The 49,157-nt window shown below is 72.0% G+C and carries 50 protein-coding genes and 2 pseudogenes; 26 read left to right on the forward strand and 26 right to left on the reverse strand.

The window, feature by feature from the left end; all coding sequences use genetic code 11:
• Window positions 1-502 precede the first annotated feature (502 nt).
• From ABT360_RS23965 to mshD, 7 genes are all read right to left on the reverse strand, one after another.
• Window positions 503-904 (reverse strand): NUDIX hydrolase, encoded by a 402-nt coding sequence (locus tag ABT360_RS23965; RefSeq protein ID WP_351820068.1) that lies wholly within the window; start codon window positions 902-904, stop codon window positions 503-505.
• Window positions 901-1,842, reverse strand: coding sequence for a CHAD domain-containing protein (locus ABT360_RS23970; protein WP_351820070.1), 942 nt, complete (start codon window positions 1,840-1,842; stop codon window positions 901-903). The genes ABT360_RS23965 and ABT360_RS23970 overlap by 4 nt, the downstream gene beginning before the upstream one ends.
• Window positions 1,829-4,054: an RNA degradosome polyphosphate kinase gene (locus tag ABT360_RS23975; RefSeq protein ID WP_351820073.1), complete on the reverse strand. Its 2,226-nt coding sequence runs from the start codon at window positions 4,052-4,054 to the stop codon at window positions 1,829-1,831. Before ABT360_RS23975 ends, ABT360_RS23970 begins: the two co-directional genes overlap by 14 nt.
• A 173-nt stretch (window positions 4,055-4,227) precedes the next feature.
• Complete coding sequence (locus ABT360_RS23980) at window positions 4,228-5,187, reverse strand: hypothetical protein (protein WP_351820076.1); 960 nt, start codon at window positions 5,185-5,187, stop codon at window positions 4,228-4,230.
• On the reverse strand, window positions 5,184-6,074 hold the full coding sequence (locus ABT360_RS23985; protein WP_351820079.1) for an ABC transporter ATP-binding protein: 891 nt from the start codon (window positions 6,072-6,074) through the stop codon (window positions 5,184-5,186). The genes ABT360_RS23980 and ABT360_RS23985 overlap by 4 nt, the downstream gene beginning before the upstream one ends.
• The gene (locus tag ABT360_RS23990; protein ID WP_351820082.1) at window positions 6,071-6,457 is read right to left on the reverse strand and encodes a GntR family transcriptional regulator; all 387 of its coding nucleotides are present in this window, start codon (window positions 6,455-6,457) and stop codon (window positions 6,071-6,073) included. The genes ABT360_RS23985 and ABT360_RS23990 overlap by 4 nt, the downstream gene beginning before the upstream one ends.
• A gap of 115 nt (window positions 6,458-6,572) precedes the next feature.
• A complete protein-coding gene (gene mshD, locus ABT360_RS23995; RefSeq protein WP_351820085.1) occupies window positions 6,573-7,511 on the reverse strand; it encodes a mycothiol synthase in 939 nt (312 codons plus the stop codon).
• A gap of 122 nt (window positions 7,512-7,633) precedes the next feature.
• Here mshD and ABT360_RS24000 point away from each other — a divergent pair, with 122 nt between their 5' ends.
• Both ABT360_RS24000 and ABT360_RS24005 read left to right on the forward strand, forming a co-directional pair.
• Window positions 7,634-9,442 carry a bifunctional metallophosphatase/5'-nucleotidase gene (locus tag ABT360_RS24000; protein ID WP_351820088.1) on the forward strand — a complete coding sequence of 603 codons (1,809 nt, stop codon included), beginning with the start codon at window positions 7,634-7,636 and terminating at the stop codon, window positions 9,440-9,442.
• A 97-nt stretch (window positions 9,443-9,539) separates the two neighbouring features.
• Window positions 9,540-10,276, forward strand: a pseudogene (locus tag ABT360_RS24005) (phospholipase).
• 165 nt (window positions 10,277-10,441) lie between these two features.
• On the opposite strand, the gene ABT360_RS24010 reads toward ABT360_RS24005, so the two are convergent.
• From ABT360_RS24010 to ABT360_RS24030, 5 genes are all read right to left on the reverse strand, one after another.
• Window positions 10,442-11,866 carry a HAMP domain-containing sensor histidine kinase gene (locus ABT360_RS24010; protein WP_351820091.1) on the reverse strand — a complete coding sequence of 475 codons (1,425 nt, stop codon included), beginning with the start codon at window positions 11,864-11,866 and terminating at the stop codon, window positions 10,442-10,444.
• A complete protein-coding gene (locus ABT360_RS24015; RefSeq protein ID WP_351820094.1) occupies window positions 11,863-12,582 on the reverse strand; it encodes a response regulator transcription factor in 720 nt (239 codons plus the stop codon). The genes ABT360_RS24010 and ABT360_RS24015 overlap by 4 nt, the downstream gene beginning before the upstream one ends.
• A 19-nt stretch (window positions 12,583-12,601) precedes the next feature.
• The gene (locus tag ABT360_RS24020) at window positions 12,602-13,576 is read right to left on the reverse strand and encodes a S1C family serine protease (protein WP_351820096.1); all 975 of its coding nucleotides are present in this window, start codon (window positions 13,574-13,576) and stop codon (window positions 12,602-12,604) included.
• A 102-nt stretch (window positions 13,577-13,678) separates the two neighbouring features.
• Window positions 13,679-14,707 (reverse strand): LacI family DNA-binding transcriptional regulator, encoded by a 1,029-nt coding sequence (locus tag ABT360_RS24025; RefSeq protein WP_351820098.1) that lies wholly within the window; start codon window positions 14,705-14,707, stop codon window positions 13,679-13,681.
• Window positions 14,708-14,731: 24 nt separating this feature from the next.
• Entirely contained in the window at window positions 14,732-15,526 is a 795-nt protein-coding gene (locus ABT360_RS24030; RefSeq protein ID WP_351820101.1) for a response regulator transcription factor, read from the reverse strand.
• A gap of 486 nt (window positions 15,527-16,012) precedes the next feature.
• Between ABT360_RS24030 and ABT360_RS24035 the strand changes: the two genes are divergently transcribed.
• The 7 genes from ABT360_RS24035 (at window position 16,013) to ABT360_RS24065 (ending at window position 20,166) form a co-directional block, all read left to right on the forward strand.
• Complete coding sequence (locus tag ABT360_RS24035) at window positions 16,013-16,267, forward strand: MoaD/ThiS family protein (protein ID WP_351820104.1); 255 nt, start codon at window positions 16,013-16,015, stop codon at window positions 16,265-16,267.
• Window positions 16,203-17,375 (forward strand): hypothetical protein, encoded by a 1,173-nt coding sequence (locus ABT360_RS24040; protein WP_444852317.1) that lies wholly within the window; start codon window positions 16,203-16,205, stop codon window positions 17,373-17,375. The genes ABT360_RS24035 and ABT360_RS24040 overlap by 65 nt, the downstream gene beginning before the upstream one ends.
• A 97-nt stretch (window positions 17,376-17,472) precedes the next feature.
• Entirely contained in the window at window positions 17,473-18,165 is a 693-nt protein-coding gene (locus ABT360_RS24045) for an LmeA family phospholipid-binding protein (RefSeq protein ID WP_351820110.1), read from the forward strand.
• Between the two features lie 195 nt (window positions 18,166-18,360).
• Window positions 18,361-18,441, forward strand: coding sequence for a putative leader peptide (locus ABT360_RS24050; RefSeq protein WP_350497993.1), 81 nt, complete (start codon window positions 18,361-18,363; stop codon window positions 18,439-18,441).
• Window positions 18,442-18,611: 170 nt separating this feature from the next.
• Window positions 18,612-19,457 (forward strand): sulfurtransferase, encoded by an 846-nt coding sequence (locus tag ABT360_RS24055; RefSeq protein WP_351820113.1) that lies wholly within the window; start codon window positions 18,612-18,614, stop codon window positions 19,455-19,457.
• 50 nt (window positions 19,458-19,507) lie between these two features.
• Window positions 19,508-19,795, forward strand: a complete 288-nt coding sequence (locus ABT360_RS24060) for a DUF1416 domain-containing protein (protein ID WP_064067594.1) — start codon at window positions 19,508-19,510, stop codon at window positions 19,793-19,795.
• Between the two features lie 107 nt (window positions 19,796-19,902).
• Window positions 19,903-20,166, forward strand: a complete 264-nt coding sequence (locus tag ABT360_RS24065) for a DUF3099 domain-containing protein (RefSeq protein ID WP_351820116.1) — start codon at window positions 19,903-19,905, stop codon at window positions 20,164-20,166.
• Here the strand turns inward: ABT360_RS24065 and ABT360_RS24070 are convergent.
• Window positions 20,160-20,522 carry a DsrE family protein gene (locus ABT360_RS24070; RefSeq protein WP_351820119.1) on the reverse strand — a complete coding sequence of 121 codons (363 nt, stop codon included), beginning with the start codon at window positions 20,520-20,522 and terminating at the stop codon, window positions 20,160-20,162. The genes ABT360_RS24065 and ABT360_RS24070 overlap by 7 nt on opposite strands.
• 241 nt (window positions 20,523-20,763) lie before the next feature.
• Between ABT360_RS24070 and ABT360_RS24075 the strand changes: the two genes are divergently transcribed.
• Genes ABT360_RS24075 through ygfZ form a run of 3 tightly spaced genes read left to right on the forward strand, consistent with a single transcriptional unit; the run spans window position 20,764 to window position 22,830 of the window.
• Window positions 20,764-21,336 carry an FABP family protein gene (locus tag ABT360_RS24075; protein WP_351820122.1) on the forward strand — a complete coding sequence of 191 codons (573 nt, stop codon included), beginning with the start codon at window positions 20,764-20,766 and terminating at the stop codon, window positions 21,334-21,336.
• Between the two features lie 39 nt (window positions 21,337-21,375).
• Window positions 21,376-21,840, forward strand: a complete 465-nt coding sequence (locus ABT360_RS24080) for a Fur family transcriptional regulator (RefSeq protein ID WP_351820125.1) — start codon at window positions 21,376-21,378, stop codon at window positions 21,838-21,840.
• 9 nt (window positions 21,841-21,849) lie between these two features.
• Window positions 21,850-22,830 (forward strand): CAF17-like 4Fe-4S cluster assembly/insertion protein YgfZ, encoded by a 981-nt coding sequence (ygfZ, locus tag ABT360_RS24085; protein WP_351820128.1) that lies wholly within the window; start codon window positions 21,850-21,852, stop codon window positions 22,828-22,830.
• A gap of 51 nt (window positions 22,831-22,881) precedes the next feature.
• Here ygfZ and dtd read toward each other — a convergent pair whose 3' ends face one another.
• Window positions 22,882-23,307 carry a D-aminoacyl-tRNA deacylase gene (gene dtd, locus ABT360_RS24090; protein WP_351820131.1) on the reverse strand — a complete coding sequence of 142 codons (426 nt, stop codon included), beginning with the start codon at window positions 23,305-23,307 and terminating at the stop codon, window positions 22,882-22,884.
• A 145-nt stretch (window positions 23,308-23,452) separates the two neighbouring features.
• Here dtd and ABT360_RS24095 point away from each other — a divergent pair, with 145 nt between their 5' ends.
• The 4 genes from ABT360_RS24095 (at window position 23,453) to ABT360_RS24110 (ending at window position 26,959) form a co-directional block, all read left to right on the forward strand.
• Entirely contained in the window at window positions 23,453-24,049 is a 597-nt protein-coding gene (locus ABT360_RS24095) for an RsiG family protein (protein WP_351820134.1), read from the forward strand.
• A gap of 46 nt (window positions 24,050-24,095) precedes the next feature.
• Window positions 24,096-25,058, forward strand: coding sequence for an asparaginase (locus ABT360_RS24100; protein WP_351820137.1), 963 nt, complete (start codon window positions 24,096-24,098; stop codon window positions 25,056-25,058).
• Window positions 25,059-25,134: 76 nt separating this feature from the next.
• Window positions 25,135-26,376, forward strand: coding sequence for a GNAT family N-acetyltransferase (locus ABT360_RS24105; protein WP_351820140.1), 1,242 nt, complete (start codon window positions 25,135-25,137; stop codon window positions 26,374-26,376).
• A gap of 82 nt (window positions 26,377-26,458) precedes the next feature.
• A complete protein-coding gene (locus tag ABT360_RS24110) occupies window positions 26,459-26,959 on the forward strand; it encodes an HAD family hydrolase (RefSeq protein ID WP_351820143.1) in 501 nt (166 codons plus the stop codon).
• A 262-nt stretch (window positions 26,960-27,221) separates the two neighbouring features.
• On the opposite strand, the gene ABT360_RS24115 is transcribed toward ABT360_RS24110, so the two are convergent.
• Window positions 27,222-28,196, reverse strand: coding sequence for a zinc-binding dehydrogenase (locus ABT360_RS24115; protein WP_351820200.1), 975 nt, complete (start codon window positions 28,194-28,196; stop codon window positions 27,222-27,224).
• A gap of 112 nt (window positions 28,197-28,308) precedes the next feature.
• Between ABT360_RS24115 and ABT360_RS24120 the strand changes: the two genes are divergently transcribed.
• The gene (locus tag ABT360_RS24120) at window positions 28,309-28,923 is read left to right on the forward strand and encodes a TetR/AcrR family transcriptional regulator (RefSeq protein ID WP_351820146.1); all 615 of its coding nucleotides are present in this window, start codon (window positions 28,309-28,311) and stop codon (window positions 28,921-28,923) included.
• 112 nt (window positions 28,924-29,035) lie between these two features.
• On the opposite strand, the gene ABT360_RS24125 is transcribed toward ABT360_RS24120, so the two are convergent.
• Both ABT360_RS24125 and ABT360_RS24130 read right to left on the reverse strand, forming a co-directional pair.
• Window positions 29,036-30,235 (reverse strand): cytochrome P450, encoded by a 1,200-nt coding sequence (locus ABT360_RS24125; protein ID WP_351820149.1) that lies wholly within the window; start codon window positions 30,233-30,235, stop codon window positions 29,036-29,038.
• A complete protein-coding gene (locus tag ABT360_RS24130; RefSeq protein WP_351820152.1) occupies window positions 30,225-30,995 on the reverse strand; it encodes a tRNA-dependent cyclodipeptide synthase in 771 nt (256 codons plus the stop codon). Before ABT360_RS24130 ends, ABT360_RS24125 begins: the two co-directional genes overlap by 11 nt.
• Before the next feature lie 208 nt (window positions 30,996-31,203).
• Here ABT360_RS24130 and ABT360_RS24135 point away from each other — a divergent pair, with 208 nt between their 5' ends.
• The gene (locus ABT360_RS24135; protein ID WP_351820155.1) at window positions 31,204-33,183 is read left to right on the forward strand and encodes a HelD family protein; all 1,980 of its coding nucleotides are present in this window, start codon (window positions 31,204-31,206) and stop codon (window positions 33,181-33,183) included.
• 479 nt (window positions 33,184-33,662) lie between these two features.
• Here ABT360_RS24135 and ABT360_RS24140 read toward each other — a convergent pair whose 3' ends face one another.
• Window positions 33,663-34,322, reverse strand: a complete 660-nt coding sequence (locus ABT360_RS24140; protein WP_444852318.1) for a VOC family protein — start codon at window positions 34,320-34,322, stop codon at window positions 33,663-33,665.
• Window positions 34,323-34,464: 142 nt separating this feature from the next.
• Here ABT360_RS24140 and ABT360_RS24145 point away from each other — a divergent pair, with 142 nt between their 5' ends.
• From ABT360_RS24145 to ABT360_RS24155, 3 genes are all read left to right on the forward strand, one after another.
• Window positions 34,465-34,869, forward strand: coding sequence for a helix-turn-helix domain-containing protein (locus tag ABT360_RS24145; protein WP_351820158.1), 405 nt, complete (start codon window positions 34,465-34,467; stop codon window positions 34,867-34,869).
• Window positions 34,870-34,895: 26 nt separating this feature from the next.
• On the forward strand, window positions 34,896-35,459 hold the full coding sequence (locus ABT360_RS24150; RefSeq protein WP_351820161.1) for a hypothetical protein: 564 nt from the start codon (window positions 34,896-34,898) through the stop codon (window positions 35,457-35,459).
• Window positions 35,460-35,626: 167 nt separating this feature from the next.
• Complete coding sequence (locus tag ABT360_RS24155; RefSeq protein ID WP_351820164.1) at window positions 35,627-35,971, forward strand: DUF2516 family protein; 345 nt, start codon at window positions 35,627-35,629, stop codon at window positions 35,969-35,971.
• A 70-nt stretch (window positions 35,972-36,041) separates the two neighbouring features.
• On the opposite strand, the gene ABT360_RS24160 is transcribed toward ABT360_RS24155, so the two are convergent.
• The 3 genes from ABT360_RS24160 to ABT360_RS24170 form a co-directional block, all read right to left on the reverse strand.
• Window positions 36,042-37,346 (reverse strand): PP2C family protein-serine/threonine phosphatase, encoded by a 1,305-nt coding sequence (locus ABT360_RS24160; RefSeq protein ID WP_351820167.1) that lies wholly within the window; start codon window positions 37,344-37,346, stop codon window positions 36,042-36,044.
• A 240-nt stretch (window positions 37,347-37,586) separates the two neighbouring features.
• Window positions 37,587-38,654, reverse strand: coding sequence for a C40 family peptidase (locus ABT360_RS24165; RefSeq protein WP_351820170.1), 1,068 nt, complete (start codon window positions 38,652-38,654; stop codon window positions 37,587-37,589).
• A 150-nt stretch (window positions 38,655-38,804) separates the two neighbouring features.
• On the reverse strand, window positions 38,805-39,620 hold the full coding sequence (locus ABT360_RS24170) for a class I SAM-dependent methyltransferase (protein ID WP_351820173.1): 816 nt from the start codon (window positions 39,618-39,620) through the stop codon (window positions 38,805-38,807).
• A 166-nt stretch (window positions 39,621-39,786) separates the two neighbouring features.
• Here ABT360_RS24170 and mshA point away from each other — a divergent pair, with 166 nt between their 5' ends.
• Window positions 39,787-41,148: a D-inositol-3-phosphate glycosyltransferase gene (gene mshA, locus ABT360_RS24175; RefSeq protein WP_351820177.1), complete on the forward strand. Its 1,362-nt coding sequence runs from the start codon at window positions 39,787-39,789 to the stop codon at window positions 41,146-41,148.
• Window positions 41,141-41,629, forward strand: coding sequence for a YbjN domain-containing protein (locus ABT360_RS24180; protein ID WP_351820180.1), 489 nt, complete (start codon window positions 41,141-41,143; stop codon window positions 41,627-41,629). Before mshA ends, ABT360_RS24180 begins: the two co-directional genes overlap by 8 nt.
• 65 nt (window positions 41,630-41,694) lie before the next feature.
• Here ABT360_RS24180 and ABT360_RS24185 read toward each other — a convergent pair whose 3' ends face one another.
• Window positions 41,695-42,960, reverse strand: coding sequence for an MDR family MFS transporter (locus tag ABT360_RS24185; RefSeq protein ID WP_351820183.1), 1,266 nt, complete (start codon window positions 42,958-42,960; stop codon window positions 41,695-41,697).
• A 117-nt stretch (window positions 42,961-43,077) separates the two neighbouring features.
• On the opposite strand from ABT360_RS24185, the gene ABT360_RS24190 reads away from it, so the two are divergent.
• A complete protein-coding gene (locus ABT360_RS24190; protein WP_351820186.1) occupies window positions 43,078-43,839 on the forward strand; it encodes a phosphoglyceromutase in 762 nt (253 codons plus the stop codon).
• Between the two features lie 52 nt (window positions 43,840-43,891).
• On the opposite strand, the pseudogene ABT360_RS24195 reads toward ABT360_RS24190, so the two are convergent.
• From ABT360_RS24195 to phoU, 4 genes and pseudogenes are all read right to left on the reverse strand, one after another.
• Window positions 43,892-44,345: pseudogene (locus tag ABT360_RS24195) on the reverse strand (site-specific integrase); the annotation flags it as partial.
• 108 nt (window positions 44,346-44,453) lie between these two features.
• Entirely contained in the window at window positions 44,454-45,263 is an 810-nt protein-coding gene (locus ABT360_RS24200; protein WP_351820189.1) for a hypothetical protein, read from the reverse strand.
• Window positions 45,264-45,913: 650 nt separating this feature from the next.
• The gene (locus ABT360_RS24205; protein ID WP_351820191.1) at window positions 45,914-46,063 is read right to left on the reverse strand and encodes a hypothetical protein; all 150 of its coding nucleotides are present in this window, start codon (window positions 46,061-46,063) and stop codon (window positions 45,914-45,916) included.
• Between the two features lie 172 nt (window positions 46,064-46,235).
• Window positions 46,236-46,916, reverse strand: coding sequence for a phosphate signaling complex protein PhoU (gene phoU / locus ABT360_RS24210; protein ID WP_351820194.1), 681 nt, complete (start codon window positions 46,914-46,916; stop codon window positions 46,236-46,238).
• 200 nt (window positions 46,917-47,116) lie between these two features.
• Here phoU and ABT360_RS24215 point away from each other — a divergent pair, with 200 nt between their 5' ends.
• Together ABT360_RS24215 and ABT360_RS24220 are read left to right on the forward strand one after the other, a co-directional pair.
• Window positions 47,117-48,343: a sensor histidine kinase gene (locus ABT360_RS24215; RefSeq protein WP_351820197.1), complete on the forward strand. Its 1,227-nt coding sequence runs from the start codon at window positions 47,117-47,119 to the stop codon at window positions 48,341-48,343.
• Window positions 48,340-49,020, forward strand: a complete 681-nt coding sequence (locus ABT360_RS24220) for a response regulator transcription factor (protein ID WP_064067557.1) — start codon at window positions 48,340-48,342, stop codon at window positions 49,018-49,020. The genes ABT360_RS24215 and ABT360_RS24220 overlap by 4 nt, the downstream gene beginning before the upstream one ends.
• Window positions 49,021-49,157: the final 137 nt, after the last annotated feature.

Below are 49,157 nucleotides of genomic sequence, written 5' to 3' on the forward strand. Positions count from 1 at the left end.
CTCCTCGCCGTCGGCGGGGTGCCCGAGCACTCTCGTCGCCGTTTCCGGCCGCCGATCGGCTGCGGGGGCGACCCTGCACGGCCCCTCCTCGCCGTACACGGCACAGCGGCCCCCACACCCGCAGACTCCGCACCGCGAGTCACAGCCCGGGGAAATCCGGCCCGCAGTCGGCGTACGACCGGGGTGTGGCCGTGCAGGGTCGCCCCCGCAGAGGTTGGCGGCAACGGGCGGGCTCCCCTGCCGGAGCCCAAGGCCGCCGGCCTCGAGGAGGTGAGCCCGGAGGGGCCGCACCCCCCACCCACCGGCAGGGACCGCGGGGCCGGGCGCGCACTCGCCCGGAGGGGCCACACCCCCCACCCACCGGCAGGGACCGCGGGGCCGGGGCGCAGCACTCGCCCGGAGGGGCCACACCCCCACCCACCGGCAGGGACCGCGGGGCCGGGGCGCAGCACTCGCCCGGAGGGGCCGCACCCCCCACCCACCGGCAGGGACCGCGGGGCGGTCAGAATGCCGAGCGCGTGGCCAGGAACGCGGACACGAGGTCCTTGTCCTTGTCGTACGTGAGGCGCGCGCGGGCGGCTTCGGGGGCCAGCCAGACCAGGTCGTCCACCTCGTGGTTGCGTACGAACGTCCCGCCGGTGGCCTCGGCGGCCCAGTAGCGGACCTCCTTGGGGCGGCCGGAGACCTCGTACCGTGCGGTGGGCAGTTCGGGGCCGGGGGCGCACGTCATGCCGGTCTCCTCCAGCACTTCCCGGACCGCCGCCTGCCGCGCCTCCTCGCCGGGCTCCAGCTTCCCCTTGGGCAGCGACCAGTCCGCGTGCTTGCGGCGATGGATCACCGCCAGCTCGATCCCGTCGCCGGAGGGGGAGCGGCGCCACAGCACGCAGCCCGCCGCGCGGATCACGTCGTCACCGCCGTCCGCTGCCAGGCGCGCTGGAAGGCGTGCCGCGCCGCCTCCACCTCGTGCCGCTGGTCCGCGTGCAGCACCCCGAGCGCGTAGGCCGTCGCGGGCGCGATGCGCGGCGTACGCGCGGCCGTCGCGGCGGCGGCCGCGGCCTCCGCGGCGTCCCGGTGGCGGTCCAGCGCCCGGCCCGCCTCGTACAGCAGTGGTTCCGCGCCCCGCACTTCGCCCGCGTACCGGTGCAGCCGCAGCAGGAGCCGCACCTGGTGCCAGGGCCCGTCCAGTTGCTCACCGCCCACCGCCGGGGCCATCGGCAGGGCGGCCACCGCGTCCAGCAGGCGCCGCTCGACGACCTCCGCGGGCGGGCCGAGCACCTCGGCGGCCGGCGCGGCCGCGGCCGGCCCCAGGGGCACCTCCGAGGCCAGGAGTGCCACCGCGTCGGCGACCGCGTGGAACCGGGACGAGCCCAGCGCCTGGAGCGCGGCGGAGTGGGCGCGCGTCCTGGCCAGGGTGAGCTGCCGCTCCAGCAGCGCCCCCGCCCGCGCGGCGCCCACGGCCAGGGCCTGGGCTCCGGACCCGCCGCTCCTGGGAGCCGGGACCGTCGCCGTTCCGCCCGACAGCCGGGCCAGCGCGTCGACGAGCCGGACGAGCCGCGACGTACAGGCGTGCTCGGCCGCCAGCGTGCCGGAGAGCCAGGCGAGTTCGGTGCGCAGCTGGTCCGCCCAGGTGGCGTCCAGCAGCGGCCGGAAGGTGTGCAGCGTTCCGCTGATGCGGCGGGCGGCGGCCCGCAGCCCCCGGGCGGCCTCCTCGGCGCCCGCCGTGTCCGCGCCGGACTCGGTGTGGAGCCGGAGGCTGCGGAGGAAGTCCGCCGCCCGGGCGTGGAGGTAGGGCGCCAGGGTCTCCCCCGCGGAACCGGCCGGGATGTGGTCAGGTTTGTGCACGTCGGCGCCTCCGCGCGTCGATCAGCATCTCCTGGACGTGCCGCAGCGGCCGGCCGTCGTGGTCCGTCGCGTGCCGCGTCCAGTCCCCGTCCGGTCCGAGGTGCCAGGAGGAGGTGGTGTCGGCCATGCCGGTGTCCAGCAGCTGGGTGAGGGCCGCGCGGTGGGACGGGTCGGAGACCCGTACCAGAGCCTCTATGCGGCGGTCGAGGTTACGGTGCATCATATCGGCGCTGCCGACCCAGACTTCGGGCTCGCCGCCGTTCCCGAACGCGAAGATCCGGGAGTGTTCCAGGAACCGTCCGAGGACCGAGCGGACCCGGATGTTCTCCGACAGGCCGGCCACTCCCGGCCGTACGGCGCAGATGCCGCGCACCCAGATGTCCACCGGCACGCCCGCCTGCGAGGCGCGGTAGCAGGCGTCGATGACGGCCTCGTCGACCAGCGAGTTGACCTTGATGCGGACGTAGGCGGGCCGTCCCGCGCGGTGGTGGACGATTTCCTTGTTGATCCGTGAGATCAGGCCGTCCCGCAGCGACTTGGGCGCGACGAGGAGGCGGCGGTAGGTCTCGCGGCGGGAGTAGCCCGACAGCCGGTTGAACAGGTCGGACAGGTCCGCGCCGACCTGCGGGTCGGCGGTCAGCAGGCCCAGGTCCTCGTACAGGCGGGCCGTCTTGGGGTGGTAGTTGCCGGTGCCGACGTGGCTGTAGCGGCGCAGCGTGTCGCCCTCCTGGCGGACGACGAGCGACAGCTTGCAGTGGGTCTTCAGGCCGACCAGCCCGTACACGACGTGGCAGCCCGACTCCTCCAGCTTGCGGGCCCACTTGATGTTGGCCTGCTCGTCGAAGCGGGCCTTGATCTCGACGAGGACGAGGACCTGCTTGCCGGACTCGGCGGCGTCGATGAGGGCGTCGACTATCGGGGAGTCGCCGGAGGTGCGGTACAGGGTCTGCTTGATGGCCAGGACGTCGGGGTCGCCGGCCGCCTGCTCCAGGAAGGCCTGGACGGAGGTGGAGAACGAGTCGTAAGGGTGGTGGAGGAGGACGTCCCGCTCGCGCAGGGCGGCGAAGATGTCGGGCGCGGACGCCGACTCGACCTCGGCGAGGTCGCGGTGGGTCCCGGCGACGAACTTGGGGTACTTCAGCTCGGGCCGGTCGAGGGCGGAGATGCCGAAGAGGCCGGTCAGGTCCAGTGGCCCGGGCAGGGGGTAGACCTCGGCGTCGGAGACCTTCAGCTCGCGGACGAGGAGGTCGAGGACGTACGGGTCGATCGACTCCTCGACCTCCAGGCGCACCGGCGGCCCGAAGCGGCGCCGCATGAGCTCCTTCTCCAGCGCCTGGAGCAGGTTCTCGGTGTCGTCCTCCTCGACCTCCAGGTCCTCGTTGCGGGTCACCCGGAACATGTGGTGCGCCAGCACCTCCATGCCCGGGAACAGTTCCTCCAGGTGCGCGGCGATGACGTCCTCCAGGGGGACGTAGCGCTGAGGGGAGGCCTCGAGGAACCGGGAGAGCAGCGGCGGGACCTTCACGCGCGCGAAGTGCCGGTGGCCGCTGACGGGGTTGCGGACGACGACGGCCAGGTTGAGGGAGAGGCCGGAGATGTACGGGAAGGGGTGCGCGGGGTCGACGGCGAGCGGCGTGAGGACCGGGAAGATCTGCTGGCGGAACAGCGTGAACAGCCGCGCCTGCTCCTTCTCGGTCAGCTCGGGCCAGCGGATGAGGTGGATGCCCTCGTCGGCCAGCGCGGGGCAGATGTCCTGCTGGAAGCAGGCGGCGTGCCGGGCCATGAGCTCCCGCGACCGGGTCCAGATCAGGTCGAGGACCTCGCGGGGCTGGAGCCCGGACGCGGACCGGGTGGCCACGCCGGTGGCGATCCGGCGCTTGAGGCCCGCCACCCGGACCATGAAGAACTCGTCCAGGTTGGAGGCGAAGATGGCGAGGAAGTTGGCTCGTTCGAGGAGCGGGGTCGCCGGGTCCTCGGCGAGCTCCAGCACCCGCTCGTTGAACGCCAGCCAGCTGCGCTCCCGGTCCAGGAACCGGCCGGCCGGCAGCTCGGCGCCCGTGCCGTCCTCCTCGTACGAGTCGAGATCGGCGTCGAGATCCCGTGCGAGGTCGGACACGGGGACGTGCGCCACGGTGTGCGGCCGGTGCGCGGCAATGGAGCCGACGGACGGCTGGGACTGCGGGACCTGGACCTCGGCGGGCTGCTGGCTCATGGCACCATTCTTCCGCGCGATGGGCTGGTCAAGCGCGTCGGAGCGGGCCGCGGACGTGGCGGGCTTCATTGAGCGAGCTTCGCAAGCGTGTCTGAATGGTCGGTAACGGCGACGTGACGTGCTGGGGGCGGACGGCCGGACCCCCGTCCTGGCCGTCCGCCCCGGGGCGGTGGTTACGCGTGGTGGCGGCGCAGCACCCGGAACGCGATCACCGTGGCCAGGGCCGCGAGGGCGAGGACGATGCCGGTCTCGACGAGCTGGAGGGGCCAGGAGTGCGAGCTCGGGTGGTGGAGGTGGTACCACTGGCGCGCCGAGCGGGCCTCGTAGCACCCCGGCGGTGCCGGGACGCCCGGCTGCAGGCAGTCATGGATGCGCCGGCCGGAGGGCGTGATCATGCCCATGTCGAGCTGCCAGGAGCTGTTGCCGATTTCGCCGCGGGAGTTCTTCCACACCTGCTCGACGGGGGGCCACAGGTCGGACCGCCACCGCTCGCAGAGCACCATCACCAGGCCGGTGACGGCGAGCGCGATACCCCCGGCGGGTAGTGCACGGCGTACCAGCAGGCCCGCGAGCGCGCCGACGGCCAGGGCGAGCAGGGCGTACGCGAGGACCACGGGGCCCATCGCCACGAAGACGTCCGGGTAGTACCACTCGTCGGACAGCGCACGGGGGGCGGAGCCGCGGGCCCAGCGGTACAGCAGGGAGAGGACCGTGAAGCCTGCGGTGATCACCACGGCGGGGAGGACGAGCTTGGCGGCGAACCAGCGACCGGGAGTGACGGACTGGGTCCAGGCGAGGCGGGCCGTGCCGCGTTCCAGCTCCGCTCCGAACATCACGGCGCCGGCATAGAGGGCCACGGCCAGCGGGAGCCACGCGATGACGGTGGAGGCGAGGCTCATGTCCCCGGCGAAGTCGGAGGGCGGCCGCTGGAAGAACTCGGCGTCGCAGAGCGGCACCCCGGGTCTGGCCGGTGAGGCGCACGACGTGGGCAAACCCGCGGCCTCCTGCCCCACCGAGCGCAGCCACACCAGGGCGATGGCGGCGAGCGTGACGAAGGCGCCGGAGACCAGCAGCGCTCTGCGGTGCACCCGGAGCACCGTCCAGGTCAGCCCCTGCGGGGTGAGGGCGCTCATGCCGCCACCGTCCCGCCCACGGCCGGGGACGCGCTCGGGGTCAGGAGCGGCGGGGCGTCCGGGGAGCGGAGATGGGCGAGCAACAGGTCCTCCAGGGACGGTTCCGTGGTGTGCCAGGACGCGGTGTCGACCGGGCCGTCGCGGCGGACGAGCGCGGTGAGCTGGCGGCCGGTGACGCGGGACTCCACGACCGTGTGCGGGGCCAGGTCGCCGACCGGGCCGGTGACCAGGGTGTGGGCGGTGAGGATGTCGTCGATGCCGCCGGCGAGGCGGACGCGGCCGCCGTCGACGAGCAGCAGGAAGTCGCAGGCGCCCTCCAGTTCGCCGAGGATGTGCGACGACATCACGATGCTCGTGCCGCGCTCGGCCGCGTCCGCCATGAGCGTGCCCATGAGCTGGTGGCGGGCGAGCGGGTCGAGGTCGGCCATGGGCTCGTCGAGCAGGAGCAGTTCGGGGCGCTTGCCGAGCGCGAGGGCGAGCGCGACGCGGGTGCGCTGGCCGCCCGAGAGGCTGCGGACGCGGGCGGCGCGATCGAGCGTTCCGACGACGCGCTCCGCCGCGTCGGCGTCCCAGCGTTCCGGGTTGAGTTCGGCGCCCATGCGGAGGGTGTCGGCGACCGTGAGCTGCGGGTACAGCGGTTTGTCCTGGGCGACGTACGCCATGCGCCCGCGGGCGGACGCCGGGTCGGTGCCGAGGACCCGGACCGTGCCGGCGGTCGGCCGCATCAGGCCGGCGGCCAGGGCGAGGAGTGTGGACTTGCCGGCGCCGTTGGGGCCGACGAGCGCGCAGACACGGCCGGCGGGGAGCCGGAAGGCGCAGTCGTGCAGGGCGGGTTGCCGCCGCCCGTACCGTTTGCCGAGGCCGTGGGCCTCCAAGGCGCTGGTCATGAGTGGTCCCCCTCGTAGAGCTGTTCCAGTACGGAGGTGAAGAGCGCCGTCACGTCGTCCCGCTCCAGTCCGGCCGCACGGGCGCGGGCGGCCCAGTCGGCGAGTTCGCCGCGCAGGGGGGAGTCGGCCGGGGCGCTGCCCAGGGTCCTCCGGACGAAGGTGCCGAGGCCCCGGCGGGCTTCGACGAGGCCCTCCCGTTCCAGCTCGCGGTAGGCCTTGAGCACCGTGTTCGGGTTGATGGCGGTGGCCTCGACGACCTCGCGTGCCGTGGGCAGCTTGTCGCCGGGTTCCAGTAGGCCCAGGCGGAGGGCCTGTTTGGTCTGCTGGACGATCTGGAGGTAGGTGGCGACGCCGCTGCGCCGGTCGATGCGGTACTCGACCACGTCCTTGCACCACCCTTTCACTAATCAAGTAGTGAAAGGGTGGTGCAAGAGAGGGCGAGGTGTCAACACCTCGCCCGTCTCTCAGGTCACCGCCGTCACGTCTGCGGGCGGTACGTCACGTCTCCGAGCGGTACATCAGGTCCACCTCGTGCGTGGTGAAGCCCATCCCCTCGTACACCCGCACCGCGGCCGTGTTGTCCGCGTCCACGTACAGCATCGCCGTCGGCACGCCCTCGGCCGCCAGGTGCCGCAGCCCGATCGCGGTCAGCGCCTTGCCCAGGCCGCCGCCCTGCGCCTCGGGGCTGACGCCGACGACGTACACCTCGCCCAACTGCTCCTCGGCGTGCACCTTCGTCCAGTGGAAGCCCACGATCTCGCCGTCCGGCTCCCGAACGGCGAGGAAGAAGCCCTTCGGGTCGAACCACGGCTCCGCCTTGCGGTCGTCCAGGTCCCGCTGGGTCAGTGACCCCTGCTCGGGGTGGTGGGCGAACGCGGCGGCGTTGACGGCCAGCCACGCCGCGTCGTCCTGGCCGGGCACGAAGGTGCGCACGGCGATGCCGGGCGGGAGCACCGGCTCGGGGAGGTCCGACAGGTCGGCGAGCGGCCTGCGCATCTGCCGGAGCTCCCGGAAGAGGGTCAGCCCCAGGACCTGGGACAGGTGGCGGGCGGCCGACTTGCCGCCGTGCGCCCACACGCGCAGCCGCTTGCCCGAGGCGGCGAGCAGCGCGGAGCCCAGCGCCCGGCCGTGGCCCCGCCCGCGGTGCGAGGGGTGGACGACCAGTTCGGCGGCCGGGGCCTCGACGGGGTCGGTGTCCTCCAGCTGGGCGTAGCCGACGAGTTCGCCGCGGACGGTGAGCAGCAGGTGCGACACCCCTTCGCGCCGCCCACCGCGCAGCTGGAGCCGCCCCTGTTCGGACACGGCCTGCATGCCGTCGGCGCGGGCGGCGTCGGCGAGGAGGGCGAGGACGTCCTGGGCCTGCTCGTGGGTGAGCTCGTCGAAGGTATCGATACGGCGGCCGGGTTCGAGGGCCGGTACGGGGGCGTCAGTCGTCATGCGTACGAGCCTACGGCGGCCGATGGCAACCGGCTTGTAACCCTCCACCCCCTGTTGCGCTACGCGCGTTGACCCTAGGCTGCGCTGGGCCGTACACGACTTGTTGACCAACGAGGGGACAGATGTCAGCGACAGCGAAGAAGAACCGTGCGGGGCGGCGGATACTCGCCACCGCCGCCGGACTGGCCACCGTCGGCGCCTTGGTCGCCGCCCTGCCGGCAGGTGCCGACGACCGGGGCAAGCCCGCCGGCCACCACCCGGGCCGCACCGTTGACGTGCAGCTGCTCTCCTTCAACGACCTGCACGGCAACCTGGAGCCGCCGGCCGGCTCGTCCGGGCAGGTCACCCACACGCACCCGGACGGCACGGCCGAGAAGATCGACGCGGGCGGTGTCGAGTACCTCGCCACGCACCTGCGCACCGCGCGCCAGGGCAACCCGTACTCCGTGACCGCCGCCGCGGGCGACATGATCGGCGGCTCGCCGATGCTGTCGGGCCTCTTCCACGACGAGCCGACCGTCGAGGCGCTCAACAAGCTGAAGCTCGACGTGTCGTCCGTGGGCAACCACGAGTTCGACGAGGGGGCCAAGGAACTGGCCCGTATGCAGAACGGCGGCTGCCACCCCACCGGCGGCTGCTACGAGGAGGGCAAGACCTTCCGCGGCGCGAAGTTCCCGTACCTCGCGGCCAACGTGACGGACGAGAAGACGGGCAGGCCGATCCTGGACCCGTACTTCATCTGGGAGCGCAAGGGCGTCAAGATCGGTTTCATCGGGGTGACCCTGGAGGGCACGCCGAACATCGTCACCGCCGAGGGCGTCAAGGGCCTGAAGTTCGGTGACGAGGTCGAGACGATCGACACGTACACGAAGGTCCTGGAGCGCAAGGGCGTCAAGTCGATCGTCGCCCTGATCCACGAGGGCGGCGCGCCGGCCTCGTCCTCGTACAACTACGACTGCGACAGCCCGGGCGCCGGCGACGGCGTCTCCGGCCCGATCGTCGACATCGCGAAGAAGCTGAACCCGCAGGTCGACGCCCTGGTCACCGGTCACACCCACCAGGCGTACGTGTGCACGATCCCGGACCCGTCCGGCAAGCCGCGCATGGTCACCTCGGCGTCCTCGTACGGCAAGCTCTACACGGACACGACGCTGACGTACGACCGCCGCACCAAGGACATCGTGCGGACGTCGGTGGAGTCGGCGAACCACGTGGTGTCGCGTGACGTACCGAAGGCCGCCGACATGACCTCGCTGATCGAGCGCTGGAGCAAGCTGGCCGCGCCGATCGCCAACAAGCCGCAGGGCTACATCTCCGCCGACATCAACGGCCGTGGTTCCACCGCGTACGAGAAGCCGCTCGGCGACCTGATCGCCGACGCGCAGCTCGCCGGGCTCGCCCCCGCCGACAAGGGCGGTGCGCAGATCGCGCTGATGAACCCGGGCGGTATCCGCTCGGACCTGGTGTACAAGGCGTCCGGCGCCGAGGGCGACGGGGTGGTGACGTACGGCGAGGCGTTCACCGTGCAGCCGTTCACCAACATGATGAACGTGGTCGACCTGACCGGCGCCCAGTTGATCACCGCTCTCCAGCAGCAGGTCAGCGGCTCGAACGAGGCCTCCCCGAAGATCCTCCAGGTGTCGAAGGGCTTCACCTACACCCTCGACATGACCAAGACGGGCGCGGCGCGTGTCGTGGCCGGCTCGGTGAAGCTGAACGGTGAGCCGCTCGACCCGGCGAAGACCTACCGCGTCGCGATGAACGAGTTCCTCGCGGGCGGCGGCGACGGCTTCCCGGCCCTGGCGCAGGGCAAGAACAAGCTGGTCGGCGCGTCGGACCTGGACGTCTTCAACGCCTACCTGGCGGCCAACTCGTCGGCGAGCGCGCCGATCGCGCCGCCGAAGGCCGACCGGATCACGGTCATCAAGTAGGACGCGGTACGAGCGCGGGGCGGGGGGCCGGTGAACGGCCGTGCCGCCCCGCGCACGTCTCTGGCAGCAATGTCGTGTACGCGTCATTCTCCCGCGCATGGACGTGGACCTGGACCCGAGCCGACGCAGCTTCCTCGCGGCCACCGCCGCCCTGTCCGCCACCGCCCTGCTGGGCACCCCCGCCCGCGCCCGCACCCGGGTGCTCGGCACCCAGGACTGGATGGCCCGCTTCCCCGGCGACACCCCGCTGCGGGCGCTGACCATCCCCGGCACGCACAACTCCGCCGCCCCCGCCGACGGGCTGTGGGTCGCCTGCCAGAACACGAGCGTCGCTCGCACCCGTCCGAGACGGTGATGATGCGCGTGAAACAGGAGTACTCCAACGCCACCTTCCGGCGGATCTTCGACCTCTACCTCGACGCCAAGGGCTGGCGCCCCCTCTTCCGCATCGGCGACGGGCTGCCCGCGCTCGGCGAGGCACGCGGCAAGGTCGTCCTCCTCGCCGACAACGGCGGCCTGCCCGGCGTGCGGTACGGGGACGGCGCGCTGTTCGACATCCAGGACGACTACATGGCCGAGCCCTTCGCCAAGTACCCGAAGATCGAGGCCCACTTCCGCAAGGCCGCCGCACAGCCCGGCAAGCTGTACGTCAATTACGTCTCCACCGCCCCTCTGCTCCCGCCCCGCTGGAACGCCGACCGGCTCAACCCGCGCGTCCACGGCTTCCTCGACGGGGCGGAAGCGAGCGGCTGGAAGGGGCTCGGCATCGTCCCGATGGACTTCCCCAACACCCGCGCGGGACTCGTCGAGTCCCTGATCCGCCACAACGCCTGAAGCGCTCCCGCATGAGATTTTCCGGCCCGAGGTTGCCTCGGCCACCGGTGAAAAACGTCATGGCGGATACCGGCCACCTCAATTTGCGCCACAAGATCGGCGACGGAAAGCTGGGGAGCCACGCCCCCGGCCGGGGCCGAGGGGGAACCGGCCCCGGCCGGGGGATCAGGCCGCTGTCGGTTCCGACGGCGGCGGCGTCGGAGCCCCCGGCAGCCGGATCACCGCCCGGGCTCCGCCGCCCTCCGCCGCGGTGAGCGCGACCTCGCCGCCCGCCTGCCGCACCGTCCGCGCCACGATCGACAGGCCGAGCCCCGACCCGGGCAGGCCGCGCGCCGACGGCGACCGCCAGAACCGTTCGAACACGTGCGGCAGCTCCTCGGGTGCGATGCCCGGCCCGTGGTCCCGCACGGTCAGCTCGCCGTCCACCAGCGCCACCTCCACCGTGCCGCCCGGCGGGGAGAACTTCACCGTGTTGTCCAGGACGTTCACCAGTGCGCGCTCCAGCCCCGCCGGCTCCGCCCGCACGTACCAGGGCCGCACGTCGTCGGCCGCGATCGTCAGCTCCGGACCCCGCAGCCGCGCCCGTGCCAACGCCGTACCGAGAATGTCGTGCAGCGCGACCACCTCCAACCGCCCCGGGGCCGCCGCGTCCGGCCGGGACAGCTCCTGCAAGTCACCGATCAGGGCGGCCAGTTCCTTCATCTGCGCCTTGACCGACGCCATCAGGGCGTGCCGGTCCTCGGGCGGGATCGCCCGCCCCGTCTCCTCACTGCGGGCCAGCAGCTCGATGTTGGTGCGCAGCGACGTCAGCGGCGTACGCAGCTCGTGCCCCGCGTCGGCGATCAGCTGCGCCTGCCGGTCCCGGGAGGAGGCCAGGGCCGCGGTCATCGCGTTGAACGACCGCGACAGGCGGGCGATCTCGTCCTCGCCCTCCACGGGGATGCGGACGGTCAGGTCCTCCGTCCGCGCCACGTGCTCCACCGCCCCGGTCAGCCGGTCCACCGGCTTCAGCCCCGTCCGCGCCACCCACAGGCCGGCGGCGCCGGCGCCGAGGACGCCGATACCGGCGACGAGACCGAGGACGAGGGTGAGGGTGTTCAGGGCGTCGTCCACCTCGTTGAGCGGCCGGGCGACGGACACCGCGCCGGAGTAACCCGGCAGGGGATAGGTGAGCACCCGGTAGTCCGAGCCGTCGGACGCCCGCGCGTTGTGCGCCGTCTCCGCCGCCCGCCCGTCGGCGACCGCGACGTCGTCGGGGGTCACGGTGACCGACTGCTGGCCGTAGACCACACAGCTGACGCCCTTGGCGTCGACCACCTGGATGGTCTGCTTGAACAGGTCCTGGTTGGGGCGGTCCGGCGGGGGCGTGCCCGGGGCGCGGCAGGCCGTCCGGTACACGGCGAGGACGTCCGCCGGGGCCACCCGGTTCTCCCGCAGCGCGTCGTCCAGCGACCCCACCAGCGCGTTGCGCACCATGAACCAGCACGTCACGGCCACCGCCGCCACCGCCACCGCCACCGCCGTCGCGGTCAGCAGGGCGAGGCGCGAGCGCAGCGGCAGCGCGCGGAAGCGGCGGAGCGGTCCGGTCACTCGGCGGCCCCGCCGCGCAGCACGTACCCCACACCCCGCACGGTGTGCACCAGCCGGGGCTCGCCCGCCGCTTCCGTCTTGCGCCGCAGATACATCACGTACACGTCCAGGGAGTTGGAGCTCGGCTCGAAGTCGAAGCCCCACACCGACTTGAGGATCTGCTCCCGGGTCAGCACCTGCCGCGGGTGCGACAGGAACATCTCCAGGAGCGTGAACTCCGTACGGGTCAGCTCCACGAGCCGCCCGCCCCGCGTCACCTCGCGCGTCGCCAGGTCCATCCGCAGGTCGGCGAAGGCCAGCACATCGCCCTCGGGCTCCGCGCCGCCCGAGGCCGCCGCGTACGAGCTGCGCCGCAGCAGCGCCCGGATGCGGGCGAACAGCTCGTCCAGCTCGAACGGTTTCACCAGGTAGTCGTCCGCGCCCGCGTCCAGGCCCGTCACGCGGTCGCCGACCGTGTCACGGGCGGTGAGCATCAGGATGGGGACGGTCGAGCCGGCGGCGCGGATGCGGCGGGCGGCGGTGAGGCCGTCCACGCGGGGCATCTGGACGTCGAGGACGACGAGATCGGGGGCGTACGCGTCCACCTTCGCGAGCGCGTCGGCGCCGTCGACGGCGACGTCCGTCCCGTACCCCTCGAAGGCGAGGCTGCGCCGGAGCGCCTCGCGGACGGCGGGCTCGTCGTCGACGATCAGGATGCGGTCGGCGTCAGTGTTCATGGGGCCAGCGTCGCACGCGTCACGATCCCGATCCGGACCGGAGATCGTCCAGGTCCGCCTTCACGGTGTCGACCGGAATGGCGAAGCCGAGGCCGACGCTGCCGGCCGTGGAGCCGGTGGCGGAGCTCGGCGCGTACATGGCGGAGTTGATGCCGATGATCTCGCCGTTCATGTCGATCAGCGCGCCGCCGGAGTTGCCGGGGTTGAGCGAGGCGTCGGTCTGGATGGCCTTGTACGTGGTCTTCGAGGCGCCCGTGTCGCCGTTGAACCGCTGTCCCCCGAACTCGAAGGGCCAGCCCTGGCGGGGGTCCGGCTGCTGTCCCCCGCCCTCCTTGGCCACCGTCACGTCGCGGTCGAGCGCGGAGACGATCCCGCTGGTGACGGTGCCGGTCAGTCCCTCGGGCGACCCGATGGCGACGACCTGGTCGCCGACCCGGACCCTGCCGGAGTCGCCAAGGGTGGCGGCCTTCAGCCCGGACGCCCCCTGGAGCTTGATCAGTGCCAGGTCCTTGCCGGGGTCGGTGCCGACGACCTCGGCGGTGTACGTCCTGCCGTCGCTGAGCCGGACCTTGATCTCGGAGGCACCCGCGATGACGTGGTTGTTGGTGACGATCTCGCCGCCGGCGGTGATGATCACGCCGGAGCCGGTGGACTTGCCGGAGCCGGTCGTCGCGTTGATCTCCACGATGCTCGGGGACACCGCCCGGGCGACCCCGGCGACGGTGCCCTTGCCCGACTGGGACACGTGGGTGCCGGTCACGCCGTTGGTGGCGGTCGGTGCGGTGCCGTCGCCGGTGAGCTCCTGCACGAGCGCGGAGGTGCCTCCGCCGACCAGGGCGGCGGCGATGGCGACCGCCGCGATCAGTGCGACGGGACGCTTGGCGCGACGCCGTGTCGCCGGCGGGTACGTCGGCGCGTACGTCGGCGCGTACGCGGGGGGCGGCGGGTGGGCGAACGCCTGCTGCTGCGGGTCACCGTGGGTGTGGTCCGTCATGGGTACGACTCTGCGAGCCGTACATGAGAGCTGTATGAGGAGGCACTGAGAGTCCGGGCAAAGTCTCGTATGCCCGGTGTAAAGGCGCCCCGCCAGGAGGGGCTACTGTCCGTCGCACCCGCAGGACCGGCGCACTATCAGCGCCGACGGGAACTGCTTGACCCGCTCCCGGCGCGACCCCGCCACCCGCAGCCCGTCGTCCAGGACCAGGTCCACCGCCGCGCGGGCCATCGCCGGACGGTCGGAGGAGACCGTCGTCAGCGGCGGGTCCGTCAGCGCGGCCTCCTTGACGTCGTCGAAGCCCGCCACCGCCAGGTCGCCCGGCACGTCCAGGCGCAGCTCGCGGGCCGCGCGCAGGACGCCGATCGCCTGGTCGTCCGTGGAGCAGAAGATCGCCGGCGGCCGGTCGGGGCCCGCCAGGATCTTCAGGGCCACCTGGTAGGCGTCGTAGCGGTTGTACGGGGCCTGGAACAGCCGGCCCTCCACCGAGCGGCCGGACTCCAGCATCGCGCGGCGCCAGCCCTCCTCGTGGTCGGCCACCGGGTCACCGACGGCGGGGGTGTTCTCGACGCCACCGAGGCAGGCGACGTACTCGTGGCCGTGCTCCAGGAGGTGGCGGGTGGCGAGCTGCGCGCCGCCGATGTCGTCCGTGACGACCGCGACGTCGTCGAGGGCCTCGGGCCGCTCGTGGAGCAGCACCACGCGCGCGTCCCACGCCTCGATCTCCTGGGCGGCCCGCTCGCTCATGCCCTGGCTGACCAGGATCAGTCCGGCGACCCGCATGCCGAGGAAGGCACGCAGGTAGTGGATCTCCCGCTCGTCGCGGTAGTCGGAGTTGCCGACGAGGACCATCTTCCCGCGGTCGGCGGCGGCCCTCTCGACCGCGTGCGCCATTTCCGCGAAGAACGGCTGCCGGGCGTCGGGGACGATCATGCCTATGAGGTCGGTGCGCCGCGAGGCCATGGCCTGCGCGACGCGGTCGGGCCGGTAGCCCAGCTGCTTGATCGCTGCGAGTACCCGCTCGCGCGTGGCCGGGGCGACCGGCCGGGGTCCGTTGTTGATGACGTAGCTCACGACCGCGGTCGAAGTACCCGCAAGTCGTGCCACGTCGTCCCGCGTCACCTTGGCCACGCGCGGCAGTCTACGCGGGGTGACCTACCTCTGGGCAGGTCGTACGGCGGCTTCCTCCACCTCTTCGGTGTCCTCCGTACGGGTGACGGCCGCCGCCTTGGCCGCCTTCGTCTCCTTCGTCCGGGCTTCCTCGGCCGCGCGCTCCACCTTCTCGGGCGTCACGAAGCGGTAGCCGACGTTGCGGACGGTGCCGATCAGGGACTCGTGCTCGGGGCCGAGCTTGGCGCGCAGCCGCCGCACGTGGACGTCGACCGTGCGCGTACCGCCGAAGTAGTCGTACCCCCACACCTCCTGGAGGAGCTGCGCCCTGGTGAAGACCCGGCCGGGGTGCTGGGCCAGGTACTTCAGCAGCTCGAACTCCTTGAAGGTCAGGTCCAGGACCCGGCCCTTGAGCTTGGCGCTGTACGTCGCCTCGTCGACCGACAGGTCGCCGTTGCGGATCTCCATGGGGGAGTCGTCGGCGGTGATCTGCTGGCGGCCCGTCGCCAGCCGGAGCCGTGCCTCGACCTCGGCCGGACCGGCCGTGTCCAGGAGGACGTCGTCGATGCCCCAGTCGGCGGTGACGGCCGCGAGACCGCCTTCCGTGACGACCAGGATCAGCGGGCAGCCCGGCCCGGTGGAGCGCAGCAGCTGGCACAGCGACCGCACCTGCGGCAGGTCGCGGCGGCCGTCGACGAGGATCACGTCCGCGCCCGGGGTGTCCACGAGGGCCGGGCCCTCGGCGGGGGCCACGCGCACGTTGTGCAGCAGCAGTCCGAGGGCGGGGAGCACCTCCGTCGACGGCTGGAGGGCATTGGTCAGGAGCAGCAGAGAGCTCATCGGACTCCACCTGCCCCGGTCGTCGTCCTATGGTCGTGCACGGTTCGCCGGCCCATAACGTCGGTTCCTCCTCGGTCCCTGCGAGGACGTTGCGGCACTGCTTCGTACGAGGCTCCCCGCGCCCTGAGAGCCCTTGTTCACCTGCCTGTAACAACGGTCGGAAAACACAAAAGGATCCGGGGGCTGCGTTGCCCGGATCCTCTGCCCAGCACAATAGCCCACAGGAGCTCCGAGAAAGAGGGCGCATTTCACATCGTGGATGTTCCCTCGCTCACGCCGGGCCCTCTGTACGCAACGTTGCGTACATCCGGCGGGGTCCGTGTCGCGGTCCGTCCGCCGCTCGCAGCACCGCATACAGCCAGTGTCACGGACACGGCGATCGTTGTCGCCCATGGATTCACGGGCTGGGCCGACCGCATGGCGGACGGGCTGTCGGTGCCATGGCTCATGATGGATGCCGACGAGGCCGACGAAAGGAGTGCCGCCATGGCAGCGGGGACGATCCGCTACTGGGCCGCGGCCAAGGCCGCCGCCGGGATCTCCGAGGAGCCGTACGCCGCGGAGAACCTGGCCGAGGCGCTGGACGCCGTCCGCGAGCGGCACCCGGGCGAGCTGGCCCGGGTACTCCAGCGGTGTTCCTTCCTGGTCGACGGTGACCCCGTCGGGACCCGGAGCCATGAGACCGTACGGCTGGCCGAGGGCGGCACGGTCGAGGTGCTTCCGCCGTTCGCAGGAGGGTGAACCCCACAGCATGAGCAGCGATCAGCAGTATCCGTACGGACACGGGTACCAGGACCCGGACGTCGCGCAGACGTGGGAGGGCCAGACCTGGGACACGCAGTACCAGCCGGCCGTCCGGCCCACGGCGTACCAGCAGCAGCCCGCCCCGCCCGTGGCCGCCGCCGACACCGCTCACCTTCCGGTGCAGGGCGCCGCGGGCTCCGGCGCGTACTCGCTGCCTCCCGAGGTTCCGTACGACACGCCGACCACCCACCTGCGGGCGGTCGCCCCGGACCCCGCGCCCGGCACCCCGGAGAGCACCGCTGCCGGCTACAGCGCGCCCACCACCTCCGGCCATGTCCGGCTGACCGACGCCCAGCGGGCCCGCGCCGAGGGCCGCTCGCCGATCATCGACCCGGGCATGCAGCCGGCCGTGCTGACCGCCGCCCTCGGCGGCCTCCTCGCCGCGGGCGCCGCCCTCGGGCCGTACGGGCTGCTGCTCCCGCTGGTCCTGCTCCAGGCCGTCACCGCCGCCGGCTGGTTCCGGCTCAACGGCATGTGGCCCGCCCGCCAGGGCATCGCGCTCGCCTTCGCGGGCGGCCTCACCGCGGACGTCGCGCTGCTCGCGGCCGGTGCGGAGCACGCGCCCGCCGCGATCCTCGGCACGCTCGGGGTGTGGGTGCTCCTCGTGCTGGTCCTCCAGCTGCGCAGTCACGCGGGTTCCGACGAGCGGCAGTACGGCCTGATGGCCACCGTCGCCTCCTCCGCCCTCGCCGTCGTCGCGGCCGGGTATCTGGCCGCCGCGTCCGCCGCCTCCGGCGCGGTCGTCGTGGGCGGCCTCGCGGTCGCCGTCACGGTGGTGGCCCGCGCCCTGCCGCTGCCGGGCGCCGCGTCGCTCGTGGTGGCGCTGCTCGCGGCCGCGGGTGCCGGTGTCGCCGTCGGCGGGGTGACCGGGCTGGGGGCGCAGGGTGCGCTGCTGGGGCTGGGCGCCGGGGTGTGCGCCCTGGTCGGGCACCGGGTCGCCGCTTACGACTACCCCTCGCGCTTCGTGCACATGACGGCCGGGGTGGCGCTGCCGCTCGCGCTCGCCGCGCCCGCCGTCTACCTGCTGGGGCGCGCGCTGGCCTGAGTGACGCGTGCGGGGGAAGGGGAACCAACGGGTAGCTTCGCGCGTCGATCATGATGTGACGGGGGCGGTCGCGGACAGGGTGGGGGAACACCGAGCAATGCGAGCACTGCGAATACTGCTGATCACCGCTGTGATCCTCGGGGGTCTCTTCATCATCGCGGACCGCCTGGCGGTGAACTACGCCGAGGGTGAGGCGGCCGAGCGCATACGGGCCAACCAGGGCCTGGCCGGCTCCGCCGACGTCTCGATCAAGGGCTTCCCCTTCCTGACCCAGGTCATGGGCAAGGAACTGGACCAGGTCGACGTCACCCTCACCGGCGTCGAGGCGTCGGCCGGCGGCCGCAAGGTCCGCGTCACCGAGATGAAGGCCGCCCTGGAGCACGTGCGGCTGCAGAACAACTTCTCCACCGCGGTCGCCGCCTCCGCCTCCGGTACCGCGCGCATCTCCTACGCCGACCTGGGCAAGGCGTCCGGCGAGGACGTCACCGTCGGCTACGGCGGCAACGGCAAGGTCAAGGTCACCGGCTCGGTCGAGATCCCGGTGCTGGGCACCGTCACGCGCAGCGTGCTGTCCTCGGTCAGCCTCGCCGCCGGCGACACCATTCGCGTACGCGCCGACAAGGTGCCCGGCGAGGGCATTCCGGGCGTGGAGGAGCGCATCCGCGAGCGCACGGACTTCGACCGGCAGGTCGGCGGGCTCCCGACCGGGCTGAAGCTGACGAAGGTCGAGGCCACGCCGGAGGGCGTGGTGGTCACGGTCACCGGCACGGACGTCGTGCTGGCGGGCTGAAACACCGCCGCAGGCCCTGTTCGGCCACATCGTGAGACGACGGCGTCCGCTCCGCAGATGGCGAGCGGCAGTGCCCCGTGCGGCGGGCGGCCGTCACCCTTCCGGGGGAGTTCGCATCCCATATCGCGGACGATCGTGTCTCACGATACGACACGCCGGTGACACGGCCACCCGTCCGTCCCTACGATCGGCGTCATGAAGCGACAGGCGGATCTCACGAAGCGGCGGGCAGTAGACCTGTGCCGCGTCGCCGCCATGCTCTGTCGCTCCGTCTGAGCGGGAGCCCGACCTCCCGTGTCCCAGGGCCGGCCGCCCATCGAGGCCCGCCCCTGTGCCGAATCCACGTAGACCCGTACCCCCGTACGCGACGACGCGAAGAGCATCCGGCACCACCCCGCCACACCCTGCCGTACCCCGCCGCACACTGCCCCGGAGGAGAAACCAACATGAGCCGCAGCGACGTCCTGGTAGACGCCGACTGGGTCGAGGCCCACATCGACGACCCGAAGGTCGTCATCGTCGAGGTCGACGAGGACACCTCGGCCTACGACAAGAACCACATCAAGAACGCCGTCCGGATCGACTGGAAGCAGGACCTCCAGGACCCGGTCCGCCGCGACTTCGTCGACCAGGAGGGCTTCGAGAAGCTCCTCTCCGCGAAGGGCATCGCCAACGACGACACCGTCGTCCTCTACGGCGGCAACAACAACTGGTTCGCGTCGTACGCCTACTGGTACTTCAAGCTGTACGGCCACGAGAGCGTCAAGCTCCTCGACGGCGGCCGCAAGAAGTGGGAGCTCGACTCCCGCGACCTGGTCGACGGCTCCGAGGTCCCCAACCGCCCGGCGACCCAGTACAAGGCCAAGGCGCAGGACACCTCCATCCGCGCCTTCCGCGACGACGTCGTGGCCGCGATCGGCAACCTGAACCTGGTCGACGTGCGTTCCCCCGACGAGTTCAGCGGCAAGCTGCTCGCCCCGGCGCACCTCCCGCAGGAGCAGTCGCAGCGCCCCGGCCACGTGCCGAGCGCCCGCAACATCCCGTGGTCGAAGAACGCCAACGACGACGGCACCTTCAAGTCCGACGAGGAGCTCAAGGCGCTGTACGCCGAGGAGCAGGTCGACCTGTCGAAGGACACGATCGCCTACTGCCGCATCGGTGAGCGTTCGGCCCTGACCTGGTTCGTCCTGCACGAGCTGCTCGGCCAGGAGAACGTCAAGAACTACGACGGCTCGTGGACCGAGTACGGCTCCCTCGTCGGCGTGCCGATCGAGCTCGGCGCCAACAAGTAGTCCCGGACCTCCCGTCCTCCCCCTCCCCGAAGACCCCTCAGGAGTACCCCATGTGTGGAGCACAGGCCGGCGGCCCGGACGCTTCGACGATCAAGCCCGGTGAGACCACGATCCAGGGCCAGGTGACCAAGGACGGCGAGCCCGTCGTCGGTTACGTGCGCCTGCTGGACTCGACCGGCGAGTTCACCGCCGAGGTCCCGACCTCCGCGACCGGCCAGTTCCGCTTCTACGCGGCCGAGGGCACGTGGACCGTGCGCGCCCTCGTCCCGGGCGGCACGGCCGACCGCACGGTCGTCGCCCAGCAGGGCGGCCTGGCCGAGGTCGCCATCGCCGTGTGACGGCAACGGCACGCATACCGGCCGAAGGGCCGCACCTCCTGGGGGTTGGACGCTTACCGGGACCGAGGTGCGGCCCTTCGGTCGTAGCCCCGTCGTACGCTGAGAACATGTACGCCCGGCGTCGGCACATCTACTTCGGGATGATGACGGCCTGCCTGGTGCTCTTCGTGGGCGCCTGGGCCGTCGTACGGCTGTGGTCCACGCCCGCCGCCGTCGCCATGTGCTTCGTCGCCATGGTCATCCCCCCGGTCGCCGCGATGGTCGCCAACCGGCGGGGGCCGGAGGACCGCTGGTGGGACGACCCTTCCGGCGACCCGATCTCCGACGAGTGGTGGGACGAGCTCGACGGCAAGAAGCGCCGCAATCAGTAGACGAGGGCCTGCGTGCCGTCCGCCATCGCCTCGCTGACGAAGACCTGAGCCCCCGCGATCCGCACGCCCTCCAGCACGTCCTTCTCGGTGATCTCGCGCCGCGCCGCGCACTGGGTGCACAGCGTGATCCGCCCGCCCGCCAGGATCGAGTCGATCAGATCCGGCAGCGGCGCCGCGTGCGGCAGCTCGAACTCCGCCGCCTGCCCCGGCAGCGCGAACCACGAGGACTCACCGGTGAGCCACAAGGAGACCTCGACCCCGCTGGCCACGGCCACCGCCGCCACCGTGAAGGCCTGCGAGCAGCGTTCGGGGGCGTCGGCCCCTGCGGTCACCTTGATCACGAGCTTCTTCGCCATACGCCGCACTGTAGTGCGCGGCGGGGAACCTCACACGGAGGGCCGGGCCCCCACCCATTACGCTGGGAGTCGGCCCTTTCTTCGCCCGTACCGCTCACCGAGGAGCACCCTGTGCTTGAGGCTTTCTTCTCCGCCCTGCTGGTCCTGGTCGCCGTCGGCGTGCTCGGCTTCGCCGCCCTGACCGTGAAGAAGCTGTACCAGGGCCAGCGCTGACCACTCCTACAGATCGACTGAGCTGCTGATGATCGAGATCCCGTCCGACCTCAACCCGGACCTCGTCCCCCTCGCGTTCCTCCTGGGCACGTGGGAGGGCGCGGGCGTCTCCGACTTCCCCGGCGCCGAGAAGTGCAACTTCGGTCAGTCCGTGACCTTCAGCCATGACGGCCGGGACTTCATCGAGTACACCTCCCGCAGCTGGGTCCTGGACGCCGAGGGCAACAAGGTCAAGCCCCTGGAGTCCGAGAGCGGCTACTGGCGCATCGACAAGGAGCGCAAGGTCGAGATCGTGATGGTGCGCGACCAGGGCATCGTCGAGGTCTGGTACGGCGAGCTCGCCGACCAGAAGCCGCAGATCGACCTGGCCACCGACGCCGTCGCGCGCACCGCCGCCTCCGGGCCGTACAGCGGCGGCAAGCGGCTGTACGGCTATGTGAAGGGCGACCTGATGTGGGTCGGCGAGAAGTCGACGCCCGAGGTGCCGCTGCGCCCCTACATGTCGGCCCACCTGAAGAAGGTCGTCACCCCCGAGCAGGTCGAGGCCTGGGCCAAGGACCTCGGTGACCTGCCGGACGACGGCATCGCGTTCTTCAAGTAGCCCTCGGGTTCCGCGGTCGGTGCTCCTACACTGGAGCGCGTGGTGAGCACCGACTGGAAGAGCGACCTACGGCAGCGCGGCTACCGGCTGACTCCCCAGCGCCAGCTTGTCCTGGAGGCGGTGGACGTGCTGGGGCACGCGACGCCCGACGACATCCTGGGCGAGGTCCGCAAGACCGCCTCCGGTGTGAACATCTCCACCGTCTACCGGACGCTGGAGCTCCTGGAGGAGCTCGGCCTGGTCAGCCACGCCCACCTCGGGCACGGTGCCCCCACCTACCACCTCGCCGACCGGCACCACCACCTCCACCTGGTGTGCCGGGACTGCACGAACGTCATCGAGGCGGATGTCGAGGTGGCCGCCGAGTTCACCGCGAAACTCCGCCGGACCTTCGGCTTCGACACCGACATGAAGCACTTCGCGATCTTCGGACGGTGCGAGGACTGCACGAGGAAGGCGAGCGAGGCCCCGGAGGCGGAGGCTTCGTTCGGCGACGAGTCGTAGGCTGATCACATGCTGCGACAATCACCGACCAGCCCTCTGCTGTCCCTGCCCGGCGCCGTCCCCGCCGAGGGGCGTGACGAAGGTGTCGCCGCGCACTACGGCGACCTGTTCCGCGAGCAGCGCACCCTCGCCGCCGGCACGGGCCTGGTCGACCTGAGCCACCGCGGTGTCGTCACCGTCACCGGCGACGACCGGCTCAGCTGGCTGCACCTGCTGCTGACCCAGCACGTGAGCGACCTCCCGGCCGGCCGCGCCACCGAGGCGCTGATCCTCTCCGCGAACGGCCACATCGAGCACGCCCTGTACCTGGTGGACGACGGCGAGACCGTCTGGGCGCACGTCGAGCCCGGTACGCAGGAGGCGCTGATCGGCTACCTGGAGTCGATGAAGTTCTTCTACCGGGTCGAGGTCGCCGACCGGACCGACGACATCGCCGTGGTCCACCTCCCGGCCGGCTCCATCGCCGAGGTGCCGGAAGGCGTCGCCGTACGGGAGACCTCGCACGGCCGGGACCTGTTCCTGCCGCGCGGCGACCTGGAGACGTACGCCAAGGACCACGGGCCGCTCGCCGGGATGTGGGCGTACGAGGCGCTGCGCGTCGAGGCGCACCGGCCCCGGCTCGGTTTCGAGACCGACCACCGCACCATCCCGCACGAGATCGGCCTGATCGGCAGCGCCGTCCACCTCCAGAAGGGCTGCTACCGGGGCCAGGAGACCGTGGCGCGCGTCCACAACCTGGGGAAGCCGCCGCGCCGCATGGTCTTCCTGCACCTCGACGGCAGCGACGTGCACCTGCCCCCGCACGGCACGCCGATCCGGCTGAAGGCGGACGGCGAGGAGGGGCGGCAGGTCGGGTTCGTCACCACATCCGTACGCCACCACGAGCTGGGCCCGATCGCGCTCGCGCTGGTCAAGCGCAATGTGCCGGTGGACGCCGAGCTGATGGCGGGGAACACCGCCGCCGCCCAGGAGACCGTCGTCGAGCCGTGAGCGCCGGACGACGTGAGCGTCCGAGGCCGTGAGCGTCGGACGCGGTGAGCGTCAGACGTCGACGACGATCGTGAACGGGCCGTGGTTCGTGAGCGAGACCCGCATGTCCGCCCCGAACCGGCCCGTCTCCACCGTCGCCCCCAGCTCCCTCAGCCGCGTCACCACCTCGTCGACCAGCGGCTCGGCGACGTCACCGGGCGCCGCCGCGTTCCAGGTGGGGCGGCGCCCCTTGCGGGCGTCCCCGTAGAGAGTGAACTGCGAAATCACCAGCAAGGGCGCATTCACGTCCGAGCAGGACTTCTCGCCCTCCAGGATCCGCACCGACCACAGCTTCCGCGCCAGCTGCGCCGCCTTGTCCGGTGTGTCGTCATGGGTGACGCCCACCAGGACGCACAGCCCTTCGCCGACGATTTCGCCGACCGTCTCCCCTGCGACGACGACCTTCGCCCCGTCGACCCTCTGTACCACTGCACGCATACAGACCAACCTATCCGCGTCCGAACGGGTGCAGGCGCCTGCATTGACACTGGCACAACTGGCACCATGCCTCTCAGGCGGTGCTTCCCCTCGGCCCTTTCGGGCCCGGGGAGACCCCAAGCACCGGTCGAGGGGACGGATTCCTATGAGCACACCTGGCGCCGGGCAGACGCCACATCCCGTACCGATGACATGCGCCGGTGGCAGAGGGGCGATGCGGCCCCCGGTTCAGCGGACCGGAGACGCCGTCCTGCCGGAAGCCCGGCAGCACGACCTGAAGACCATGCGGCTGCCGGAGCTGCGCGCGCTGCGCCGGGACTCCCACGGTGACGAGGCGGACCTGAGCTACGTACGGAGACTGCTCCAGGGCCGGATCGACATCCTGCGCGCCGAGCTGGCACGCCGGGGAGGTGCGGAGGTCCCGGTCGTGGACCGGCTGTCGGAGATCCTCGCGGACACCCCGTCGCGGCACCGCTCCTCGGCCCGGCATGTGACACTCACCACCCCGCGCGGCGAGGAGTACCGGCGACTGGCCGCCGACATGCTGTCGGAGGTCGAGCTGTCGGACCTGACCGCCCGAACGGACGAAGAGCTGCACGCCGCGATGGGGCGGCTCGCCCGCTACGAACAGCAGGTGTCGCGGCGCCGCCAACAGCTCCAGCGGACCGCCGACGATTGCAGCGCCGAGATCGCCCGCAGGTACCGTGAAGGCGAAGCACAAGTAGACGACCTGCTCCGCTGAGTACGACGGGGAGACAGGTCACCGTCCCGGAAGGCCGGCCGCCGTCATGACCTCCTCCGCCACCACCGTCATACCCCCGGTCCTCGCCGAGGTCGTCCGTTCCGGCTTCGTCGAGGGCCATCACCGGGGGTCGCTGGTCCTGCTGGCCCCGGACGGCACCGTCGAGATGTCGGCCGGCGACCCGACGGCGCCGGTCTTCCCGCGCTCGTCCAACAAGCCCATGCAGGCCGCGGCGCTGCTGCGGGCGGGCCTGGACCTGTCCGGGGAGCGGCTGGCGCTGGCCGCGGCGAGCCACTCGGGCGAGCCGTTCCACCTCGATCTCGCCCGCAAGATGCTCGCCGAGCACGGGTTCACCGAGAGCGACCTGCGCACCCCGCCCGACCTGCCGCTGGACCCGGCGGAGGCCGAGACGTACCTGGCCGCCGGCGGCGTCCGGGAGCGGATCACCATGAACTGCTCCGGCAAGCACGCGGCCATGCTGGCCGCCTGCGCGCTGAACGGCTGGGACCCGGCCTCCTACCTGGACCCGCAGCACCCGCTCCAGCGGCTGATCCTCGACGAGGTGCAGGCCGCGTCCGGCGAGACCGTGCCGGTGGTCGGAACCGACGGGTGCGGCGCGCCGCTGATGGCGATCAGCCTGGTGGGCCTCGCGCGGGCGTTCCGCTCGTACGTGCTCGCCGGGCCGGGGACGCCGCAGCGGCAGGTCGCCGACGCGATGCGCGCGCACCCCGAGTACGTGGCCGGGACGCGGCGCCCGGACACCTGGCTGATGCGGGAGGTGCCGGGGGCGCTGTCGAAGATGGGCGCCGAAGCGGTCCAGGCGGTGGCCCTGGCGGACGGCCGGGCGCTCGCCTTCAAGATCGACGACGGTTCCGGGCGGGCCATGGGCCCGGTTCTCGCACGGGCGCTGCGGATGCTCGGCGTCGAGGGGCCGGTGGTCGGCCGCATCGCCGACACGCCGCTGCTGGGCGGCGGGGAGCGGGTGGGCGAGATCCGCGCGGCGTTCTGAGCCAGGGGCACGGGGGCCGGAGGCGGGCCCGGAAAACCGGATGCGTACGCCGGACGGCTCCCCCTAGCGTGACGCCATGAGTGTCGACGTCCGCACGGTCACCGAGTCCGAGTTCCCCGACTGGCTGCGGGCCCGCCGCGTCGGCTTCATGCAGCCGCCCGTGGTCCCGGACGAAGAGGTCACGCAGAAGCGCCCGTACGTGGACCTCGCCCGTACCCAGGGTGCCTTCGACGACGGGCGCTGCGTCGCCACCTACCGCTCGTTCGCGCAGGAGCTGACCGTCCCCGGAGGCGCCCGGGTCCGCGCGAGCGCCGTGTCCAACGTGACCGTCTCGCCCACGCACCGGCGGCGCGGGCTGCTCAGCCGCATGATCGCGACAGACCTCGCGGCGGCCAGGGAACGCGGCGAGGCCCTCTCGACGCTGATCGCCGCCGAATACCCGATCTACGGGCGGTACGGGTTCGGCCCGGCCGCCTGGACCACCGAGTGGACCGTCGACGTACGGCGCGCGGGCCTCGACCCGCGCTGGTCCGGACCGGACGACGGCGGCCGTGTCGACCTGGTCACGGCGGACGACATCCGCAAGCTCGGCCCCGACCTCCACGACCGGCTCCGGGCCGTCCGGCACGGCATGGTCAGCCGCGACCAGCGCGTCTGGGACGTCGGCACGGGAGCCGCGCGCCTGCCCGACCAGCCCTGGACGGAACCCTTCTACGCGACGTACCGAGGGCCGGACGGGGAGGTGGAGGGGTACGTCTGCTACTCCACCGACGACACCTGGGAGGCCAAGCTTCCGCTCTGCTCCGCGACCGTGCGCGACCTGATCGCGGTGACCCCGGCCGCCGAGCGGGCGCTGTGGCACTTCGTCTGCTCCATCGACTGGATGACCACGGTCACGAGCGGCTTCCGCGCCCCCGACGACCTGCTGCCCCTGCTGCTGCCCGACCCCAGGGCGGCGCGCGTCACGACCCACGCCGACTTCCTCTGGGTGCGGATCGTCGACGTCGTACGGGCCCTCGAGGCGCGTACGTACGCGGGGTCCGGCACCCTCGTGCTGGAGCTGCGCGACCCGGCGGGTCCGGCCGGGGGCCGCTTCCGGCTGGAGGCCTCGCCGGAGGGCGCGTCGTGCACGCCGAGCACCGCGTCACCGGACCTCACCATGGACGTGGCGGAGCTGGGGACGCTGTACCTGGGCGACGAGTCGGCCGTACGCCTCGCGGCCCTCGGGCGGGTGGAGGAGTCGACACCGGGCGCCGCGTCGGTGGCGGACGTGCTGCTGCGCACCTCGCGCCGGCCGTGGTGCCCGGACGTGTTCTAGACCGGGTCCGGGGCCTGTGCGGACCCGGGCCCGATCTGGCACCCTCGTCCTACCCCTGATCCCGACCCCCCGGGCGGCAGCTGTGTACGACGACCTCATCGACGTCCTCGGCGGCACCGAGCACGTCCTGTTCGGTTTCGACGGCCCCCTCTGCCGTCCCCGCGCCGCTGCCGCAGCATGGCCCACGCCGTACGCCGACCCGCTGATCCGCACCCTGCACGCGCTGGGCACGGGCCTCGCCGTCGTCGGTGACGCCTCCCCGGCGGTGGTGCGGCGGTACCTCATGGGCCGGGGTCTGGCCGGCTGCTTCGGCCCGCACGTCCACGGCCGCGTCGACCAGGCCCTCGCCTCGCTCGGCGCGGCGCCCGGGGCGTCCCTGATGATCGGCGCCACGCTCGACGACCTGACGGCCGCCCGGGAGGCGGGCGTGCCGTTCCTCGGCCACGGCGGTGACGAGGACCGCGTCGCCCTGCTGCGCCGGGCCGGGGCGGAGCGCGTGGTGATGTCGCTGGAGCCGGTGCTCACCGCCGTACGCGCCGCCGCTCACCGCTCAGCGCGTACGGACACGGAACAGCGCACCTGACAAGGCCGACCGCCACCGCGAGGAGCCCGGCGCACCGGGCGAGGGCGAGTGTGGGGGCGTTGCCGGTGCGACCGGCGACACCCCAGCAGGTCATGGCCCGATACGCCCGCACCCTGCGGCGGCTCGCCCGACCCCGACCGCTTCCCGGCCGTCGCGCGGATGCCGGCCTCCGGAGTGATGGACCAGCCGGACGACCCGGACTTCGAGTTCCGATTCGGGCTGGACCGCGTACTGGACGGGGTCCAGGTCCTGGTGGACCGGGTCACACCGTGAGCACCACCTTGCCCAGCAGGCTCCGGTCCTCGATCGCGGCGTGCGCCTCGGCCGCCCGCTCCAGCGGGAACGTCCCGCCTATCACCGGCCGCAGCCGCCCGGCCGCCGCCTCCGCGAGCGCCCGCCCGGCCAGCCGCGTGTAGGTCTCCGTCGCCAACTGGACGTCGCCGATGCCTAGCAGTCGCACGCCCCGCCGTTCCGCCGCCGCGGGGTCCACCTCCGCGAAGCCCCCGGTCGGCGCCCCGTGCGCGGAGAACCGTCCGCCCTCCGCCACGAGCCCGAAGGCCGCCCCGCCCACCTCGCCGCCGACGCCGTCCAGTACGACGTCCGCCCCGGCGGGGCCGAGGGCCTCCCGGGCGCGCCCGACCCAGCCGGGGGAGCGCGTGTCGACCACCACGTCGGCGCCCAGCTCCCGTACGAGCGCCGCCTTCCGCTCGCCGCGCGCGGTGCCGACGACCCGGGCACCCGCCGCCTTCGCCAACTGGACCAGCAGCGTGCCCATCCCGCCGGACGCGCCCACGATCAGCACCGTCTCACCGGGCTTCAGCTCCGTGGCCTCCAGCAGCGCGGTCGCCGTGACGCCGTCGTGGAGGAGGGCCGCCGCGTCCGTGAAGGCCGGCCCGTCCGGTACGGGCACCACCGACTCCAGGTCGGCGACGGCGCGCTCGGCGTACCCGCCGGTGAGGCCGAGCGAGGCGATCACACGGCGCCCGAGCCACTGCGACCCGTCGACGCCCGCACCGACCGCCCGTACCGTACCGGCGATGCCGCCGCCCGGGACGTACGGCGGTTCGACGGGGAACCACTGGGTGGCGGTCCCGGACCGCAGCTGCGTCTCCAGGAAGATCGTGTCGACCGCGGCGACCTCCACGAGCACCTGCCCCGGCCCCGCCACCGGTTCCGGCACGTCGGCCGGGACCAGGACCTCCGGACCGCCGAACCTCATCGCCCGCACCACGCGCATCGCACTCACACCCCTCCCGTTCGCGGGCCTGGCCCGGCCGGTCCGGCGCCCGCGGGGACGAGTCTGAAACATCAAGTTCGGTTGAGGTCAACGGGTGCGTAGGCTCAGCGGCATGAGCGGTGACATGGGGCTGCGCGAGCGCAAGAAGCAGCGGACGTACCGGACGATCTCCGAAGCGGCGATCGCCCTCTTCCTGGAGAAGGGCTTCGACCGGGTGTCGGTCGCCGAGGTCGCCGCGGCCGCCGAGGTCTCCAAGCCGACGCTCTTCCGGTACTTCCCGGCCAAGGAGGACCTGGTCCTGCACCGGTTCGCCGACCACCGCGAGGAGGCGGCGCGCGTCGTCTCGGGGCGGCTGGGGGGCGTCGGCCCGCTCCAGGCGCTGCACCGCCACTTCACCGACGGGCTGGCGCGCCGCGACCCGGTGACCGGCCTGAGCGACGAGCCGGACGTGCTCGCCTTCCACCGGCTGCTGTACGGCACGCCCAGCCTGGTCGCGCGGCTGTACGCCTACCAGGGCGCGTCCGAACGGGCGCTGGCGGACGCGCTGGGGGGCGGCGGGCTGCGGGACCGTCTCGCGGCGGGTCAGGTCGTCGCCGTACAGCGGATCCTGGCGGAGGAGAACTGGCGGCGGATCGAGGCCGGTGAGGCCGCCGACGCGGTGGAGGCGGACGCGGTGGCCGCCGCCGACCTGGCCTTCCGGCAACTGGCGGAGGGGCTCTCCCTCTGAGGGGCGGGGCCGCCGGCGGGGACCGGCCCGCCGGGGTGCCCCTCCCAAAACCCGGACCCGGAACCGCCGCTCCCTCCTCCGGCAGTGGCGGTCCGGGCCCCTCAGCGGCCGGTCACCACATCACGGGCAGCCGCTCCGGGATCCGCTTCATGAACCCCGTCCGCCAGACCAACTGCTCGATCGGCACGGCGAGTTGAAGACCGGGCATCCGGTCGAGCACGGTCTCCAGGGCGATCTCCGCGTGCTTCTTGCCGAGCGCGGTCGCGGGGCAGTAGTGCCGCCCGCCCCCGAAGGAGAGGTGATCCGTGTTGTTCTCGCGGGTGAGGTCCACGGTCTGCGGGTCGCGGAACGCCTCCGGGTCGAAGTTGGCCCCCTCGACCAGCACCAGGACGAGTTCGCCCTTCTTCACCTCCACGTCCCCGAGCGTCACGTCCTCCGTGGCGAGGCGCGGCAGGCCGTCGCCGATGGAGAGGTTGATCCGCAGCAGCTCGTCGACGGCCGCCGGGATCTTGGTGCGGTCCGCGAGGAGTTCGGCCTTCAGCTCCGGGTGCTGGATGAGCGAGACCAGGGCCATGGTCAGGAAGCCGGCGGTGGAGATCACCCCGGCGCCGAACATGGTCACGCCGACCGTCGCCAGCATCTCGTCGGTGAGGTGGTCGTACTCCGGGTCCTCGCGCAGCGCGGCGAGTTCGGCCATCAGACCGGTCGTGGCGGGGTCGTCGAGCCGCTCGATCATGTAGGCGATGTCGCGGTCCCAGTTGAGCTTGGCACCGGTGACCGGACAGGCGGAGTTCATGAACGCGATGTCCAGGCTCCGCATCAGCCGCGGCGCGTCCGCCTGCGGGATGCCGAGGATGTGGCAGTGCATGGCGGCGGAGTACGGGTCGGCGAACTGCCCCCGCAGGTCCCCCGGCGCCCCGTCGGCGAGGATGCGGTCGACCAGGTCGGCGGCGGCCGACCGCATCCACTCCACCAGGCCCGGTGCCTTGGGGTTGAGCGCCTTGAGCACGGCCTTGCGCAGGCCGGCCCCGGTGATGTTGCCCATGTTGTTGACGACCTCGGGCGGGATCGTCAGCGCGTACTGCCGGGGCACGCCCGGCGCCGAGGTGTCCTTGAGGCTGAAGCGCGGGTCCTCCAGGACCTGCTTGCACAGCGCGTGGGAGGACACCAGCCACGCCTCGTCACCGGCGATGGTCCGCACCCGCTTGACCGGGTGCTCCTTGCGCAACAGCTCCACCTCGGCGGGGATCTGGTCACCGCGCCAGGAGAACGGGAAGTCGAGGAGCTCGTCGGGCAGTGTCTCAACGGACATCGGAGGGTTCTCCTTCAGCGGATTCCGAGGGTGCTGCGGGGGTCACGATCGCGTGGCCCTGGTTGCGTGAGGCGCGCAGCCCGGAGCCGCGCGAGTAGAGCAGCTCGGCCATCGGCAGCAGCTGGTGGTAGCAGTTGAGGGACGACGGCACGCCCAGGATGGCGGGGGTGTCCAGGAACAGCGGCGCCTCGGCGCAGACGTACTCGACGCACACCTCGCGCTGGCGGGCCGTCGGGGCTTTCCCGTCCAGGACCTTGGAGGAGAGGAAGGCGTCGATGAGCGCGTCGCAGGTCGCACGGAAGTCCTGGTCCGTGTCCAGCCGGTTCAGGAGGTGCCGGTGGATCTCCCGGTACGCCGGGTTGTCCAGGAACGCCGACATGGGATGGGCCCGCAGGCGCCGTCCGTCGGGGTCGACGGCCGCGACGGCATTGGTGACCTTGGCCCGTACGCCCCGCAGGTTCTTCACCGCTTTGCGGCGGGCGTCCTCGGCGGCATAGCCGGACGCCTCGTACATCTCGGCCACATGGAGGTCGGTATAGACGAAGTCCACCTGGTCGAAGTGGGCGGTGCCCCAGCGGGCCAGATCGATGACGCGCTGGGCGGAGAAGTAACTGTTGCCGGGGGAGACGCCGATCACGGCATGGGCGCCTTCGGCGCAGATCACCTGGCAGTGGGCGGTGTAGGGCTGGACGGTGAACAGTCCGGCAGCTGTGTCGGAAGCGGTGAAGGGCTGAATCTCGAAGACGGTCTCAGTCGTCAACTGGGAAGTCCTTCGCGTCGCTAGTCCCGATGGAGCCTCGTGCTCCAGGTGTGGCGACGACGCCGAGAAGTTAGCTTCCGACCACGGAGAGTGTCAACGCGATGCCGTTTGTTACGCCTGCGTGCACGTCGAATTACGCTCCGTGTCATCCTCTGTTCATATTGCAACTCGATAAGAAATGAGACTCAGTAACGTTATCCTGGTTCGTATGACGTCACTCGACCATGAACTGAGCAAGGAACGGACCCACCACGACACCTGCCGCGCCGCCCTGAACCGCATGGTCGACGGCGCCGCCCACCATGTCGTCACCGGAGAGGACGTCTCCGCGTCGGGTGCCGACGCCGAAGCCCTCGGCTACCATCTACGCACCCGGGCCAAGGAGTTGCGCGAGGAACCGCACGGCCCGCTGTTCTTCGGCCGCCTCGACCACAAGGACGGCCGGCGGCACCACATCGGCCGCCGCCGCATCGCCGAACACCCGGCCGCCCCGCCGCTCGTCATCGACTGGCGCGCCCCCGTCGCGCGCCCCTTCTACCAGGCGAGCGCCCGCGACCCCCAAGGCGTCCTGGTACGACGGAGGTTCGGCTGGGCGCCGTTCAGCGACGGCGACTCGGCGGACCTGACCGGGCTGGAGGACGAGAACCTGGCCGCGGGGGAGCCCGGTGCGCCGAGCGCGATCCTCGCCGGGGAGATCGAACGCCCCCGCGTCGGGCCCATGCGGGACATCGCCGCCACCATCCAGCCCGAGCAGGACGACCTCGTACGCGCCGGGCTCACCGAATCCCTCTGCGTCCAGGGCGCCCCCGGTACCGGAAAGACCGCCGTCGGCCTGCACCGGGCGGCGTACCTGCTCTACACCCACCCACAGCGCATCCGCCGCGGCGGCCTGCTGATCCTCGGCCCGAACCGCACGTTCCTGTCGTACGTCTCCGAAGTCCTGCCCGCGCTCGGCGAGTCGGACGTCCGGCAGTCGACGATCGAGGACGAGATCGACCGGGGCCACGAGGTGCGCGCCCGCGACTCGCCCGAGGCCGAGGTGGTCAAGCACGACGCCCGCATGGCCGACGTCCTGCACCGTGCTCTGTACGCGCGCGTCGGCGCGCCCGCCGAGCCGCTGGCCGTGCCGGACGGCTCCTACCGGTGGCGGGTGCCGCTGGAGGAGCTGGCGGAGATCGTCGCCGGTGTACGGGCGGAGGCGCCGCCCTACGCGGTGGGGCGCGAGCGGGTGCGCAGCCGGGTGGTGCGGGCGATCCAGCTCCGGGCGGAGCGGCGGGCCGGGCCGAGGAGCGGGGCGTGGGCGCAGCGGATCGGGCGGGCGCGGGCGGTGACGGCGTTCCTGGACGCGTGCTGGCCGAAGGTCACGCCCGAGGAGGTCCTCGCCGGGGTGCTGGCCGACCCGCGCGACCCGGCGCTCACCGGGGCCGAGCGGGGCGCGATCCGGTGGCGGCGGCCCCCGCGTTCGTACCGGTCGGCGAAGTGGTCCGCGGCCGACCTGGTCCTGCTCGACGAGCTCGCCGGTCTGGTCGAGCGCCCCGCCGGCTACGGCCACATCGTGATCGACGAGGCCCAGGACCTCTCCCCGATGCAGTGCCGCGCGATCGCCCGCCGCGCGGACTTCGGGTCGCTGACCGTCCTCGGCGACCTGGCGCAGGGCACCACCCCCTGGGCCGCCCGCGACTGGGCGGAGCAACTGGCCCATCTGGGCCGGAAGTCGGTACCCGTGGTCGCCCTGACGGCCGGGTTCCGCGTCCCGGCGGGCGTCGTCGCCCTCGCCAACCGGCTGCTGGACGCCCTCGACGTGGACGTGCCGCCCGGCCGGTCGCTGCGCCGGGACGGCGAGGTGGCGGTCCGCGAGGTGCCGGACGTACGGGAGGCCGTGGCCCGTGCCGTGCGAAGGGCGCTGAACCGGGAGGGCTCCATCGGGGTGATCGCCACGGAGCGCGAGGCCGTCGGGCTGCGCGCCGCACTGGAGGCGGCGGGCCTGGCGGGGCCGCGGGTGACGGTGCTGCCCGCCACACTCGCCAAGGGCCTGGAGTACGACCACGTCGTCGTCGCCGAACCCGCCGACATCGTGGCGGCCGAACCGCGCGGGCTGAACCGGCTGTACGTGGTCCTCACCCGCGCGGTCTCCCGCCTCGACGTCCTGCACAGCCGCCCGCTGCCCCCACCGCTGCGGCGGCCTTGAGCGCCTGGCCCGCACCGGCCCCGCGCAGGGCACGCGGCCGGTGCGGCCCGGTGAACGCGACGGCGAGGGCGGCCACGAGGAGCCGGGAGGGCGAGCCCCGAAGCCGATGGTGAGCAGTGCCACGACCTGCTTGCGCGCCCGGGGCCGTGGTGGACCCGCCGCTGGACGGTGACCTGGCGGACAGCGGGCGACGAGGTGTCGTGCACCGTGCGGGACCTGGCTCATACGCGTATCGCGGACGGCACGCCGATGCGCTGGTTCTCCTGGCGCCGGGCCCGACGCCATCGCCCAGCCTGGATTCCTCGTCAGTACCGGTCGTCATCATGGGGCCGAGGGTCTGGAGGATGCCCGCCTGCTTCCGGCCTTCGGCTTCGCGGCTGACCTTTCGGCGAGCAAGCCGATCGCGACCCGACGCACAAGCTCTCGGCGCCCCGGATTGACCGGGATACCGAGCCCACCCACGGGGACGAGGCTCCGTGTCAGGACCGGGCGAGGACGCAGAACTCGTGACCCTCCGGGTCGGTGAGACACGTCCACGGGACGTCGCCCTGGCCGACGTCGAGGCCGGCGGCGCCGAGGGCCCGCAGCCGGGCGACCTCCGCTGCTCTGTCGTCACCAGGGTCCGGCACCAGGTCAAGATGGACGCGGTCCGGCACCGTCTTCACGTCGGGCGAGCGGAGGAACTCAAGATACGGGCCGACACCCTTGGCCGAGCACCACACCGCGTGGTCGTCCGTCACCTCGTGCAGGGTCCAGTCCATCGCCTCGTCCCAGAAATGGGCCATGGCCCGCGGATCCGCGCAGTCGACCACCACCCGGGCGATCGGCCCGGTGTCCCGGTACATCTCCCGAGACTCCAGCACGCAGAACTCGTTGCCCTCCGGGTCGGCGAGGACCGTCCACGGCACGTCGCCCTGGCCCACGTGGGCGGGCGTCGCACCGAGAGCCTCAAGGCGCGCGACCAACTCCGCCTGATGGGCCGCAGAGGTGGTGGCGAGATCGACGTGCACACGATTCTTCGTCGCCGTCTTGGGTTCCGGAACGGCAATGACGTCGATGCATACGCCGACCGGGTCCAGCCAATCGAAGCCGACGGGTTTGGCGGCGGTCGCGCCCGATGTGCGGGTGATCCTATGCACCGATCTGCACGTCACAGCCGTGACAACAAGCGCTGAAATGTGACGGCTGACGCTGGAAGTCACATCCGCGGCAGCGGCGCGACCGGAACACTTTTGCAAGCGCCTGCTTGCAAAAGTTAGCAAGTGGGTGCACCATCGAGGCATGGCATCACTCAACGTCGGCAATCTCGGCGAGTACTTGCGCGAACAGCGGCGCAGCGCGCAGCTGTCCCTGCGTCAGCTCGCCGAAGCCGCCGGGGTGTCCAATCCGTATCTGAGCCAGATCGAGCGCGGGCTGCGCAAGCCGAGCGCGGAGGTGCTCCAGCAGGTCGCCAAGGCCCTGCGGATCTCCGCCGAGACGCTGTACGTGCGGGCCGGGATCCTGGACGAGCGGGAGCGCGAGGAGCTGGAGACGCGTGCCGTCATCCTCGCGGACCCGTCGATCAACGAGCGGCAGAAGCAGGTGCTGCTCCAGATCTACGACTCGTTCCGCAAGGAGAACGGACTCGATACGGAGACGAAAGGTGCCGATAACACCACCGAGGACGGCACCTCACCCGAAGTCTGACTCTGCGATCCGGGAGGACCACAGTCGTGGCCATCATCGAAGAACTCCGCACGCCCCTCTACTTCGCCGCCGGTACGGCCGACCTCGCCGTACAGCAGGCGAAGAAGGTGCCCGGCCTGATCGAGCAGATCGCCGCGGAGGCGCCCGCCCGCATCGACGCGGTGCGCAACACCGACCCCAAGACCGTGCAGGAGAAGGTGAGCACCCAGGCCAAGGAGGCCCAGGCCACCGTGCAGGCCAAGGTCACCGAGGTGCTCGGTTCCCTGGACACGGACCTGAAGAAGCTGGGCGAGAGCGCCCAGCACCTGGCGCTGCGGAGCGTCGGCGTCGCGGCCGAGTACGCGGTAAAGGCGCGGGAGACGTACGAGAAGGTCGCCGAGCACGGCGAACAGGCCGTGAAGCAGTGGCGCGGCGAGGCCGCCGAGGAGATCAACGAGATCGCCATCGCGGTCGAGCCCGACCCGGAGCCGAAGGCCGAGGAGCCGAAGCCGGAGGCCAAGGAGTCCGCCGAGAAGAGGACCGCCCCGGCGAAGAAGGCCCCGGCGCCGCGCAAGCCGGCGGCGAAGAAGACGACGGCGACGGACCAGTAACGCCGATCCGTTTCGCAGGGGCCGGAACCCTCCCCTTCCCGCGAGGGGCGGGCGGCCCCTGCGGCGCGCCTCCGTGGCGGGGCGGTGGGCACGTTCGCGGTGGCCGGGGCGTTGTACCGGTACCTTGGCCGCGAGGCGCTTCACTCACTGACTAGGCGGTGCTCAGCATGTTGCTCGCAGGATTCAGTACGTTCCTCTTTCTGCTCAACCTCGCCATGCTCCTGATCGCCGTGGTCGCCCTGTTCATCGCGGCGACGGCACGCGAGGACGCCTACCGCGCCGCCGACAAACAGACCAAGATGTTCTGGTTGATCATCCTGGGTGTCACGGTCGTGGTGAACCTGGTCGTACCGATGTTGTTCCTGCAGATCGCCGGTCTCGTCGCGTCGATCGTGTTCATGGTCGACGTACGGCCGGCCCTCCAGCAGGTGTCCGGCGGTGGCCGTGGCGGCCGGCGCGGCGGCGGCTCCAGCAGCGACGGGCCGTACGGCCCCTACAACGGCGGCCGCTGACGGCACGGCTCACCGGACGGCCACGGTTCAGCAGGGCCTCAGCGGCGGTCGGCCCCCCGGCCGGCAGGCCTCAGCGGCGGCGCGGTGACCGGCGGTCCGCCGCCCGGCCGGGGCGCGTCGCGCGGTCGGCGGCCGTCCGTTCGCGCGCGAGCAGCAGCACCGCCACGTCGTCCGTCAGCTCCCCGCCGTTCAGCTGCCGCACCTCCGCCACCGCGGCCTCCAGCAGCTCCTCGCCGCCCAGGCCCTGCGACAGCTGGCGGTTGACCATCTCGAGCATGCCGTCCTGGCCCAGCCGCGGTGACCCCGGCCCCGCCGAGCGGCCCTCGATCAGGCCGTCCGTGTACATCATCAGGCTCCACGAACCGCCCAGCTCCACCTGCCGCCGCGGCCAGCGGGCGCGCGGCAGCAGCCCCAGGGCCGGGCCGCCGTCCTCGTACGGAAGGAGCTGCGCCGCCCGGCCGTGCCGGGCGATCAGCGGCGAGGGGTGGCCCGCCAGGCACAGCCCGGCGCGGCGTCCGTCCGGCGCGATGTCGACCGTGCACAGGGTCGCGAAGATCTCCTCGTTGTCCCGCTCGTGCTCCAGCACCTGCTGGAGCGTCGACAGCAGCTCGTCGCCGCACAGGCCCGCCAGCGTCAGCGCCCGCCACGCGATGCGCAGTTCGACCCCGAGCGCGGCCTCGTCCGGCCCGTGCCCGCACACGTCGCCGATCATGGCGTGGACGGTCCCGTCCGGCGTCCGCACCGTGTCGTAGAAGTCGCCGCCCAGCAGCGCCCGCGAGCGCCCGGGCCGGTAACGGGCCGCGAAGCGCAGGTCGGAGCCCTGGAGCAGCGGCGTGGGCAGCAGGCCCCGCTCCAGGCGGGCGTTCTCCTGCGCGCGCAGCCGCGACTCGGCCAGCTTCACCTGTACCGAGTCGGCCCGCTTGCGCTCCACGGCGTACCGGATGGCCCGGCTGAGCAGCGGCCCGTCCAGCTCCTCGCGGCACAGGTGGTCCTGCGCCCCGGCGTGCAGCGCCGCGGCCGCCAGCTCGGCGTCGCCCGACGGGGTCAGCGCCAGGACGGCGTGCCGCGGCGCGAGGCGCAGCACATGGTGCAGGGGTGCCAGCCGGTCGTCCTCCGGCCGGCAGGCGGCGAGCGCGAGGTCGACGAGCACGCAGTGCACGTCGTCGGTGAGGAGCCGCTCGGCCTCGGTGAGGTTCCGGGCGGTACGGATACGGACCCGGCTGCCGGACGCGTCGACCAGCTCCGGAACGGTGAACGTGCCCGCCGGATCGTCCTCGATCACCAGGAGGACGAGGTCCGTGCCGACGGCGGCGGCCTGGGTGACCGCTGCCTGGTTCGGAGTGCTCACCCTCTGTCGCGGTACGGGTACGGGCATCGGTGTGGTTTCCTTCCCTCCCCCCGAGGGCGCGGTGGCGCGTCGGTCGACGCACCACCCGACGGGGACCATAGCGGTCCGCGGCGGCCGAACGGAATGGTGATCGGCGAAGAGCCGATGGCATATGCCGCGCAGCGGGAGGTAGTTGGGCACCGCGTCATGACGAACGTCACGCGCCTTCTGTTGGCCCTGTCACATCCCGGGACGTATCCGGCAGGGGGTGGCGGAGTGCCGCACGTCTCACTTGTCCGGGCGGACCACCCCGAGGATCGCCATCGAGCCCGCGCCCGCCACCGTCACGTTCCGTCCCGGCCGGGGGGCGTGGATGATCGCGCCGTCGCCGATGTAGAGGCCGACGTGGCTGGCGTCCGCGTGGTAGATGATCAGGTCGCCGGGCCGCATGTCCTCGACGTCGATCCGGGGCAGCAGCCGCCACTGCTCCTGCGAGGTGCGCGGTATGCCCGTCCCGGCCGCCGCCCACGCCTGGGACGTGAGCCCCGAGCAGTCGTACGACCCCGGGCCCTCCGCGCCCCACACGTACGGCTTGCCGAGCTGGGCCGTCGCGAACTCGATGGCCTTCTTGCCCCGCGGGCTCGCGCTGCCGCCGATCTCCTTGAGCACGCCGGAGCCGAGCCACGCCGTCTGGGCCCTGTCCTGCTCGTCCCGCTCCAGCCGCAGCAGCCGCTCCCGCTCGTCGGCCTCCAGCCGGGACTCCAGCTTCTTCGCTTCGGCGATCTTGGTCTCGATCTGCTTCTTCGTCTTCGCCTGCTGGACCCGGCCGGCCTCCAGCTCGGTCCAGTGCGCACTGGCGTCCTTGGTGTACGCCTCCAAGTCCGCCTGCCGCTGCTTCAGTTCGGCGAGGAGGTCCTTGGTCGCCTTCTGGCCCTGCTGGAGGCGGCCGACGCCGTTCAGGAAGAGCTGCGGGTCGTCGGTGAGGACCAGTTGCGCCTCGTCGGGTATGCCGCCGTTGCGGTACTGGGCGCGGGCGGCCGCGCCGGCCCGGTTCTTCAGGTCCTCGATCCGGGCCTGGCCCTCCACGATCGCCTGTGCCAGCCTCACGATCTCGGCCGACTGCTTCTTCGCCCGCTCTTCGGCGAGGTTGTACGCGTCGGTCGCGGAGGCCGCCTGGCGGTACAGGGCGTCGATCTCCCGGCGCACCTCTTCGAGGCTCTTGCCGGGGGGAGGCGGGGACGAGGCCGGGGGAGGGGGCGGGGTGGGGGCCGCGTACGCCGCCTGGACCGGTGACGCCAGCACGGTCAGAGCGCAGACCACGGTGATCGCGGCGGTGGCGCAGCGGCGTCGGTTCACGGACTCCCCCCATATCCCATCTGATTTACCGTCAGTAACTTCGGGTGTCGATCGAGATGGTGCCATGAGGCCCGCGAAAACGACAGAGTCGCACCCACCAGGGTGGGACGAAAGATCACCGACGGGCGTTCCGTCCGGCGCGAGGCGGGTTCAGTACGCGCCCGGCGCGAGCGCCGACCACCGTACCGTCACTTCGCCCTGCCGCCACCGCCGCCGGCCGTCCACCAGCGGCCAGTCGCCCGCCAGGTCCCGCGCCGTCCTGATCCACCGCTGCCGGGCACCCAGCGACGCGTACGGGGCCGCCGCCGCCCACGCCCGGTCGAAGTCCCGCAGGAACGCGTGCACCGGTTCGCCCGGCACGTTCCGGTGGATCAGCGCCTTCGGCAGGCGCTCCGCCAGGTCCGAAGGTCGCTCCAGCGACCCGAGCCGCGTCGCGAACGTCACCGTCCGCGGCCCCTCCGGACCCAGCGCCACCCAGACGTGACGCCGCCCGATCTCGTCACACGTCCCCTCCACCAGCAGCCCGCCGGGTGCGAGCCGCGCGCACAGCCGCGCCCACACCGCCGCGACCTCGTCCTCGTCGTACTGGCGCAGCACGTTCGCCGCCCGGATCAGCGCCGGGGCACCGTCCACCGGCACCTCGAAGCCGCCGTGCACGAAGGCGAGGCCGTCGCGCGCGTACGGCTGCGCCGCCGCCACCCGGGCGGGCTCGATCTCGACGCCCACCACCCGGGTGCGCGGGTCGGCGTCGCCGCGCAGCCGGTGCAGCAGCTCGACGGCGGTCCAGGGGGCGGCGCCGTAACCGAGGTCCACCGCCGTGGGCGGCAGCGCGCTGCGGCGCAGCGCCGTGCCGTGGACCGCGGCGATCCAGCGGTCCATACGGCGCAGGCGGTTGGGGTTGGTGGTCCCGCGGGTCGGAGTGCCGACGGGGCGGGTCCCGGCGGGGCGGGTGGTGCGCGGGGCCATGGGGACGAGGGTAAGCGGTGCGCGAACGCCTCTCCGTACGCGTAATGAATTGGCAAAGCGGAAATGAAGGGGCGCGGCCCGCTGTTGTCGCTGACGGGAGGGCGGTGCGCACAGGCGCGTGCGTGTCCTCCGCTTGCCGTGCCCGCACAGCGGAAGGACTGCCGACGTGAGCCAGTACGTGTCCCGGTTCGCCGGCAGTCTGGCGACGCCGCACCGGCTCGGCGCCCCGCCCCGCCTTCGGCTGCCCGGCCGGGCGCGGGTCCCGCGCCGGGTCGCCATGCTGAGCGTCCACACCTCCCCGCTGCACCAGCCCGGGACGGGCGACGCGGGCGGCATGAACGTCTACATCGTCGAGCTGGCCAAGCGCCTCGCCGCGATCAACATCGAGGTCGAGATATTCACCCGGGCCACCGCCGGCGGGCTGCCCCCGGCCGTGGAGCTGGCGCCGGGCGTGCTCGTCCGGCACGTGGACGCCGGCCCCTACGAAGGGCTCGCCAAGGAGGAGCTGCCCGCCCAGCTGTGCGCCTTCACCCACGGCGTCATGCGTGCCTGGGCGGGGCACCGGCCCGGCCACTACGACCTCGTCCACTCCCACTACTGGCTCTCCGGCCACGTCGGCTGGCTCGCCGCCGAGCGGTGGGGCGTCCCGCTCGTGCACGCGATGCACACCATGGCCAAGGTCAAGAACGCGGCGCTCGCCGAGGGCGACACCCCCGAACCGGCGGCGCGGGTCATCGGCGAGACCCAGATCGTGCGGGCGGCCGACCGGCTGATCGCCAACACCTCGGGGGAGGCGGACGAGCTCGTCCGCTTCTACGAGGCCGAACCGTCGAAGGTCGCGGTCGTGCACCCGGGCGTCAACCTCGACCGGTTCCGCCCGGCGGACGGGCGGGCCGCCGCCCGCGCCCGGCTCGGACTGCCCGCCGACGCGTTCATCCCCGTCTTCGCGGGGCGCATCCAGCCCCTGAAGGCCCCCGACATCCTGCTGCGGGCAGCGGCCCTGCTGCTGGAGAAGGACCCGTCGCTGCGGTCCCGGATGCTCGTCCCGGTCGTCGGCGGGCCCAGCGGCAGCGGCCTCGCCAAGCCCGAGGGACTGCAGAAGCTCGCCGCGCGGCTGGGCATCGCCGACGTCGTGCGCTTCCACCCGCCCGTCGACCAGGAGCGGCTCGCCGACTGGTTCCGGGCGGCGTCCGTCCTCGTCATGCCCTCGTACAGCGAGTCCTTCGGGCTCGTCGCCATCGAGGCGCAGGCGGCCGGTACGCCGGTCGTCGCCGCGGCGGTGGGCGGGCTGCCGGTGGCGGTGAAGGACGGCTCGACCGGCTTCCTGGTGCAGGGCCACAACCCGGCGGACTACGCGGCCGCGCTGCGCCGCTTCGTCGTCGACCCGTCGCTGGCCGGCCGCCTGGGCGCGGCGGCGGCCCGGCACGCCGGGTCGTTCGGCTGGGACACGGCGGCGTCGGGTACGGCGGACGTGTACACCGCCGCCATGCACGAACACCGCCGTGGCGTACGCTCGCGTCATGGCTGACGCCCGGAAGATCATCGAGTCCGCGCTGACCGACGCCGAGTTGTCCTGGGAGTCCCCGGAGCCCGGCTCGTACGTCGTCACCCTTCCCGGTACGCGCAAGCTGTCCACCACGCTGTCGCTGCGCCTGGGCCGCCACTCGCTGTCCCTGAACGCGTTCGTGATCCGGCACCCCGACGAGAACGAGGCGCGCGTACACCGCTGGCTGCTGGAGCGGAACCTGCGGCTGTACGGGGTGGCGTACGCGGTCGACGGCCTCGGTGACATCTACCTGACCGGCAAGCTGCCGCTGTCCGCGGTCACCCCGGAGGAGCTGGACCGGGTGCTCGGCTCGGTCCTGGAGGCGGCGGACGGGGCGTTCAACACGCTTCTGGAACTGGGTTTCGCGACGGCGATCCGCAAGGAGTACGCCTGGCGCGTCTCGCGCGGCGAGTCCACCCGCAACCTGGACGCGTTCAGCCACCTGACCCGTCCGGCCACGTAACGCGCGCCGCCGTCCCTCTGAGCCTCATGGCATGGTCACCGCACCCCGCGGCCGGCGCGCCCTCCTCAGGCGGTGACCGCCGCCTGAGGAGAGGGGGCCGTGACGACCGGCTCCTCCTCCTTCTCCTCCGGCAGGTTCCGCATCAGCAGCCAGTAGCCGAGCCCGGCCACCGTGCCGAGGACCGCGCACGCCCCCCACAGCCACTCCGCGCCGAACCGGTCGATCACCCACCCGGACATCAGCGGGGCGATCAGCGCGGCGACCGACCACGACATCGTGTACACGCCCTGGTAGCGGCCACGGCCGTGAACCGGGGAGAGCCGCACCACCAGGCCCGTCTGCGTCGGGGCGTTGACGATCTCGGCGAGCGTCCAGACGCAGACGGTCAGCGCGTAGACGGCGACCGACCCGGCGAAGGCGGTGAGGCCGAAGCCGTACCCGGCCAGCAGCGAGGAGACGATCAGCAGCCGGCGCGGGTCGCGGTGCTCGATGTACCGGGTGACCGGGATCTGCAGCGCCACTATCAGCACGCCGTTCACCGCCATCGCCAGTCCGAAGTCCGCGGCGCCGAACCCGTCCGTGCCCATGGCCACCGGCAGGCCCACGTACCCCTGCTGGAAGATCAGCGAGATGAGGAAGGAGAGGCCCACCACGCCCATGAACCGCCCGTCGCGCAGCACGCTCCCCAGCCCGGCCTCCGGCACCACCGCCTTGCCGGTGGCGGAGGGGACCTGGAGGGGACGGGACTCGGGGATCTTGACGAAGACGAGCACCGCGCAGAGCAGGGTCAGCACGGCCTCGCCGAGGAAGCCGGCGAGATAGCTGTACTCGGCGATGAAACCGGCGCCCGCCGCCGAGATGGCGAAGCCGAGGTTGATCGCCCAGTAGTTGAGCGAGAACGCCCGCACCCGGTCCTCGGGCCGGACGATGTCCGCCATCATCGCCTGCACGGCGGGCCGCGAGGCGCTCGAGGCGGCGCCGACCACGAAGGCGACCGCGGCGATGGCGACCGGATGCTCCATGAAGCCGAGCACGGCGACGGAGAGGGCCGTCGACACCTGGGCGATCAGCATCGTGGGACGCCGGCCGAGCCGGTCGGTCATCACCCCCGCGCCGAGCGACGACATGACGCCGCCGAGCCCGTGGAGGGAGGCGACGAGACCCGCGTACGAAGCCGAATAGCCGCGGTCCAGGGTGAGGTACAGCGCCATGAAGGTCGCGACGAAGGCGCCGAGCCGGTTGATCAGCGTGCTCGCCCACAGCCACCAGAACGCGCGCGGCAGGCCCGAAACGCTCTCCCTGGCCGCCCGTTTGAGCGTGGTGATGGACATACATACCCCCCGTAAGCGGCTGACCCGGCGATCGCACATTACGAGGCGCTGTTTCCGGGCGGCCACTCAATTGACGCGAGCCGTCAAGCGTCATCGCCGTCCATTAATCTCGTACGCATGGCCGACGCACCGTACAAGCTGATCCTCCTCCGCCACGGCGAGAGCGAATGGAACGCGAAGAACCTGTTCACCGGCTGGGTGGACGTCAACCTCACCGAGAAGGGCGAGAAGGAGGCTGTCCGCGGCGGTGAGCTGCTCAAGGACGCCGGTCTGCTCCCCGACGTGCTGCACACCTCCCTCCAGAAGCGCGCCATCCGCACCGCGCAGCTCGCCCTGGAGGCCGCCGACCGCCACTGGATCCCGGTCCACCGCTCCTGGCGCCTGAACGAGCGGCACTACGGCGCGCTGCAGGGCAAGGACAAGGCGCAGACGCTCGCCGAGTTCGGCGAGGAGCAGTTCATGCTGTGGCGCCGTTCCTACGACACCCCGCCGCCGGTCCTCGCCGACGACAACGAGTTCTCCCAGGCGGGCGACGCGCGGTACGCCACCATCCCGCCGGAGCTCCGCCCCCGCACCGAGTGCCTCAAGGACGTCGTCGTCCGCATGCTGCCGTACTGGTACGACGGCATCGTCCCCGACCTCCTGACCGGCCGCACGGTCCTCGTCGCCGCCCACGGCAACAGCCTCCGCGCCCTGGTCAAGCACCTGGACGGCATCTCCGACGCCGACATCGCGGGCCTGAACATCCCCACGGGCATCCCGCTGGTCTACGAGCTGGACGCCGACTTCAAGCCGCTCAAGCCGGGCGGCACCTACCTGGACCCCGAGGCCGCCAAGGCGGCCATCGAGGCGGTCAAGAACCAGGGCAAGAAGAAGTAGAGTTGGTGATCATGCCTCCCACCTGCGCAAACAGCGCAGGTGGGAGGCATTTTCATGTCCAGCCCGTAGGGTCTTGCGGCCTGAGTGCCCCGCCGAGAGCTTTCCGAGCCCGGTCCCGGCTGCTCGGCACGAGGTGCGCGTACACCCGCAGAGTCAGGCCGGGGTCGGAATGCCCCAGGTACTCCGCGAGGGTCTTGATGCTCTCCCCGGCGTCCAGAAGCACGGACGCGTTCTCGTCCAGCGACGTACGCCAGACGCCCACCGTTCGGGCCCGTGAAGATGAGCCGCCGGGTCACCGCCTGGCCGTTCGCCCGCATCCACGGGCTTGATCCCCCCGGCGGGAGCCGCTTGATGTGCTCCTGCAGGGCCTCCGCCGCGGGGTCGGGCAGAGGCATCTCACGCAGCTTTCCGCTCTTCGGGGGTGCGCACACGGCCTTGCTCAGGCTCAGCTCGAGTCGCTGCACCACGTGCAGGGTGCCGCTGTCGACGTCGATGTCATGTAGGGCGGACTCACGCCGGGTTCCCCCTCCTTGAGACGTCTGCGCCAGGAGAGTCCCGCCCGGCGACCCGCAGTTCAGGTCGGACGGGCCTTCACCGCCGCCGGCCGTTCGCGGTTACGGAAGCTCTGTAAGTTCGCCATCGAGGGCGAGCGTGCCTTCCTTCCCGGCGAGTGTGCCTCCCGTGAAGGTGGCGGCGCCGACGAGTCGGATGCCACCAGTAGTGCGATTCAGCGGTGTCCCGATCAGTCCTCCGGCCCTTCCCGTAGTGAGCGTCAGCGACAAAGTCGAGTCACTGGCAGGAAACGGAAGGTCAAAGTGGAGGCCGGCCGGCAGGCGCATGGTGCCTGTGTTCTTGTCGAAGGTGCCGTTGCCTCCTCCCGTGTGGGTGACGGTTACCGGGCCGTTGCCAGTTTGCACCGTGACGGGAGGAATGGAGCTGATGCTGACTTCGGTGCGTGGGTCGTTGAAGAACAGCTCCACGGCGATGGGGGTGGTGAACGGGCCGCGGGCGCGGTCGTCCGTGGTGGTCAGGGTCGCGGTACCGGTGAGGGTGGTGAGCAGGCCGGGCGCCGGCCGGACTTCGAAGTCCATGAGGTAGGTCATGTGGGTGTTGCTCGCCGGAATGGAGTGGACGCCCATGCCGAAGTTGTCAGCCGCACCGAATCGTCGGATGAAGCCGGGAAGCGCATCGTCAGCGCTGCTGACGTCCTTCTCCACCCCTCCGACAGCGATGTTCAGGGTGGATGTCGGTGGGACGCGTACCAGGAAGGTGCGGTTGATGGGAGTGATGCCGACGGGTAGATCGTTGTTCACGAACTTCTGCGTCTGGCCGTTGGCCGCGAGTGTGAACTCGACCTCGGCATTGCTGCCGGGATCGGAGATCTTACTCACGGAAATACGCCGGAAATGCACTTCCAGATCCATGAAGGTCGCCTTTCCTGGATGTAGACCGCAATCGGACGGGCCCGGCCCCTCTGCGCACAGGTTTCCCGCCGCGAAGGCGGCGCAGAACCGAGGGTGCGGTCAGGGGCACGCGCCACCCCCGGTCGAGATCACCTACACTCTGGCAGGATCTATCCCACCCGACAGCTCAACCAGGGCAAACGGGTAACGGATGGAGTCCGCCGAATCGCTGAGTCTCCGAGCACTCCCGCTTGCTGGACGAGCGCGACAGCGAATGCCTGCGGTACGCAGGGCTGGATCGCCTGATCTCCGCCTCACTGGATTACGAAGCCGTTTGGTGGCGGAGTCGAAAAGGCAATCCGGGTGCGGCGCGGTCGCCGGTTTTGGCCGCTGGCGGGATCGTTGACGTCAGCGACCCGCCGCCGGGGACAGCAGCAGGTCCGGCCCGAGCCGGGCCGGACCCTGGAACCTCCGTGGAACCTCCGGCGTCAACCACCAACGACCGACACGACCAGCAACGACCGCCAGTCCGCGGGCAGTCGCGGTGAGCTCCTCTCTGACCCGCTGAAAACCGGGCGGTCGAAACCCAGGGCACGAAGTAAGCACGTCGCTGAACGCCGAAGGGCCCCGTCCAGTACCTGGACGGGGCCCTCGGTGAAACGCCCGGCGGGTCAGCCGCAGCAGCCGCCGCACTGGCACGGTGCGCCCGACTGGCAGCCGCAGCCGCAGCCGGAGCCGCAGCCGCACGCACCCAGCACGGGCGGGCGGAGCACTTCGACGTGCACTTCCAGCTCGGGGTCGGTCATGGGCGTATCTGCCATGGGTCCCTCCTCGAAGGCGTACGTTCCAAGGCGTACGTCGCCTCTCCCCATTGCATGCCCGCGCGGCAGGGCGCATCAACGGCGCACAGACGTGCGACACCCCCGGCGGGCGCCCCGCGCGCTGCCCCGCAGGCCCAGGGCCGCGCGGAGGGCTGCCCTCCGGTCCGCCCCGTCAGGCGCCCTCGACCGGTGCCTCCGCCTGCTGGAGCTCGTCGGCATGCTCGCCCGTCACCAGGTAGACGACGCGCTTGGCGACCGAGACCGCGTGGTCGGCGAAGCGCTCGTAGTAACGGCCCAGCAGGGTGACGTCGACCGCCGTCTCGATGCCGTGCTTCCAGCGGTCGTCCATCAGGTGCTGGAACAGCGTGCGGTGCAGGCGGTCCATCTCGTCGTCGTCGTGCTCCAGCTGGAGCGCCAGGTCGACGTCCTTGGTGATGATGACCTCCGCCGCCTTCGCCATCAGGCGCTGCGCCAGCTGCCCCATCTCCAGGATCGTGGCGTGCAGGTCACGCGGCACGGCGTGGTCCGGGAAGCGCAGCCGGGCCAGCTTGGCGACGTGCTGGGCCAGGTCACCGGAGCGCTCCAGGTCCGCGCTCATCCGCAGCGAGGTCACCACGATGCGCAGATCGGTCGCGACGGGCTGCTGGCGCGCCAGCAGGGCTATCGCCCGGGCCTCCAGGTCGTGCTGAAGGTCGTCGACCTTCTGGTCGGCCGCGATCACGGCCTCCGCCAGCTTCAGATCCGCGTCGAGCATCGCCGTCGTGGCGCGCCCGACCGCCGACCCGACCAGCCGGGCCATTTCGACCAGGCCCTCGCCGATCGAGTCCAGTTCCTCGTGGTACGCGTCCCGCATGGATGTCCCTCTCTCAGTGCGAACCTCAGGGGTCCGGGTGGGCTCGGGCCCCTACGCTCCCACGGTCCGAGTCCAAAAAGTCCGGGGCCTCCCTCTCAAGTGAACCGTCACTTTCCCCTCGGTGAACTCTGGGCGACGACTGTTCGAGCACGCCCCCCGATGGCTGGGAGAGTGTCCGCGGCCCCGCATAACCTGGACGCATGGACGTGAACGCGGCGGTCGCCGCATTGGCCGCGATCGCCGGAGCGTGCACCGGCGTGATCGCCATGCTGGCGTTCCGCTGGAGCGAGCGCGACCAGGCGAGACCCACCCGGACCTCCCTCCACACGGACGCGGTACTGCCGCCCGGCGTGGACACGGTCCTTTCCGTGCTGCGCTCCTCCGCGGTCGTCCTCGACGAGAGCGACTCCGTCGTCAAGGCCAGCTCCGCGGCGTACGCGCTCGGGCTCGTCCGCGGCGGCAAGCTCGCCGTCGAGCCCATGCTCCACATGGCCCGCGACACCCGCCGCGACGGCGAGATACGGCAGGTGGAGCTGGACCTCCCCCGGCGCGGCACCGGCCGCGGCGAGGCCCTCGCCGTCTCCGCCCGTGTCGCCCCCCTCGGCTCCCGCCTCGTCCTGCTCCTGGTCGAGGACCTCACCGAGGCCCGCCGTATAGAAGCCGTACGACGCGACTTCGTCGCCAACGTCAGCCATGAACTCAAGACGCCCGTCGGCGCCCTGTCCCTGCTCTCCGAGGCCGTCATGGACGCCTCCGACGACCCCGAGGCCGTCATGCGCTTCGCCGGGCGGATGCAGATAGAGGCCACCCGGCTCACCAACCTCGTCCAGGAGCTCATCGACCTCTCCCGGGTGCAGAACGACGACCCGCTGGACGACGCCGAGCCCGTCCGGGTCGACGAGCTCGTCGCCGAGGCCATCGACCGCTCCCGGCAGCCCGCCTCCACCAAACAGATCACCATGGCCGCCGGAGGCACCGCCGACCTGCACGTCTGGGGACACCGCGGCCAGCTCGCCGCCGCCCTGGGCAACCTCGTCGAGAACGCCGTGAACTACTCCCCGGCCCACACCCGGGTCGGCATCGCCGCCCGCCGCGTCACCGCGCCCGGCGGCGACTTGATCGAGATAGCCGTCACCGACCAGGGCATAGGCATCCCCGACAAGGACAAGGAGCGCATCTTCGAGCGCTTCTACCGTGTCGACCCCGCCCGCTCCCGCGCCACCGGCGGTACGGGGCTGGGCCTCGCCATCGTCAAGCACGTGGCCGCCTCCCACGGCGGGGAGGTCACCGTGTGGAGCACCGAGGGTCAGGGCTCCACCTTCACCCTCCGGCTCCCCGAGGCCGGCGCCGGACGGGACCGCTCTTCCCGGTCCCACCACGACCACACCACCACCGAACCGCTCACAGCCCCGGAGGTCCTTCCGTGACCCGAGTGCTCGTCGTCGAGGATGAGGAATCCTTCAGCGACGCCCTGTCCTACATGCTCCGCAAGGAAGGCTTCGAGGTCGCCGTGGCGACCACCGGGCCCGAGGGGCTGGATGAGTTCGAGCGCAACGGCGCCGACCTCGTCCTGCTCGACCTCATGCTGCCCGGTCTGCCCGGCACCGAGGTCTGCCGCCAGCTGCGCGGCCGGTCGAACGTCCCGGTCATCATGGTGACCGCCAAGGACAGCGAGATCGACAAGGTCGTGGGACTGGAGATAGGAGCCGACGACTACGTCACGAAGCCCTTCTCGTCCCGCGAGCTCGTCGCCCGCATCCGCGCGGTGCTGCGCCGCCGCGGCGAACCGGAGGAGGTCGCCCCGGCGGCCCTGGAGGCCGGGCCGGTCCGGATGGACGTGGACCGCCACGTCGTCACGGTGGCGGGCGGCAAGGTCGACCTGCCGCTGAAGGAGTTCGACCTGCTGGAGATGCTGCTGCGCAACGCGGGCCGGGTGCTGACCCGTATGCAGCTGATCGACCGGGTGTGGGGCGCGGACTACGTCGGCGACACCAAGACCCTCGACGTCCACGTCAAGCGCCTCCGCGCCAAGATCGAACCCGACCCGGGCGCCCCGCGCTACCTGGTCACCGTCCGCGGACTCGGCTACAAGTTCGAGCCGTAGGCCCTACCGCGCCCCTGACGGCGCCCGCCGGCTCGCGGGCGCAGGCGGGTACGGGAAGGGTCCAGGCGCGTACGGGAAGGGCGCCCCACCACCCCGGGGGCGGCGAGCCCCCGCCCGGAGGTGAGAGAACCGAGGTG

The organism is Streptomyces sp. NPDC000229 (assembly GCF_040300825.1).
GTDB lineage: Bacteria > Actinomycetota > Actinomycetes > Streptomycetales > Streptomycetaceae > Streptomyces.

What these genes read in the sequence shown, in the direction of transcription:
- ABT360_RS23975 (WP_351820073.1), bottom strand. Translation starts at nt 4,054, where the DNA reads ATGAGCCAGCAGCCCGCCGAGGTCCAGGTCCCGCAGTCCCAGCCGTCC.
- ABT360_RS23980 (WP_351820076.1), bottom strand. Translation starts at nt 5,187, where the DNA reads ATGAGCGCCCTCACCCCGCAGGGGCTGACCTGGACGGTGCTCCGGGTG.
- ABT360_RS23985 (WP_351820079.1), bottom strand. Translation starts at nt 6,074, where the DNA reads ATGACCAGCGCCTTGGAGGCCCACGGCCTCGGCAAACGGTACGGGCGG.
- mshD (WP_351820085.1), bottom strand. Translation starts at nt 7,511, where the DNA reads ATGACGACTGACGCCCCCGTACCGGCCCTCGAACCCGGCCGCCGTATC.
- ABT360_RS24000 (WP_351820088.1), top strand. Translation starts at nt 7,634, where the DNA reads ATGTCAGCGACAGCGAAGAAGAACCGTGCGGGGCGGCGGATACTCGCC.
- ABT360_RS24015 (WP_351820094.1), bottom strand. Translation starts at nt 12,582, where the DNA reads ATGAACACTGACGCCGACCGCATCCTGATCGTCGACGACGAGCCCGCC.
- ABT360_RS24020 (WP_351820096.1), bottom strand. Translation starts at nt 13,576, where the DNA reads ATGACGGACCACACCCACGGTGACCCGCAGCAGCAGGCGTTCGCCCAC.
- ABT360_RS24030 (WP_351820101.1), bottom strand. Translation starts at nt 15,526, where the DNA reads ATGAGCTCTCTGCTGCTCCTGACCAATGCCCTCCAGCCGTCGACGGAG.
- ABT360_RS24035 (WP_351820104.1), top strand. Translation starts at nt 16,013, where the DNA reads ATGGCAGCGGGGACGATCCGCTACTGGGCCGCGGCCAAGGCCGCCGCC.
- ABT360_RS24040 (WP_444852317.1), top strand. Translation starts at nt 16,203, where the DNA reads ATGAGACCGTACGGCTGGCCGAGGGCGGCACGGTCGAGGTGCTTCCGC.
- ABT360_RS24045 (WP_351820110.1), top strand. Translation starts at nt 17,473, where the DNA reads ATGCGAGCACTGCGAATACTGCTGATCACCGCTGTGATCCTCGGGGGT.
- ABT360_RS24050 (WP_350497993.1), top strand. Translation starts at nt 18,361, where the DNA reads ATGAAGCGACAGGCGGATCTCACGAAGCGGCGGGCAGTAGACCTGTGC.
- ABT360_RS24055 (WP_351820113.1), top strand. Translation starts at nt 18,612, where the DNA reads ATGAGCCGCAGCGACGTCCTGGTAGACGCCGACTGGGTCGAGGCCCAC.
- ABT360_RS24060 (WP_064067594.1), top strand. Translation starts at nt 19,508, where the DNA reads ATGTGTGGAGCACAGGCCGGCGGCCCGGACGCTTCGACGATCAAGCCC.
- ABT360_RS24065 (WP_351820116.1), top strand. Translation starts at nt 19,903, where the DNA reads ATGTACGCCCGGCGTCGGCACATCTACTTCGGGATGATGACGGCCTGC.
- ABT360_RS24070 (WP_351820119.1), bottom strand. Translation starts at nt 20,522, where the DNA reads ATGGCGAAGAAGCTCGTGATCAAGGTGACCGCAGGGGCCGACGCCCCC.
- ABT360_RS24075 (WP_351820122.1), top strand. Translation starts at nt 20,764, where the DNA reads ATGATCGAGATCCCGTCCGACCTCAACCCGGACCTCGTCCCCCTCGCG.
- ygfZ (WP_351820128.1), top strand. Translation starts at nt 21,850, where the DNA reads ATGCTGCGACAATCACCGACCAGCCCTCTGCTGTCCCTGCCCGGCGCC.
- dtd (WP_351820131.1), bottom strand. Translation starts at nt 23,307, where the DNA reads ATGCGTGCAGTGGTACAGAGGGTCGACGGGGCGAAGGTCGTCGTCGCA.
- ABT360_RS24095 (WP_351820134.1), top strand. Translation starts at nt 23,453, where the DNA reads ATGAGCACACCTGGCGCCGGGCAGACGCCACATCCCGTACCGATGACA.
- ABT360_RS24100 (WP_351820137.1), top strand. Translation starts at nt 24,096, where the DNA reads ATGACCTCCTCCGCCACCACCGTCATACCCCCGGTCCTCGCCGAGGTC.
- ABT360_RS24105 (WP_351820140.1), top strand. Translation starts at nt 25,135, where the DNA reads ATGAGTGTCGACGTCCGCACGGTCACCGAGTCCGAGTTCCCCGACTGG.
- ABT360_RS24115 (WP_351820200.1), bottom strand. Translation starts at nt 28,196, where the DNA reads ATGCGCGTGGTGCGGGCGATGAGGTTCGGCGGTCCGGAGGTCCTGGTC.
- ABT360_RS24120 (WP_351820146.1), top strand. Translation starts at nt 28,309, where the DNA reads ATGAGCGGTGACATGGGGCTGCGCGAGCGCAAGAAGCAGCGGACGTAC.
- ABT360_RS24125 (WP_351820149.1), bottom strand. Translation starts at nt 30,235, where the DNA reads ATGTCCGTTGAGACACTGCCCGACGAGCTCCTCGACTTCCCGTTCTCC.
- ABT360_RS24135 (WP_351820155.1), top strand. Translation starts at nt 31,204, where the DNA reads ATGACGTCACTCGACCATGAACTGAGCAAGGAACGGACCCACCACGAC.
- ABT360_RS24145 (WP_351820158.1), top strand. Translation starts at nt 34,465, where the DNA reads ATGGCATCACTCAACGTCGGCAATCTCGGCGAGTACTTGCGCGAACAG.
- ABT360_RS24155 (WP_351820164.1), top strand. Translation starts at nt 35,627, where the DNA reads ATGTTGCTCGCAGGATTCAGTACGTTCCTCTTTCTGCTCAACCTCGCC.
- ABT360_RS24160 (WP_351820167.1), bottom strand. Translation starts at nt 37,346, where the DNA reads ATGCCCGTACCCGTACCGCGACAGAGGGTGAGCACTCCGAACCAGGCA.
- ABT360_RS24170 (WP_351820173.1), bottom strand. Translation starts at nt 39,620, where the DNA reads ATGGCCCCGCGCACCACCCGCCCCGCCGGGACCCGCCCCGTCGGCACT.
- ABT360_RS24180 (WP_351820180.1), top strand. Translation starts at nt 41,141, where the DNA reads ATGGCTGACGCCCGGAAGATCATCGAGTCCGCGCTGACCGACGCCGAG.
- ABT360_RS24185 (WP_351820183.1), bottom strand. Translation starts at nt 42,960, where the DNA reads ATGTCCATCACCACGCTCAAACGGGCGGCCAGGGAGAGCGTTTCGGGC.
- ABT360_RS24190 (WP_351820186.1), top strand. Translation starts at nt 43,078, where the DNA reads ATGGCCGACGCACCGTACAAGCTGATCCTCCTCCGCCACGGCGAGAGC.
- ABT360_RS24200 (WP_351820189.1), bottom strand. Translation starts at nt 45,263, where the DNA reads ATGGATCTGGAAGTGCATTTCCGGCGTATTTCCGTGAGTAAGATCTCC.
- ABT360_RS24205 (WP_351820191.1), bottom strand. Translation starts at nt 46,063, where the DNA reads ATGGCAGATACGCCCATGACCGACCCCGAGCTGGAAGTGCACGTCGAA.
- phoU (WP_351820194.1), bottom strand. Translation starts at nt 46,916, where the DNA reads ATGCGGGACGCGTACCACGAGGAACTGGACTCGATCGGCGAGGGCCTG.
- ABT360_RS24215 (WP_351820197.1), top strand. Translation starts at nt 47,117, where the DNA reads ATGGACGTGAACGCGGCGGTCGCCGCATTGGCCGCGATCGCCGGAGCG.